The 57,671-nt window shown below is 39.7% G+C and carries 46 protein-coding genes (2 of these 46 running past the window's edge); 30 read left to right on the top strand and 16 right to left on the bottom strand.

Annotated features, from left to right (window positions below; genetic code table 11):
• Window positions 1-506: the 5' portion of a SufS family cysteine desulfurase gene (locus ADS77_RS03950; RefSeq protein ID WP_054453068.1), read on the bottom strand. 709 nt of this gene lie to the left of the window's left edge; the window shows 506 of its 1,215 coding nt (coding positions 1-506); it begins with the start codon at window positions 504-506; its stop codon lies beyond the left edge, outside the window.
• 123 nt (window positions 507-629) lie between these two features.
• A complete protein-coding gene (locus tag ADS77_RS03945; RefSeq protein WP_054453066.1) occupies window positions 630-1,916 on the bottom strand; it encodes a citrate synthase in 1,287 nt (428 codons plus the stop codon).
• A gap of 412 nt (window positions 1,917-2,328) precedes the next feature.
• Between ADS77_RS03945 and sdhC the strand changes: the two genes are divergently transcribed.
• The 11 genes from sdhC (at window position 2,329) to hflX (ending at window position 17,421) form a co-directional block, all read left to right on the top strand.
• On the top strand, window positions 2,329-2,706 hold the full coding sequence (gene sdhC, locus ADS77_RS03940; RefSeq protein ID WP_082355599.1) for a succinate dehydrogenase, cytochrome b556 subunit: 378 nt from the start codon (window positions 2,329-2,331) through the stop codon (window positions 2,704-2,706).
• A complete protein-coding gene (gene sdhD, locus ADS77_RS03935) occupies window positions 2,697-3,044 on the top strand; it encodes a succinate dehydrogenase, hydrophobic membrane anchor protein (RefSeq protein ID WP_054204713.1) in 348 nt (115 codons plus the stop codon). The genes sdhC and sdhD overlap by 10 nt, the downstream gene beginning before the upstream one ends.
• Window positions 3,045-4,817 (top strand): succinate dehydrogenase flavoprotein subunit, encoded by a 1,773-nt coding sequence (gene sdhA / locus ADS77_RS03930; protein WP_054204712.1) that lies wholly within the window; start codon window positions 3,045-3,047, stop codon window positions 4,815-4,817.
• Window positions 4,818-4,827: 10 nt separating this feature from the next.
• On the top strand, window positions 4,828-5,544 hold the full coding sequence (locus ADS77_RS03925; protein ID WP_054204711.1) for a succinate dehydrogenase iron-sulfur subunit: 717 nt from the start codon (window positions 4,828-4,830) through the stop codon (window positions 5,542-5,544).
• A gap of 88 nt (window positions 5,545-5,632) precedes the next feature.
• The gene (locus ADS77_RS03920; protein WP_054204710.1) at window positions 5,633-8,452 is read left to right on the top strand and encodes a 2-oxoglutarate dehydrogenase E1 component; all 2,820 of its coding nucleotides are present in this window, start codon (window positions 5,633-5,635) and stop codon (window positions 8,450-8,452) included.
• Between the two features lie 3 nt (window positions 8,453-8,455).
• Window positions 8,456-9,976, top strand: coding sequence for a 2-oxoglutarate dehydrogenase complex dihydrolipoyllysine-residue succinyltransferase (odhB, locus tag ADS77_RS03915; RefSeq protein WP_054453064.1), 1,521 nt, complete (start codon window positions 8,456-8,458; stop codon window positions 9,974-9,976).
• A gap of 177 nt (window positions 9,977-10,153) precedes the next feature.
• Complete coding sequence (sucC, locus tag ADS77_RS03910) at window positions 10,154-11,320, top strand: ADP-forming succinate--CoA ligase subunit beta (protein WP_007375754.1); 1,167 nt, start codon at window positions 10,154-10,156, stop codon at window positions 11,318-11,320.
• The gene (sucD, locus tag ADS77_RS03905) at window positions 11,320-12,192 is read left to right on the top strand and encodes a succinate--CoA ligase subunit alpha (RefSeq protein WP_054204708.1); all 873 of its coding nucleotides are present in this window, start codon (window positions 11,320-11,322) and stop codon (window positions 12,190-12,192) included. The genes sucC and sucD overlap by 1 nt, the downstream gene beginning before the upstream one ends.
• 145 nt (window positions 12,193-12,337) lie before the next feature.
• Window positions 12,338-14,281 carry a GGDEF domain-containing protein gene (locus tag ADS77_RS03900; RefSeq protein WP_054204707.1) on the top strand — a complete coding sequence of 648 codons (1,944 nt, stop codon included), beginning with the start codon at window positions 12,338-12,340 and terminating at the stop codon, window positions 14,279-14,281.
• 192 nt (window positions 14,282-14,473) lie between these two features.
• On the top strand, window positions 14,474-15,871 hold the full coding sequence (locus ADS77_RS03895) for a M28 family peptidase (protein ID WP_054453062.1): 1,398 nt from the start codon (window positions 14,474-14,476) through the stop codon (window positions 15,869-15,871).
• Between the two features lie 200 nt (window positions 15,872-16,071).
• Window positions 16,072-17,421, top strand: a complete 1,350-nt coding sequence (gene hflX / locus ADS77_RS03890; RefSeq protein WP_054453115.1) for a GTPase HflX — start codon at window positions 16,072-16,074, stop codon at window positions 17,419-17,421.
• Between the two features lie 63 nt (window positions 17,422-17,484).
• On the opposite strand, the gene ADS77_RS03885 is transcribed toward hflX, so the two are convergent.
• From ADS77_RS03885 to ADS77_RS03875, 3 genes are all read right to left on the bottom strand, one after another.
• Entirely contained in the window at window positions 17,485-19,173 is a 1,689-nt protein-coding gene (locus ADS77_RS03885) for an AMP-binding protein (protein ID WP_410054810.1), read from the bottom strand.
• Window positions 19,174-19,470: 297 nt separating this feature from the next.
• Window positions 19,471-19,917 carry a DUF3010 family protein gene (locus ADS77_RS03880; RefSeq protein WP_054204704.1) on the bottom strand — a complete coding sequence of 149 codons (447 nt, stop codon included), beginning with the start codon at window positions 19,915-19,917 and terminating at the stop codon, window positions 19,471-19,473.
• Between the two features lie 64 nt (window positions 19,918-19,981).
• Complete coding sequence (locus ADS77_RS03875; RefSeq protein WP_054204703.1) at window positions 19,982-20,995, bottom strand: endonuclease/exonuclease/phosphatase family protein; 1,014 nt, start codon at window positions 20,993-20,995, stop codon at window positions 19,982-19,984.
• A 258-nt stretch (window positions 20,996-21,253) separates the two neighbouring features.
• On the opposite strand from ADS77_RS03875, the gene thrS reads away from it, so the two are divergent.
• The 6 genes from thrS to ADS77_RS03845 all read left to right on the top strand — a co-directional run bounded on the left by thrS (window position 21,254) and on the right by ADS77_RS03845 (window position 26,650).
• Window positions 21,254-23,164, top strand: a complete 1,911-nt coding sequence (thrS, locus tag ADS77_RS03870; protein WP_054453059.1) for a threonine--tRNA ligase — start codon at window positions 21,254-21,256, stop codon at window positions 23,162-23,164.
• 59 nt (window positions 23,165-23,223) lie between these two features.
• On the top strand, window positions 23,224-23,787 hold the full coding sequence (gene infC, locus ADS77_RS03865) for a translation initiation factor IF-3 (protein ID WP_082355596.1): 564 nt from the start codon (window positions 23,224-23,226) through the stop codon (window positions 23,785-23,787).
• Between the two features lie 208 nt (window positions 23,788-23,995).
• Window positions 23,996-24,196 (top strand): 50S ribosomal protein L35, encoded by a 201-nt coding sequence (gene rpmI, locus ADS77_RS03860; protein WP_002960713.1) that lies wholly within the window; start codon window positions 23,996-23,998, stop codon window positions 24,194-24,196.
• Between the two features lie 15 nt (window positions 24,197-24,211).
• The gene (gene rplT / locus ADS77_RS03855; protein WP_004587841.1) at window positions 24,212-24,574 is read left to right on the top strand and encodes a 50S ribosomal protein L20; all 363 of its coding nucleotides are present in this window, start codon (window positions 24,212-24,214) and stop codon (window positions 24,572-24,574) included.
• Between the two features lie 182 nt (window positions 24,575-24,756).
• Window positions 24,757-25,839, top strand: a complete 1,083-nt coding sequence (locus tag ADS77_RS03850) for a sensor histidine kinase (protein WP_054204701.1) — start codon at window positions 24,757-24,759, stop codon at window positions 25,837-25,839.
• Complete coding sequence (locus ADS77_RS03845; RefSeq protein WP_054204700.1) at window positions 25,826-26,650, top strand: LytR/AlgR family response regulator transcription factor; 825 nt, start codon at window positions 25,826-25,828, stop codon at window positions 26,648-26,650. Before ADS77_RS03850 ends, ADS77_RS03845 begins: the two co-directional genes overlap by 14 nt.
• A gap of 116 nt (window positions 26,651-26,766) precedes the next feature.
• Here the strand turns inward: ADS77_RS03845 and pyk are convergent, their stop codons facing one another.
• The gene (pyk, locus tag ADS77_RS03840) at window positions 26,767-28,203 is read right to left on the bottom strand and encodes a pyruvate kinase (RefSeq protein ID WP_054204699.1); all 1,437 of its coding nucleotides are present in this window, start codon (window positions 28,201-28,203) and stop codon (window positions 26,767-26,769) included.
• 392 nt (window positions 28,204-28,595) lie between these two features.
• Between pyk and gndA the strand changes: the two genes are divergently transcribed.
• Entirely contained in the window at window positions 28,596-29,969 is a 1,374-nt protein-coding gene (gene gndA, locus ADS77_RS03835) for an NADP-dependent phosphogluconate dehydrogenase (protein ID WP_054204698.1), read from the top strand.
• Between the two features lie 64 nt (window positions 29,970-30,033).
• Here gndA and ansA read toward each other — a convergent pair whose 3' ends face one another.
• Entirely contained in the window at window positions 30,034-31,044 is a 1,011-nt protein-coding gene (gene ansA / locus ADS77_RS03830; RefSeq protein WP_054204697.1) for an asparaginase, read from the bottom strand.
• A 305-nt stretch (window positions 31,045-31,349) separates the two neighbouring features.
• Window positions 31,350-33,215 carry a signal peptide peptidase SppA gene (gene sppA, locus ADS77_RS03825; RefSeq protein ID WP_054204696.1) on the bottom strand — a complete coding sequence of 622 codons (1,866 nt, stop codon included), beginning with the start codon at window positions 33,213-33,215 and terminating at the stop codon, window positions 31,350-31,352.
• A 218-nt stretch (window positions 33,216-33,433) separates the two neighbouring features.
• On the opposite strand from sppA, the gene ADS77_RS03820 reads away from it, so the two are divergent.
• The 3 genes from ADS77_RS03820 (at window position 33,434) to nhaD (ending at window position 38,456) form a co-directional block, all read left to right on the top strand.
• On the top strand, window positions 33,434-35,395 hold the full coding sequence (locus ADS77_RS03820; RefSeq protein WP_054204695.1) for an FAD-dependent oxidoreductase: 1,962 nt from the start codon (window positions 33,434-33,436) through the stop codon (window positions 35,393-35,395).
• A 290-nt stretch (window positions 35,396-35,685) separates the two neighbouring features.
• Window positions 35,686-36,366, top strand: coding sequence for a DoxX family protein (locus tag ADS77_RS03815; RefSeq protein WP_054204694.1), 681 nt, complete (start codon window positions 35,686-35,688; stop codon window positions 36,364-36,366).
• A gap of 683 nt (window positions 36,367-37,049) precedes the next feature.
• A complete protein-coding gene (nhaD, locus tag ADS77_RS03810; protein WP_231659005.1) occupies window positions 37,050-38,456 on the top strand; it encodes a sodium:proton antiporter NhaD in 1,407 nt (468 codons plus the stop codon).
• 71 nt (window positions 38,457-38,527) lie between these two features.
• On the opposite strand, the gene ADS77_RS03805 is transcribed toward nhaD, so the two are convergent.
• Window positions 38,528-39,577, bottom strand: coding sequence for a DUF21 domain-containing protein (locus tag ADS77_RS03805; protein ID WP_054453057.1), 1,050 nt, complete (start codon window positions 39,575-39,577; stop codon window positions 38,528-38,530).
• 1,080 nt (window positions 39,578-40,657) lie between these two features.
• Between ADS77_RS03805 and ADS77_RS03795 the strand changes: the two genes are divergently transcribed.
• The 4 genes from ADS77_RS03795 (at window position 40,658) to ADS77_RS03780 (ending at window position 44,252) form a co-directional block, all read left to right on the top strand.
• A complete protein-coding gene (locus ADS77_RS03795) occupies window positions 40,658-41,080 on the top strand; it encodes an MAPEG family protein (protein ID WP_054204690.1) in 423 nt (140 codons plus the stop codon).
• A gap of 312 nt (window positions 41,081-41,392) precedes the next feature.
• Window positions 41,393-41,746 carry a hypothetical protein gene (locus ADS77_RS03790; protein ID WP_054204689.1) on the top strand — a complete coding sequence of 118 codons (354 nt, stop codon included), beginning with the start codon at window positions 41,393-41,395 and terminating at the stop codon, window positions 41,744-41,746.
• Between the two features lie 99 nt (window positions 41,747-41,845).
• Complete coding sequence (locus ADS77_RS03785; RefSeq protein WP_054204688.1) at window positions 41,846-42,409, top strand: DUF922 domain-containing Zn-dependent protease; 564 nt, start codon at window positions 41,846-41,848, stop codon at window positions 42,407-42,409.
• Window positions 42,410-42,638: 229 nt separating this feature from the next.
• Complete coding sequence (locus tag ADS77_RS03780; protein WP_054204687.1) at window positions 42,639-44,252, top strand: ABC-F family ATPase; 1,614 nt, start codon at window positions 42,639-42,641, stop codon at window positions 44,250-44,252.
• Between the two features lie 399 nt (window positions 44,253-44,651).
• On the opposite strand, the gene ADS77_RS03775 is transcribed toward ADS77_RS03780, so the two are convergent.
• Both ADS77_RS03775 and cspD read right to left on the bottom strand, forming a co-directional pair.
• Window positions 44,652-46,874, bottom strand: a complete 2,223-nt coding sequence (locus ADS77_RS03775; protein ID WP_054204686.1) for an NADP-dependent isocitrate dehydrogenase — start codon at window positions 46,872-46,874, stop codon at window positions 44,652-44,654.
• Window positions 46,875-47,353: 479 nt separating this feature from the next.
• Entirely contained in the window at window positions 47,354-47,569 is a 216-nt protein-coding gene (gene cspD, locus ADS77_RS03770) for a cold shock domain-containing protein CspD (protein WP_054204685.1), read from the bottom strand.
• A gap of 208 nt (window positions 47,570-47,777) precedes the next feature.
• On the opposite strand from cspD, the gene clpS reads away from it, so the two are divergent.
• The gene (clpS, locus tag ADS77_RS03765; RefSeq protein ID WP_170173927.1) at window positions 47,778-48,086 is read left to right on the top strand and encodes an ATP-dependent Clp protease adapter ClpS; all 309 of its coding nucleotides are present in this window, start codon (window positions 47,778-47,780) and stop codon (window positions 48,084-48,086) included.
• Window positions 48,087-48,154: 68 nt separating this feature from the next.
• Window positions 48,155-50,419 carry an ATP-dependent Clp protease ATP-binding subunit ClpA gene (gene clpA / locus ADS77_RS03760; protein ID WP_054204683.1) on the top strand — a complete coding sequence of 755 codons (2,265 nt, stop codon included), beginning with the start codon at window positions 48,155-48,157 and terminating at the stop codon, window positions 50,417-50,419.
• 182 nt (window positions 50,420-50,601) lie between these two features.
• On the opposite strand, the gene infA is transcribed toward clpA, so the two are convergent.
• The 4 genes from infA to trxB all read right to left on the bottom strand — a co-directional run bounded on the left by infA (window position 50,602) and on the right by trxB (window position 53,405).
• Window positions 50,602-50,820: a translation initiation factor IF-1 gene (infA, locus tag ADS77_RS03755; RefSeq protein WP_002962494.1), complete on the bottom strand. Its 219-nt coding sequence runs from the start codon at window positions 50,818-50,820 to the stop codon at window positions 50,602-50,604.
• Between the two features lie 90 nt (window positions 50,821-50,910).
• Window positions 50,911-51,615, bottom strand: a complete 705-nt coding sequence (locus ADS77_RS03750; protein WP_054453055.1) for an arginyltransferase — start codon at window positions 51,613-51,615, stop codon at window positions 50,911-50,913.
• On the bottom strand, window positions 51,608-52,324 hold the full coding sequence (aat, locus tag ADS77_RS03745) for a leucyl/phenylalanyl-tRNA--protein transferase (protein WP_054204681.1): 717 nt from the start codon (window positions 52,322-52,324) through the stop codon (window positions 51,608-51,610). Before aat ends, ADS77_RS03750 begins: the two co-directional genes overlap by 8 nt.
• Window positions 52,325-52,454: 130 nt before the next feature.
• On the bottom strand, window positions 52,455-53,405 hold the full coding sequence (gene trxB, locus ADS77_RS03740; protein WP_054204680.1) for a thioredoxin-disulfide reductase: 951 nt from the start codon (window positions 53,403-53,405) through the stop codon (window positions 52,455-52,457).
• Window positions 53,406-53,692: 287 nt separating this feature from the next.
• Between trxB and pssA the strand changes: the two genes are divergently transcribed.
• Window positions 53,693-55,018 (top strand): CDP-diacylglycerol--serine O-phosphatidyltransferase, encoded by a 1,326-nt coding sequence (gene pssA / locus ADS77_RS03735; protein WP_054453054.1) that lies wholly within the window; start codon window positions 53,693-53,695, stop codon window positions 55,016-55,018.
• 88 nt (window positions 55,019-55,106) lie between these two features.
• Here the strand turns inward: pssA and ald are convergent, their stop codons facing one another.
• The gene (ald, locus tag ADS77_RS03730; RefSeq protein WP_054204678.1) at window positions 55,107-56,228 is read right to left on the bottom strand and encodes an alanine dehydrogenase; all 1,122 of its coding nucleotides are present in this window, start codon (window positions 56,226-56,228) and stop codon (window positions 55,107-55,109) included.
• A 140-nt stretch (window positions 56,229-56,368) separates the two neighbouring features.
• On the opposite strand from ald, the gene lrp reads away from it, so the two are divergent.
• Window positions 56,369-56,848, top strand: coding sequence for a leucine-responsive transcriptional regulator Lrp (gene lrp / locus ADS77_RS03725; RefSeq protein WP_054204677.1), 480 nt, complete (start codon window positions 56,369-56,371; stop codon window positions 56,846-56,848).
• Window positions 56,849-57,035: 187 nt separating this feature from the next.
• Window positions 57,036-57,671, top strand: the 5' portion of a protein-coding gene (locus ADS77_RS03720) for a DNA translocase FtsK (RefSeq protein WP_054204676.1). It continues 1,851 nt past the right edge of the window; only the first 636 of its 2,487 coding nucleotides appear in the window; it begins with the start codon at window positions 57,036-57,038; its stop codon lies off the right edge, out of view.

Genomic DNA, 57,671 nt, shown 5'->3' with positions numbered 1-57,671 from the left:
GTGAGCGCAAGCACGGTTGGTTTTATTTGTTTTAAAAATTCAATACAGGCTGACATATTGAATGTTGCATCCGCTTCAAGCGGTAATATATGTAATTTAGCACCAGTTTTAAGTGCTAATTGTTGCCAAGGGACGATGTTTGCATGGTGTTCAAGTGGGGTAATAACGATACTTGAATTTTTATCAAGTTGTTCAGTTAATCCACAAGCAATTAGGTTTAATGCCTCAGTAGCACCTTTAGTCCAAACAATTTCACGGCTTTGCACATTAAAATATTGGGCAACTTTATCACGCGCTTTTTCGTAGGCTGTTGTTGCTTGTTCACTGAGTGAATGACGACCTCTATGAACATTTGCATTCTGCTGTGTGTAAAAAAGCTCTGTCGCAGCAATAACTGATTGGGGTTTTTGTGATGTTGCAGCAGAATCAAGGTAAACAAGAGGTTGGTCGTTTATTTTTTGTGTTAAGAGTGGGAAATCAGCACGAATTTTTTCAACAGCAAACATAAAAAAACCAAACAGGAAAAGTTGCTGGAATTGTAATGGCTTTAAGATAATTCTCAACTGTTAATAGTAAAAATCAGCAACAAAAAAGGCCGCTAAAGCGACCTTTTTGCGATAATTTAATTATTAACGCTTATCAGTTGATACGTAGTCACGGTGTGTGTAACCCGTATATAGCTGACGTGGGCGGCTGATCTTATGACCAGGCTGAGATAGCATCTCATCCCAGTGAGTGATCCAACCAACTGTACGTGCCATTGCGAAGATCACAGTGAACATACTTGTTGGAATACCAATTGCTTTTAAGATAATACCTGAGTAGAAATCTACGTTAGGGTAAAGTTTCTTCTCTACAAAGTACGGGTCTTCAAGTGCAATTTGCTCAAGTTTCATTGCAATATCAAGCAATGGATCTTGAATATTAAGCTCTGCAAGTACTTCATGACACGTTTGACGCATTACTGTTGCGCGTGGATCGAAGTTTTTGTAAACACGGTGTCCAAAGCCCATAAGGCGGAAAGGGTCCGCTTTATCTTTCGCTTTAGCGACGTATTCATCGATGCGGTCAACTGAACCAATTTCTTCTAACATGTTTAAACATGCTTCGTTAGCGCCGCCATGTGCAGGGCCCCAAAGAGATGCAATACCTGCTGCGATACACGCATATGGGTTAGCACCAGATGAGCCAGCTAGGCGTACTGTTGACGTTGAAGCGTTTTGTTCATGATCAGCGTGAAGCATGAAGATTTTGTCCATTGCTTTAGCAACAACAGGACTCACGTTGTATTCTTCAGCAGGGACAGAGAACATCATATGTAAGAAGTTTTCAGCATAGCTTAAGTCGTTACGTGGGTACACGAACGGTTGGCCAACGTTGTATTTGTAAGCCATTGCAGCAATTGTTGGTAGCTTAGCAATAAGTTTAACAGCACTTGTTTTACGTTGTGTCGCATCCGTAATATCAAGGTCTTCATGATAAAAAGATGATAATGCACCAACAACACCACACAGCATAGCCATTGGGTGAGCATCAAAGCGGAAACCCTGAAAGAAGTTTGCAATTTTTTCATCAAGCATAGTGCTATGAGTGATTTCTTTTGCAAATTCAGTGTATTGTTCTTTAGATGGTAACTCACCGTTCAATAGTAAGTAACATAACTCAACATAATCTGAGTCTTCAGCTAATTGCTCAATTGGGTAACCACGGTGAAGCAAGATACCTTTGCCGCCATCAATATAAGTAATTGAAGATTCGCAAGAACCAGTCGACATGAAACCTGGATCATATGTGAAATGACCGTGTGCACCTAACGTGCGTACATCGATTACATCTTGACCTGCAGTACCTTGGTAAATTGGAAGTTCGATTGGATCTAGACCATCAATATGGACTGTGGCTTTTTTATCCGCCATCTATTTATCTCCTATTAAGATAACAACTCTGATTGTTATGTTCTGAATTTGTTTAAGCACATTCTTTTCATTTTAACGTGAAAGAGGGGGTTAAAGTCAATTTTTATAAACATTATGCACAAATGTATAATAAATATTCTGAGAGGATTAAATATTATACCATTGGCTAATTCGCAAATATCTCTAATTAAACAAGAATTGTAAAAAGACCGTTGGCTATATATACTATCGAAGGTTTTATACCGTATTGTCTGTAGGTAAACGTTATTTTTACATGTGATTTTTGCAAAAATGTGAACTTTTCTTGTGTTAATAAAGTTTATTTAGATAGTTCCATCAGAAAAATTCATTTTTGGTGGGTTTAGAAAAACAAGTAGATGAGCTCCTAAGTGGGCAAGATGGGCAAGTAACTGTGAAAAAGCAAAGACCTGTAAATCTAGATCTAACAACTATATCTATGCCGGCAACGGCTAAAGCATCAATATTTCACCGCGTCACCGGTGTTGCATTATTTTTTGCTTTAACGTTTGTCATTTGGGCTTGGTCAGAGTCTCTTTCTTCAGCTGAAGGTTTTGAATTCGTCAAGGGTCTGTTTAGCGGATTCATTGCCAAATTCATAGCTTGGGGCACCATTTCTGTATTGGCGTATCACCTTATCGGCGGTATTCGTCATATCATTATGGATATGGGACATTGGGAAGAACTTGAATCAGGTAACCTCAGCGCTAAAATTGCTATGGCACTTGGCGTTGTGGCTTCCGTATTAGCAGGGGTGTGGATATGGTGTTAAATCAAGCAACTCTTAAGCGTGATGGCGTACAAGATTTCGTATCTTTACGTACCACGGCACTCGTAATTACCGCGTATGCGATTTTTATTATTGGCTATTTTTTAGCGTCGCCAGAAGTCACTTACGAAGCATGGCAAGGCCTGTTTTCAAACCTAGCAATGAAAGGGTTTACGCTAATTACCCTGGTTTGCATTATGGTTCACACCCGTATTGGCCTTTGGCAAGTACTAACAGACTATGTTAAATGCGCAAAGTTGCGTGCTGCTTTAGGGTTTGTATTAAACCTTATGGCCGCGGCGTACGTAGCTATTGGTCTAATTGTTTTATGGGGTGTTTAAGTGAAATATTCTGTTCGTGAATTTGATGCCGTCGTGATTGGCGCAGGTGGTGCGGGTATGCGCGCAGCACTTGCAATCACTGAATCAGGTAAAACCTGTGCACTTATCTCTAAAGTTTTCCCAACCCGTTCGCACACTGTGTCCGCACAAGGTGGTATTACGGTTGCGTTGGGTAACTCACATGAAGATAACTGGGAATGGCACATGTACGATACTGTTAAAGGTTCCGATTTTATCGGCGATCAAGACGCTATCGAATATATGTGTAAAACAGGACCTGAAGCCATTACTGAATTAGAGAACATGGGTTTACCATTTTCTCGTTTTGAAAATGGCCGTGTTTACCAACGTCCTTTCGGTGGTCAATCGAAAAACTTTGGTGGTGAGCAAGCCGCACGTACAGCAGCTGCAGCTGACCGTACAGGTCATGCGCTACTACACCTTCTTTACCAACAAAACGTTAAAAATAAAACCAATGTATTCTCAGAGTGGTATGCATTAGATTTAGTTAAAAACGATGATGGTAATGTTGTTGGTTGTACTGCGATTGATATTGAGACAGGTGAAGTTGTTTACTTCAAGTCAAAAGCGGTTGTATTAGCAACGGGTGGTGCGGGTCGTATTTTTGCATCAACAACTAATGCACACATCAACACTGGTGACGGTGTTGGTATGGCAACACGTGCTGGCATCTCAATGCAAGACATGGAGATGTGGCAATTCCACCCTACTGGCATTGCTGGCGCGGGTACACTTGTTACTGAAGGTTGTCGTGGCGAAGGTGGTTATCTTTTAAATAAAGATGGCGAGCGCTTCATGGAGCGTTATGCACCGAACGCAAAAGATTTAGCGTCACGCGACGTAGTTGCGCGTTCAATGATGACGGAAATTCGTGAGGGTCGTGGTTGTGATGGTCCTTGGGGTCCACACATTAAACTTAAGCTTGATCACCTTGGTGAAGAAACGCTTAATTTACGCCTTCCAGGTGTTTGTGACCTTGCGAAAACATTTGCACACGTTGATCCTGCTAAAGAACCAATTCCAGTAATCCCTACGTGTCATTATATGATGGGTGGTGTTCCAACTAACGTAAATGGTCAAGCGCTACAAATCGACGCCCAAGGCAACGAAAAAGTAGTTGAAGGATTATTTGCAGTAGGTGAAATTGCCTGTGTATCTGTACACGGTGCAAACCGCTTAGGTGGTAACTCATTACTTGATTTAGTTGTTTTTGGTCGTGCAGCGGGTAACTTCCTTGGCACATACTTAAATGATGTTGAAGTATCAAAAGATGCGTCAGAATCAGATTTAGATGCGGCTCTTGCTCGCTTCAACCGTTGGGAAAACTCAGCTGTTGGTCAAGGTGAAGATCCAGTTCAAATCAAGAAAGACCTACAACAATGTATGCAACTTAACTTCTCGGTATTCCGTGAAGGTGAGTCTATGGCTGCGGGTCTGCAAGAACTTAAAGAAATTCGTGAACGTTTGCAACATGCGCGTCTTGATGATAAATCATCAGATTTCAATACTGCACGTATCGAATGTCTTGAATTAGATAACATGATGGAAACAGCATACTCAACAGCAGTTGCTGCAAACTTCCGCACAGAAAGCCGTGGTGCGCATTCTCGCTTTGACTACCCAGATCGTGATGACGAAAACTGGTTATGTCACTCAGTTTTCAATCCGGTAACGGATGAAATGAGCAAGCGTGATGTAAACTATGCGCCTAAACTGCGCGAAGCATTTCCACCTAAAGCACGTACCTACTAGGAGCGAGACGATGGCACAAGTACAATTTTCTGTTTATCGTTACAATCCAGATGTTGATAACGCCCCACGTATGCAAGAGTATACTTTGCAAACGGAAGAAGGCCACGACATGATGGTATTGGACGCACTTTTATTATTAAAAGAGCAAGATCCAACCTTATCATTTCGTCGTTCATGCCGTGAAGGCGTGTGTGGTTCTGACGGTGTCAACATGAATGGTAAAAATGGTCTAGCATGTATTACACCTTTATCTACGCTGCAAAAAAATGGCAAAGGTAAAATCGTAGTTCGTCCATTACCAGGCTTACCTGTGGTACGTGACCTTGTTATTGACATGAGTCAGTTCTACACTCAATACGAAAAAGTAAAACCATATCTAATTAATGACACGCCAGCGGCGGGTGAACGTCTTCAAACGATCGAAGAACGTGATAAGTTAGATGGTCTTTACGAATGTATTCTGTGTGCATGTTGTTCAACATCGTGTCCTTCGTTCTGGTGGAATCCAGACAAGTTCATAGGTCCTGCTGGCCTTCTTCATGCTTACCGTTTCTTGGCTGATAGCCGCGATACGGCAACAGAAGAACGTTTAGCTGACTTAGACGATGCGTTCAGCGTATTCCGTTGTCACAGTATCATGAACTGTGTTAGCGTTTGTCCTAAAGGTCTTAATCCTACTAAGGCAATTGGACAAATCAAGTCAATGCTATTGAACCGTTCGGTTTAAAAGTATTGTAAAAAGTAAGGTGGCTGATGTAAGTTAGCCATCTTGTTATATAACAATTAATTTCTGCGCTAAAGAAAAGGGCTTATAAATGCACGAAGGTGTGATGAAGGCATGGCTAGAATCTTCACATTTAAACGGCGGAAACGTTGCTTATGTTGAAGAGCTTTATGAAGCGTATTTAGATGATGCGACTTCTGTGCCAGAAGAATGGCGAGAAGTGTTCGAACAATTACCAAAAGTAGATGGTGTGGATGTTGACGTTAAGCATTCAGAAGTTCGTGCACAATTTGCGGCGCTTGCTAAAAACAAGCATAGAGAAGTAGTGGTAACACAAAGCAATGGTGGAGACCTTAAACAGGTTAAAGTACTCCAGCTAATTAATGCTTTTCGTTTCCGCGGTCACCAAAATGCTAACCTAGACCCATTAGGGATATGGCAGCGTGAACGCGTTCGAGACTTAGAACTTGAATACCACGACCTATCTAAAGCTGATTTTGACCGCGAATTTAACGTGGGATCGTTTGCCGTTGGCCGCGATACCATGCCTTTAGGTGAGTTATATCAAGCTCTGATGACCACATATTGTGGCTCTGTTGGCGCTGAGTATATGCACATCACATCCACTGAAGAAAAACGCTGGTTACAACAACGTTTGGAATCAGTGCAGTCGCGTCCGACTTTCAGTAAAGATGAAAAGTTGCGTATCCTAAAAGGGTTAACCGCAGCTGATGGTCTGGAAAAGTATTTAGGGGCTAAGTTCCCTGGTGCAAAACGCTTCTCACTTGAAGGTGGTGATGCATTAGTACCGATGCTAAAAGAATTGATTCATCGAGCGGGCGAAAGCGGTCAACAAGAAGCTGTCATTGGTATGGCTCATCGCGGTCGTCTAAATGTGCTTATTAATGTTTTAGGTAAAAACCCATCAGAGTTATTCGATGAGTTTGCTGGTAAACATAAAGAAACACTGAGCTCGGGTGATGTTAAGTACCATATGGGTTATTCGTCTGATTTTGCTACCAAAGGTGGCAATGTTCATATGGCGCTTGCTTTTAATCCATCTCACCTTGAAATTGTAAACCCAGTTGTAATGGGTTCAGTTCGTGCACGTTTAGATCGTTTAAACAGTGAGAGCGGTTCAAAAGCGTTACCAATTACCATTCATGGTGATTCTGCAATTGCAGGGCAAGGCGTTGTACAAGAAACCTTTAACTTATCGCAAACAAATGCGTTTAGTTGTGGTGGTAGTATTCGTATTGTAGTCAATAACCAAGTTGGATTTACTACAAGTAAACAAGACGATGTTCGTTCTACAGATTACTGTACCGACATCGCAAAAATGGTCCAGTCACCGATTTTCCACGTTAACTCTGATGATCCTGAAGCCGTTGCATTTGTAACTCAAATCGCGCTTGATTTCAGAAATCAATTTAAACGTGATGTAGTCATCGACTTAGTTTGTTATCGCCGCCATGGCCATAATGAAGCGGATGAGCCGAATGCGACTCAACCGATCATGTACCAAAAAATTAAAAAACACCCAGTACCACGTTTAATCTATGCAGATCAACTAACAGCGGAAGGGTCATTCACTGAAAGTGAAATTAAAGCATTAGCTGACGATTACCGTAATAGCTTAGATGACGGTCACTGTGTTGTTGAAGAGATTCAAAAAGAAACATCACATTCTTCTGATTGGGCAAAATATGTAGGCCATGAATGGAATGTAGAATACGATGCAAGCGTATCAATAGAAAAACTTAAAGAACTTGGTACAATTGTCGCTAGCTACCCTGAAGGGCATAAAGCGCAATCACGTGTTAAAAAGATTTATGATGATCGTAAATTAATGGCAACAGGTGAAAAACCACTCGATTGGGGTATGGCAGAAACACTTGCTTATGCAACGATTGCATCTGAAGGCACAGATATTCGCATGACTGGGCAAGATTCAGGGCGTGGTACGTTCTTCCACCGCCATGCGGTTGTTCATAACCAAACAGATGGTTCTACCTATTTACCACTGCAAAACATCAGTAAAGATCAAGGCACTTTCCAAGTATTCGATTCAGTTCTTTCTGAAGAAGCTGTTGTTGCCTTTGAGTATGGTTATGCAACAGCTGAGCCTACATCATTAGTTATTTGGGAAGCTCAGTTTGGTGACTTCGCCAATGGCGCGCAAGTTGTATTTGACCAATTCTTAAGCTCTGGTGAGCAAAAATGGGGCCGCCTATGTGGTCTTACAATTTTGTTACCGCATGGTTATGAAGGTCAAGGTCCAGAACATAGTTCGGCACGTTTAGAGCGTTTCTTACAATTATGTGCCGATCACAACATGCAAGTATGTGTACCTTCTACACCAGCGCAAGTATATGCAATGCTGCGTCGTCAGTCAGTAAGACCACTTCGTCGTCCATTGATTGTAATGACACCAAAATCTTTACTGCGTCACCCACTTGCAACGTCCACGTTAGAGGAGTTGTCAGAAGGTGTATTCCACAATATGATTGATGAAATCGATGATATTGACGCGGCTAAAGTTGAACGTGTTGTATTTTGTAGCGGTAAAGTATATTACGAGCTACTACAAGAACGTCGTAAACTTGAACTTGATAACGTAGCTATTGTGCGTGTTGAACAGTTATACCCATTCCCACATGATGAAATGGAAGCCATTATGGCCCGTTATCAGCATGTATCTGATTTTGTTTGGTGTCAAGAAGAGCCACAAAACCAAGGTGCTTGGTATTGTTCACAACATCACTTTGTAGAGGCAATCCCACAAGGTGCGAAGCTTAAATATGCTGGCCGTAAAGCATCAGCTTCTCCAGCATGTGGTTATATGTCAGTGCATACAAAAGAACAACAAGCGCTAGTCGCAGACGCGCTTACTATTGAAAATAAAGGATAAGCAATGAGCACAGAAATTAAAGTTCCTGTTCTTCCTGAGTCGGTTGCTGATGCTTCCGTTGCTACATGGCATGTAAGTGTTGGCGACAAAGTATCTCGCGACCAAAACTTAGTAGACATTGAAACAGATAAAGTGGTTTTAGAAGTTGTTGCACCGCATGACGGTGTGATCACTGAGATTTCGCAAGAAGAAGGTGCTACCGTACTTGGTGACCAAGTAATCGGTCTAATTGGTGATGCTGATGCAGCAGCGCCTAGCAAAGACGCGAAGAGTGAAGCAGCACCTGCTTCTGATAAACAAGACAATGCGCCAGTGGCGCCATCAGCACCAGCCTCAGAAGGTAAAGAAGTGGACATTAAAGTACCTGTACTTCCAGAATCAGTCGCAGACGCGACAGTAGCTACTTGGCATGTTCAACCAGGTGACGCAGTTTCTCGCGATCAAAACTTGGTTGATATCGAAACAGATAAAGTTGTTCTTGAAGTTGTTGCTCAAGAAGATGGCATCATGGGTGAGATTATCCATGCAGAAGGCGATACTGTACTTGGTGAACAAGTTATCGGTAAAGTGCAAGCCGGTGGTGTAGCTGCCGCTCCTGCTGCAAAATCTGATGCTGCACCAGCTGCAGAAGCAAGCGATAGCTCAGATGTGTTAACACCATCTGTACGTCGTTTAATTGCTGAAAAAGGCCTAGACGCTGCTAAAATTAAAGGCACAGGCAAAAATGGCCGTGTAACGAAAGAAGATGTTGATACTTTCTTAAAAGCACCAGCACCAGCGGCCAAAAAAGCAGAGGTTTCTGCTCCAGTTGCACCTATGGGCGATCGTACACAAAAACGTGTGCCTATGACGCGTTTACGTAAAACGATCGCAACACGCCTTCTTGAAGCTAAAAATTCAACTGCAATGCTAACAACATTTAACGAAGTAAACATGGAACCAATCATGAGCCTTCGTAAGCAGTATCAAGAAGTGTTTGAAAAGCGTCACGGTATTCGCTTAGGTTTTATGTCTTTCTATGTGAAAGCAGTGACTGAAGCACTTAAGCGCTTCCCTGATGTAAATGCATCGATTGACGGTGACGATATCGTTTATCATAACTATTTTGATATCAGTATTGCAGTATCTACACCTCGTGGTTTAGTGACACCAGTACTTAAAGATTGTGACAAGCTATCGGTTGCCGAAATTGAAAAAGGTATTCGTGAACTAGCCCTTAAAGGTCGTGATGGTAAGTTAACGCTTGCTGATATGACAGGTGGTAACTTCACTATTACTAATGGGGGCGTATTTGGTTCATTACTATCTACACCTATCATTAATTTGCCACAGTCGTCAATTTTGGGTATGCATAAAATCCAAGACCGTCCAATGGCTGTAAATGGTAAAGTTGAAATACTTCCTATGATGTATTTAGCACTTTCTTATGACCACCGTATCATTGATGGTAAAGAATCTGTTGGTTTCTTAGTAACTATTAAAGAGTTACTTGAAGATCCAACACGCTTATTGCTAGATGTTTAATCTAGTTGTATGAAATATGAGCTGTGAATGAACATTCACAGCTTTTTTTTTGCGCCTTTGGTCGTACTGGGGTTTTCATGTTAAGCCTTGGGATCTATACTAGGTGCGCAATTTGGGATAGCTGTCTGTTTATAAAAATAGTCAGCTCTTTTAGTATAAAAAATTGGATAAAGCATCATGAATTTGCATGAGTATCAGGCAAAACAACTTTTTGCCGAATATGGTTTACCAGTTTCTCAGGGTTTCGCATGCGACACACCTGAAGAAGCTGCAGCAGCTGCTGAGAAAATCGGCGGTGATATGTGGGTTGTTAAAACTCAGGTTCACGCAGGTGGACGTGGTAAAGCTGGCGGTGTAAAGCTAGTTAAAACTATCGACGAAGTAAAAGCGTTTGCAGCTAACTGGTTAGGTAAAAACCTAGTTACTTACCAAACAGACGAGAAAGGTCAGCCAGTTGCTAAGATTTTAGTAGAAAGCTGTACTGATATCGCCAACGAATTGTACCTTGGTGCAGTTGTTGATCGTGCATCTCGCAAAGTTGTTTTCATGGCGTCTACTGAAGGCGGTGTTGAAATTGAAACTGTTGCTGAAGAAACACCAGAGCTTATCCACAAAGCTGAGATCGATCCGTTAGTAGGTCCTCAAGCTTATCAAGCCCGCGAATTAGGTTTCAAATTGGGTCTTAACCCAGTGCAGATGAAACAGTTCGTTAAGATCTTCATGGGTCTTGGTAAAATGTTCACTGATTTTGATTTCGCATTACTTGAAATCAACCCGTTAGTAATCACAGACGAAGGTAATCTTCACTGTCTTGACGGAAAAATCGGTATCGATGGTAATGCACTTTACCGTCAACCTAAAATCCGTGAGTTCCACGATCCATCTCAAGAAGATGCACGTGAAGCACATGCAGCAAGCTTTGAGCTTAACTACGTAGCCCTTGATGGTAACGTTGGTTGTATGGTTAACGGTGCGGGACTTGCGATGGGTACTATGGACATCGTAAACCTACACGGTGGCAAACCGGCTAACTTCCTAGATGTTGGTGGCGGCGCGACTAAAGAGCGTGTTTCTGAAGCATTCAAAATCATTCTTTCTGATGATAATGTTAAAGCTGTTTTAGTAAACATCTTTGGTGGTATCGTTCGTTGTGACATGATCGCTGAAGGCATCATTGGCGCAGTTAAAGAAGTGGGCGTAAACGTTCCAGTAGTTGTACGTTTAGAAGGTACTAATGCTGAACTTGGTCGTGAAGTTCTGGCTAAATCTGACCTTAATATCATCGCTGCTGAATCACTAACAGACGCTGCTGAAAAAGTAGTTGCTGCTGCGGAGGGCAAATAATGTCTGTATTAATCAATAAAGATACAAAAGTTATCTGTCAAGGTTTCACAGGTGGTCAGGGTACTTTCCATTCTGAGCAAGCACTTGAGTACGGTACTCAAATGGTTGGTGGTGTAAGCCCTGGTAAAGGCGGTCAAACGCACCTTGGTCTTCCAGTATTCAACACAGTTCGTGATGCAGTACAAGAAACAGGCGCAACTGCGTCAGTTATCTATGTACCAGCGCCTTTTTGTAAAGATGCAATCTTAGAAGCTATCGATGCTGGCATTGAGCTGATTGTTTGTATCACTGAAGGTATCCCTACACTTGATATGGTTGACGTTAAAGTTAAACTAGATCAAACAGGTACTCGTATGATCGGTCCTAACTGCCCAGGTGTTATCACTCCTGGCGAAACTAAGATTGGTATCATGCCTGGTCACATCCACAAGCCTGGTAAAGTAGGTATCGTTTCTCGCTCTGGTACTTTAACGTACGAAGCAGTTAAACAAACTACTGATGCTGGTTTTGGTCAGTCTACGTGTGTTGGTATTGGTGGTGATCCAATTCCAGGTACTAACTTTATCGACGTTTTAGAAATGTTCGAAAAAGATCCACAAACTGAAGCAATCGTAATGATTGGTGAAATTGGTGGTACTGCAGAAGAAGAAGCTGCAGAGTACATCAAAGCTAACGTAACTAAACCTGTTGTATCTTACATTGCTGGTGTTACTGCACCAGAAGGTAAGCGTATGGGTCACGCTGGCGCGATCATCGCAGGCGGTAAAGGTACTGCTGATGAGAAATTTGCTGCATTAGAAGCTGCGGGCGTAAAAACAGTACGTTCACTTGCTGATATCGGTAAAGCATTGAAAGAAAAAACGGGTTGGTAATAACCAGTTAATTTCTTTTAAAAAGGCTCGCTTTTATCGCGGGCCTTTTTTAATGTAAAAATATTAACGTTAATATTTTTATTTTGATCTTCATAATCAATTACTTGCTTAGCACCTACCTTACTTTGATAAATAAGCAGAGTAAATGAATAAAACTGTACTTATTAGGTACGCTAGCATTAATTTAAACTGGCGTTATAATAGCCAACTGTTTATTAATAATTCTAAGAAAAAAGCAGTAATGCGAATAATTCATTTTTCATTTTTTTGTGTTTGCGTAGTATTCACTCCGTTTTTATTTGCAATGGGTTCCCAGCATATTGATTTTTTGTCTGTAGAAAAAACAGCGATGGCACACCCTAATGAAGCAATTAAACGTTTAATTTTATCACAAGATGATAAAAGCTTACCTGATACGCAGCACGCCTATAATAATACATTGCTTGCTCGCCTTTATCTTTTTCAGGGGGATATCGATCTCTCTAAAGATACATTTGAACTCGCATATCAACAGCTGCCAAAAACGGATAATTGGATCCATGGTTACTGGCTCTTATATCGCAGTATTTTTTCTCTAGAGCAAGGGCAGTTACCACAAGGGCTTAGGCAAATTAAGCTATCTCAAGAGGCCTTTGCAAAAGCAAATGATTATGAAATGATCGTCAGAGCTATCTCTATTGAAGGTGTACTTTTACTATGGCAAGAGGAATACCCTAAATCAATAGAGATCATTGAAAATGCTTATATTGAAGCAAAAACTGCAAAAATGTCCACAACAACAATGTTGTATATTTATGACAGTCTCGCAGCATACTATTCAACTATGTCGCTATTTGAGCAAGGAATACAGTACGCTGAAATAGCCGCTGAGCTTGCAACAAATAACGGGGATATTGTCAATGGTTTACCAATCCTTTATACATTATGCATAACTTACTCCCGTGCAGAACAGCTGGATTTGGCGTCTGCGTGCTATGAAAAAATGATCACACTTTCGGCAAGTGTAAAAGCACCACGTTATTTATTTTGGGCTCCGGCTGGTAAGGCGCGTGTTGCATTAAAGCAAAAAGATTATACGCAAGCGTTACAGTTGTTGTATCTTGCTAAGAATTACGTTTATAAAGTGATTATTAACCCTGCTCATATTATTGCTTTGAATAATAATTTTGCGCGTGTGTTTTTAGCACTAGAGCAGCCAGAGCAAGCGCTAGAGTATCTACATGAGTCAGATAAGTTACTAGCGAATTATGAGCGACCACTAAATAACCGTTATATGCGTCAAACTTTAGCACTCAAAGCGCAGAGTTACGAACAGCTTGAGCGTTTTGAAGAATCGTCAAAATCACTCTGGTTTTATATAAAGCTTAGTGATGAAGCAAAAGAAACCACGCAACAAAAATTAGAGCAAGAAGCGCGCTCTAAATTTGAATCAACCCAACAAGAAATTAAATTACAGCTAGCAGAAGAAAAACTAAAAAATCAGCAAATAGCATTAGATAAACTGGCAAAAGAGGGGCAACTAAACACGGCTTACTTGGTTATTGGTTTATTAGTTATTGTGAGTATGTCTATTTTTGGATTTAATCAGCACCGCGCTTATGTAAAAAGCCAACAGCGTGCAAATACAGATCCATTAACGGGTGCGTGTAATCGGCGCTATATACTCGATTTTATTGTTCAGCAGCTCATAGATAAAGAGCGCTTCTTTTCTGTCGCCATTTTAGATATCGATCACTTTAAACAAGTTAATGATAACCATGGCCATGATATTGGTGATCAAGCGTTAATAGGGTTTACCACTTTATTGCAGACTCAATTAGAGAATACAGCATGTAAATTTGCACGTTTTGGCGGTGAAGAGTTTATAGTCGTTATGCCCGATTTTGATTTAGAGGCAGCTCATGAGTTTATAGCTAATTTATGCACTTGTTTAAAATCTTTAAATTTAACAGATAAAAATATCACATTAACCAGTAGTGCTGGAGTTGCACAAAGGCAATCAGGGATGGCACTTAATACGTTATTAAAAGTAGCGGATACAAATTTGTACAAAGCAAAAAATACAGGAAGAGACAAAGTATGCAGCTAACAAATACGGCTTAACGTCGGGGATTGCTTACTGCTTACTTTCGTATTTTACCACCCCTTTAATTTATCATTTTCATTACTCAATCAATTTTTACTATTGCCCGGCTTAAGTCGTCGTTTATCTCAAAACTATTTGCACAATGAATTAGCTCACGTACTGTAGTATTTATTACAATAAAAATGAGTACGGATTATGTTTAATCGAATGACTAGCAAAGTAACGATTTTAAATTATACATTGGCGTTGAGCTCCTTATTTATAACTACATCAGCATTGAGCGAGCAGCTTAACTATCAAGATCAGGAAAAACTACACCGTATTGCTGATGCTGTTTCTGCCAAGCGTATTGAAAATGATATTCAGAGTTTGGTTAATTTTGGTACTCGCCATACATTATCTGATACTCGCTCAAGCACTCGAGGTATTGGGGCCGCACGACGATGGATCAAAGCTGAGTTTGAAAAAATATCAAAGCAATGTGGTGGTTGTTTGCAGGTTATAGAAGTAAAAGAGACGATCTCAGGTGAAAAGCGGATCCCCACACCTGTTGAGGTCGTAAATATTATTGCAATACAACGCGGCACGTCAGAGCCCAATCGTATGGTAGTGATGTCGGGTGATATAGATTCACGGGTTAGTGATGTAATGGATTTTACTAGTGATTCACCGGGGGCGAATGATAATGCATCGGGAGTTGCAGGTGTCCTTGAGTCGGCTCGTGTTCTATCACAGTATAAGTTTAATGGCTCAATTGTCTATGCTACGCTTTCAGGGGAAGAGCAAGGTTTGTTTGGTGGTAAAATTTTAGCTGAATATGCAAACAAACAAAGGTGGCAAATTCACGGTGTACTAAACAACGATATGATAGGTAATATTACGGGTATTAATGGTGTAACAGATAATACAACAGCCCGAATTTTCTCAGAAGGCACGCGGGTTATCGAAACCAAAGAGCAAGCACATAAACGCCGCTTTACTGGAGGTGAGGTAGATTCTGCAAGTCGTAACTTAGCGCGTTATATCGACACAATAGCCGATCGCTATATCCCTAACCTAGATACTCTATTAGTGTATCGACTCGACCGCTTTGGCCGAGGTGGGCATCATAGACCATTTAATGACATGGGCTACGCCGCAGTGAGAGTTATGGAAACCAACGAAAACTATAATCATCAACATCAAGATTTACGTACTGAAGAGGGTGTTGTTTATGGTGATACAATAAAGGGTGTTGATTTTGATTACACGGCCAAATTAACGGCATTAAATGCTGTAAGTTTGGCATCTATGGCATGGGCACCAGCGCCACCAAAAGCAGTTACTATATCTGGAGCTGTACAGGCGAGCACCACTTTAAAATGGCAAAAAAATCAGGATAAAACGACGACTGGCTACCGTATTTATTGGCGTTACACTAGTGAACCTCAGTGGCAGTTTAGCCGTTATGTAGGCGATGTAAGTGAAGCGACACTCACTAATGTAGTGATCGACAATTATTACTTTGGTGTAGCCACAGTAAATAAAGAGGGTATTGAATCACCTGTTGTATTTCCAGGAGATGTGGGGGCATTTGAATACGTAAATAACTGATAATAGCTTTACCCTAGGCAGTGTTGACCTTTGTGGATTGAACAAATTTCAATCCACAAAGGTCAACACGCGCTAGTTTTAAATATTAACGTCATTAATGAACTATAACCCTATAAAGCGAGGCTATAACAGCGTAGGATCAAGCTACTTTCGAATGAAAAATAGGTTTGCACTTATTGGGTGCATTAACACAAAAAATTATGCAACTAACTGCAAAACCATCACTTCCTAATGCGTTACTCATTTCTATTAGTACACCGCAGTTTAAAGGTGACGAAGCAACTGAATCACTTGCAGAACTTGCTCGTTTGGTGACTACTTTAGGATTTAAAGTAGTGGGCACACAATCACAAAAGCAAAGTTCTACGCAAAAAGTTAATGTACTTGGCTCAGGTAAACTAGCAGAAATAGCACACCTCACCGGTAATAAAGGAATGGTTGAAGACGAACTAGCAGATGATTTACTCGATGAAGTTCCTTTAACTGAAATATCGTCAGAAATTCCATCAGATGAACTTGATTTTACGTGCGCTGACGTAGTGGTATTTGACTGTGATTTAACCCCTTCTCAACTACGTAATGTTGAGAACCAATTAGGTGTAGAAGTATTTGACCGCACTGGCATAATTATTGAAATATTTAGTCGTCATGCGCGTACTAAAACAGCAAAATTACAAGTGGAAATTGCTCGTCTTAATTATGTAGCACCACGACTTCGTGAAACATCAACAGGTGATAAAGAACGACAAATGGGCAAAGGTGCTGGTGAAACCACGCTTGAGTTAAATCGTCGTAAGGTACGTGATCAGTTAGCAGAACTAAAGCGCGAATTGGTAAGTGTTCAAGATGTAATGATGGACAGGCGAACGCAGCGATCTGAGCTATTCTCAGTGGCTTTAATTGGTTACACCAATGCTGGCAAGTCATCCATGATGCGTGCAATTACAGGCAGTGATGTGGAGGGCGAAAACAAACTCTTTGCAACGTTAGATACCACTGTTCGAGCGCTGTATCCAATTACACAGCCTCGTATACTTGTTTCAGATACGGTCGGTTTTATTAAAAAATTACCTCATGATTTAGTTGCTTCATTTCATTCAACATTAGCAGAAGCGCATGATGCGTCATTATTGTTATATGTCGTTGATGCATCTGATCCTTCATTTCGCTCACAGCTTGATGTAGTGCATAAAGTTCTGGCTGAAGTTGGAGTGGAAGGCAGTAAAAAGTTACTGGTACTGAATAAGTCAGATCAATTAAGTATTGAGCAACAGCAATCGCTAATGGATGAATTTCCTGATGCGATGATGACATCTACGCGTAACCCAGATGATATCAGCAAACTGCATAAGTACATTATTGATATTGCTCAAGAGGACATGATTGAAGAAGAGGTTGTTATACCGTATACCGCCAAAGGTATCGTGGGCGAAATTCGATCCAGTATGAGTGTTGTTAAAGAAGAATATGAATACAGCCATATCAAATTAACGGTGCGCTCTAGCGCGATTGATTTAGAACGTTTAAAAAAGAGAATGCTGAATTTATAACAAATTCAATATTTAAAAAGCACAGCTGATTGGCTGTGCTTTGTTGTATTTAGCGTGGTGAAGCTAAGAGAAAGCTTTGTCGCTGAGTTCTGCTTGCATTTGTTCTCGCATTTTAAATTTTTGCAGTTTACCTGTTACAGTCATAGGGTAGTTTTCTACAAAACGGATATGTCGTGGCATTTTAAAGTAGGCTAGCTTGTCTTTTAAAAACACACGAATCGCTTGCTCATCAAGTACAGCATCCTCTTTTGGTTGGATCCACGCACACACTTCTTCACCATATTTTTCATCTGTTATACCAAATATTGCAGCATCTTGAATACCAGGATAGGTATAGAGCACCTCTTCAATTTCTCGAGGGTAAATATTCTCGCCACCGCGAATAATCATATCTTTAATGCGCCCAACAATAGTGACAAACCCTTGCGTATCCATAACACCTAAATCGCCAGAGTGCAGCCAACCGTCTTGATCGATAGTTGCAGCTGTTTTTTCCTGATCATTCCAATAACAACGCATAATTCCTGCTCCGCGACTACATATTTCCCCTGGTAATCCAATTTTTTGCAGTTTTCCGACTTCATCTATTATTTTTACTTCTGTATGCGCTAAGGCACGCCCTACAGTCGTTACTTGTTTCTCAATTGACGAGTCTATTTCAGTTACATTATTAATCGGGCTACATTCTGTTTGCCCATATCCAATCACAACCTCATTCATATGCATGAGTGACTGTACTTTGCGCATCACTTGCTCTGGGCAAGTCGAGCCTGCCATTATTCCGGTGCGTAAACTAGATAAATCAAAACGGGAAAAGTCCTTAAGTTCAAGTTCAGCAATAAACATTGTAGGCACGCCATGCAAGGCAGTACATCGCTCTTTTTCTACTACTTCGAGGGTTATTGTTGGATCGAATGATTCAGCAGGAAATACCGCTGTAGCGCCTTTACTAATACATACCAGATTACCTAACACCATACCAAAGCAATGGTATAAAGGCACCGGGATACATAGCTTGTCATCTGCTGTTAAACGCATGGCATTGGCCATTAGAAAACCATTATTTAAAATGTTTTTATGAGACAGCGTTGCACCTTTTGGACTGCCTGTTGTACCAGATGTAAACTGAATATTGATATCTTGCTCTGGTTTTAAAGTTGCTGCGAGCGTGACAAGCGCTAATTTTTGCGCATCAGTTGGCATATTCATTATTTGGTTAAAACTAAACATTCCTGGGGCTGCTTCATTACCAATCCGAATAATGTTTTTTAGATAGGGGAGGTTTTTTGCATTGAGCATACCTGGCTCAGTATGTTCGAGCTCTGGAAGCAATTCATTTAGCATAGCAAGGTAATTACTCGCTTTGAAACAAGATGCAGTGATGAGTGTTGAGCATTCAACCGTATTAAGCGCAAATTGTAACTCGTTTGGACGATATGCAGGATTAATACATACCATAATGGCCCCAATTTTAGCTGTCGCAAATTGGGTTAAGCACCACTCTAAGTTATTTGGAGACCATATCCCAACTCTATCACCCGGCTTTACACCTATCGATAGTAGACCCATGGCCAATTGATTAATTTTTTGTTGATATTCTCTATAACTTAATCGAATGTTTTGGTGATGAACTACAATTGCAAGATGTTCGGGGTTATTGTCGACAATGCTGTCAAAGTAATTACCTATCGTACTCTCTATCAAATCAGGGGTTTGCGATCCTCGGTACTGGCTAATTACCAAGTCATTCATATCATTGACTTTATTCTGCGCATTTTTTACAGGTCTATTGTTGTCATTTACTTGCATTGTGCGGTCTCCATGTCATGTTGTGTGAGTATACAAAAACAAGAAAAGCATAAATTGTCGACAAATGAAAGGGTTCTAAGACCAATGTAGCAGGGGGGATGAGCTTAGAGCAAAAAACAGGGCAATAAAAAACGCCAATGAGATATGCTGAATAACAGCACACATTGGCGTTGTGTCGTAGGTTAATTTATTTGGCTTCAGATCAAGCAATTATAATCAATAAAGCGCTACTTTGAAAAATTAAAGCTCTTCACTACGATATGTTTTTTTCATCAAGTGTACGTATGCATTCACAAACGCATTTTCTTGATATTTTTTAAGTCCCGTTTCTGCAAAATCGATAGGGATTGGATTTCGCTTTAACTGTTCTTTGACTTCAGTTGTGCTGAATAAATAGACATCTAATTCTTTGATCAATTGGATAGCCGTTTCCATTTTGAAGCCATTTGCACTACCTGCAAATTTACCCTTAGGGGCACGTTGACGAATTGCCACAGAGTCAATTTGGTAATCTTGCATTAATTTTGCAAAATCGAACTGAAATTTACGCATAACTTCAGTGTCGTTACCATTGCCTAAAGTAAAGCGAGTTTGGCGGATATCACGTATATCAAATACATCGTTATCTTTAGTTAAAATACACAGTAGTACGTCACTACCGGTAATTTCTACACCACATGTTCTCATTGTCATTCTCTAATAACTAGTTTAATCATATTATATCAATTAAACGTCTTAAAAACAGCGCATTTTAAAAACCTATTTCAATTGCTATCCCACTATGATCACTTACACAAATATCTTCTTCAACCAATTGGGGGTTCAGATGTGAATCAAAACTTAAATAATCTAAAGACTTTATTCGTGATAAAGCACAGTGCGTATTAAAATGACTTGAGGTCAAAATATAGTCAAGTACATTGCCTTGGCCTTTGTAGTAATGACTGGGAGGCTTTTTTTGTCCCGCTTCGCATTGAGTACTTAATTCATATGCATCTGATAAACCAACTACTGGTTGATCGATCTTTAAACACGAATTACTTTGCAACGGGGGGAATCCTGTGGTCATAAATGACAATGCGGGGCTGTGAATGCTATCGTTAAAATCACCCATAACAATTGTGGCGCAGTTTTTTTCTCGTTGTGTTTTAAGTGCATCATAGTAAACAATAGACGCTTCTAAAGAGCGAGAAATTTGCGATTGCATCATACCTACTGTTTGCTGCAATACATTAAGTAACGGATCTTCTTGATTATGAATATTCAAAATATGCGCCATTGAATGCACCCGTTGTGATTTAAAGTGCACTACATAGCAAGTCAAGTCACCAAATTTAGGAATACTAAAGCTGCACTTGATAGGTGTTCTATTAAATTTAAATTCATTTTGGTTATTTAAATATTCAAGTAATTCAGGACAAGGGGTTAATTCGATACATTGCGTAAAAGGAATTTTTGAAGCAATTGCAACGACAGGGTTAAATAAGACTTGTGGATAAAGATTATCGCTTCGTGGTGCTGCCACAGTAGCGAAATGATCATAGCCTTGGTCTTTACAAAGTGTTTGCAATGCATTTGGACTAAAGACTTCCTGAAATGCGACGATAGTCGCTTGGCTTTGCTGTAAAAAACCAGTAATAAACTGCAGTTTTTGTTGCCATTGAGTTGCATTATAGCGTTCATGCAATTGATAAAATGAATAAGGAGGTACCGCAAAATTAAGTAAATTAAGCGTGGCAAAGCATATACGGTTTGGCGCAGTCATTAAGTAGTCCAACAGCTAAAATTCTATGTAAGTATGAAATGCGAGGGTTATTTGTCAATTTGTCTGGCTAAATACTTGTATTTAACTGCTTCAAACGCGACAATAACTAATTGTACTTGGTAAGACTCAACAAGTGCATTAGCGTTTAACGCTGAATTTAACAATGCTTATTCGTAAAAGCGTTGTAGAGTCATTCATTTTAATTTAATAAATACATGTGATGCATTGTAGGCGTCACCACTGTAGCAAGGATTTATAATGCCAGTTATTACTCTCCCTGACGGCAGTCAGCGTAGTTTCGAAAACCCAGTAAGTACTCTTGACGTAGCGAATGATATCGGACCAGGTCTAGCCAAAGCGACTATCGCTGGTCGAGTTAATGGTACGCGCGTTGATGCATGTGATTTAATTAGTGAAGATTCTCGTCTTGAAATCATTACCGCAAAAGATGACGACGGCCTTGAAATTATTCGTCATTCATGTGCCCACTTAATTGGTCATGCGGTTAAGCAGTTGTTTCCTGATGCGAAAATGGCTATTGGTCCAACAATTGATAATGGTTTTTACTATGATATCGATATGGAGCAATCGTTATCTCAAGATGATTTAGAAGCCATTGAAAAACGCATGTTACAACTAGCTAAAACAAACTACGATGTGGTTAAGAACACCGTAAGCTGGCAAGAAGCGCGCGATGTATTTGAAGCGCGCGGCGAAACATATAAAATTGAGATTCTTGACGAAAACATCAGTAAAGATGATCGTCCTGGTTTATACCAGCATGAAGAATATGTTGATATGTGTCGTGGTCCACACGTACCAAACATGAAATTTTGCCAAAATTTCAAAATCATGAAAGTAGCCGGTGCTTACTGGCGTGGTGATTCAGATAATAAAATGCTACAGCGTATTTATGGCACCGCATGGGGCGACAAAAAACAGCTTAAAGCTTATTTAAAACGCCTTGAAGAAGCTGAAAAACGTGATCACCGTCGTATTGGTAAAGCACTTGATTTATGGCATTGGCAAGAAGAAGCGCCAGGCATGGTATTTTGGCACAACGATGGTTGGAGCATTTACCGTGAGTTAGAAGAGTTTGTACGTGAAAAATTACGTGAATACCAATATGAAGAAGTAAAAGGTCCAATGATGATGGACCGTTCATTGTGGGAAAAATCAGGTCACTGGGATAAATATTCAGATGCAATGTTCACCACTGAGTCTGAGAAGCGTGAATACGCTATTAAACCAATGAACTGCCCAGGTCACGTACAAATATTTAATCAAGGCTTAAAATCATACCGTGATTTACCACTGCGTATGGCTGAGTTTGGTTGTTGTCACCGTAATGAACCATCAGGTGCACTACACGGTTTAATGCGTGTGCGTGGCTTTACACAAGATGATGCCCATGTGTTCTGTACTGAAGAACAAATCATGGACGAAGTATCGTCATGTATTAAAATGGTGTACGACACATACGAAACGTTTGGTTTTGAAAAAATTGTTGTTAAGTTGTCAACACGCCCTGAACAGCGTATTGGTGATGACGAAATGTGGGACAAAGCTGAGCTTGCATTAGCTGACGCACTTAAAGCAAATGACATTGAATTTGATTACCTACCGGGCGAAGGTGCCTTTTATGGTCCTAAAATTGAATTTACTTTGTACGATTGCTTAGACAGAGCGTGGCAGTGTGGTACAGTGCAACTAGATTTTGCATTACCGGGGCGTTTAGGAGCAACTTATGTTGCTGAAAATAACGAACGCCGTACGCCTGTTATGATTCACCGTGCTATTTTAGGTTCTATCGAACGCTTTATCGGTATCTTAACAGAAGAGTACGCGGGCTTATTCCCAACGTGGCTTGCGCCTAAGCAAGTTGTGATTATGAATATCACAGATAAACAAGCTGGTTATGTGCAAGAAGTTGTACAAAAATTAAATAAAATTGGAATTAGAGCCACTGCTGACTTGAGAAATGAGAAGATTGGCTTTAAAATCCGTGAACATACATTAAAACGTATTCCTTACTTACTTGTTGTTGGCGATAAAGAAGTTGAACAACAAGAAGTAGCGGTGCGTACCCGCACAGGTGAAGATCTGGGCAAATTTAATGTTGATGAATTTGTCGCTAAAATTAGCGAAGAAATTAAAAATCGACTATAAAAATCCAGCGTGTAGGGCATTTACAAAACAGCTAACTACACGCTTATTATTTGATATTCTTGGAGGAACGTACTATTAGAGGCGGCAAGAAAGGGCAACAAACAGCCCAAAAAAATCGTATTAACGAAGAAATTACAGCTCAAGAAGTTCGCTTAATTGACATTGAAGGCGAACAAGCTGGAATTCAGTCATTAAAAGACGCGCAAACAATGGCTGATGCCGCGGGTGTTGATCTTGTTGAGATTAGCCCTAATGCAGAGCCGCCTGTTTGTAGAATCATGGACTACGGTAAGTTCATCTTTGAAAAAAGCAAAGAACTGAAAGAGCAGAAAAAGAAGCAAAAGCAGATCCAGATAAAAGAAATCAAATTCCGTCCGGGAACGGATGAAGGCGATTATCAGGTTAAGCTTCGCAACTTACGTAAGTTCTTAGAAGGTGGCGATAAAGCTAAAATTACCATCCGCTTCCGTGGTCGTGAAATGGCCCACCAAGAAATTGGTATAGAATTACTAAACCGTATCAAAGCCGATTTAGAAGAACTTGCAGTTGTTGAGTCTTTCCCAAATCGTGTTGAAGGTCGCCAAATGGTTATGATGATGGCACCTGTTGCTAAAAAGCAATAAACGCGCTAAGATACGCACCGAATTTAGCTCAGGTCTGCAAGTAATATGTAAATATTCACCTGAGTTAACCGGTATTAAAGTAAAACTGCGGCATTTATGCTGGGTTTTCACCGGAACATGGCAGTAAGTTAGGCCTAAAAGTGGAGCTATAGAAATATATCTCACGCCTGCTTACTAATTTTAAAGCAATACATTTGGAGTTATTGCAATGGCTTATAAGCTAAAAAGTCACAGCGGCGCAGCTAAGCGCTTCAAAAAGACTGCTTCTGGCGGTTTCAAGCGTAAACAAGCGCATCTTCGTCATATTCTGACTAAGAAAACTTCTAAGCGTAAACTACACCTACGTCCTAAGATGATGGTTCATAAAAATGACCATGGTCTAGTTTCACGTATGTTACCGTTCGCTTAATAGGGGTTTTTAGAAATGGCAAGAGTTAAACGCGGCGTTGTCGCACGTGCACGTCACAAAAAAGTTTTAAAACAAGCAAAAGGTTACTACGGAGCACGTTCACGTGTTTACCGCGTAGCTTTTCAGGCTGTTACTAAAGCGGGTCAATACGCTTACCGTGACCGTCGTGCGAAGAAACGTACTTTCCGTCAATTATGGATTGCACGTATCAATGCTGCTTCACGTCAAAATGGTCTGTCTTACAGCCGTTTTATCAATGGTCTTAAAAAGACATCTGTAGAAATCGATCGTAAGATCCTTGCAGATATCGCTGTTTATGATCAAGTTGCATTCGCAGCGCTTGTTGAAAAAGCAAAAGAAGGCCTAGCGGCAGCTTAAGCTTTTTAAATAAGTACTAAAAGGGAGCCTATGGCTCCTTTTTTTGTGGCTAAAATAAAGTATGCTCAAATCATCTGTAGATATCTTTGCGGTAAGGCTCGTGAAAAGCGAGATAGTTGGTAGTGATCCCATCCTAGCTAACGCTATATAATAATTATAAATTAATGAGGTAATTAACTATTTTGAATTGGCAATCATTAGTCGACAACCGCCAACGTTTTTTCTGGGTATTACAGATCGCGGGCTGGATTGGTTATGCACTAGTAAATTATATTGGCTCAAAAGTCTTTGAAATGCGCGACATCTACGTATTCGTCATTGTACTCAATGCATATGCGGGTTGCTTAATGACTGTGCCACTGCGTTATATGTATCGCAAAGCATGGAATGCATCCCCTTGGGTGCTCATGCTTGTTGTATTTAGTGCTTCCTACGTAACAGGCACTTTATGGGCAGTTGTACAAAAGTTTAATCTGTGGGAAATATATCGACATGGTTATCGTCCTTCAGAATGGTTTTATTATTTTCAGCAAGGCTTAGACTCAGTCTATATTGTATTGTGCTGGAGTGGTTTGTACTTTGGTATAAAGTATTATCAGTTATTGCAAAGTGAGCGTCAAAAAGCATTAAAGGCTACGACGATGGCCCATGAAGCGCAATTAAAAATGCTGCGATACCAGCTTAACCCTCACTTTTTATTTAATACCTTGAATGCTATCTCAACCTTAATATTGGTAAAAGAGAATAAAGATGCCAATTTAATGGTGTCTAAGTTAAGTGACTTTTTGCGTTATACACTTAATACTGATCCAATTAAGAAAGTGCCATTAGAGCAAGAGTTGCATGCACTTATGTTGTACCTTGAGATAGAACGAGTTCGTTTTGATGAACGTTTAAAGCTCAATGTGCAAGTAAGTGATGAAGCAAAGCAAGCATTAGTCCCTAGTTTGATATTACAACCTATAATAGAGAATGCGATTAAATACGCGATAGCTCATTTAGCGCAAGGTGGAGTGATTGATATCAAAGCACAGGTATTTGCTAATGAACTATTGTTGGAAGTAGGTGATAATGGCCCTGGCACTGAGCTAGTTAATGGTCAATTAGTTAATGCACAAGGGGTAGGGGTGGCAAACACCAAAGATCGCCTAAAGACTTTGTATGAAAATAACTATTCGTTTGTATTATCACATAATACGCCAAGTGGATTGAAAGTAAATCTGCGTGTTCCGTTTGAAAAGGCTGTGAAAAATGAGCAAGATTAAAACCCTGATTGTAGATGATGAACCGTTAGCTCGTAGAGGATTAGCGGTGAGATTAGAAGACTTTGACGATATCGAAGTGATAAAGTTGTGTAGCTCGGGCCAAGAGGCAATTGATGCATGTCTTGCAGGGAATATAGATTTAGTTTTTTTAGATATCCAAATGCCAGGTATGAATGGCTTTGAAGTTGCTAGAACATTAAGCAGTAGCGTAAGGGCGTTACCTGCTATTGTATTTGTAACCGCATTTGATCAGTTCGCAGTCAAGGCATTTGAAATTCATGCTTTAGATTATATTCTTAAACCAGTCGATGACAACAGACTAAAACAGGCGGTAGAAAAAGTGCATACTTACTTGAAGACGCAACAAGACAACGCACATAAAAAGAAATTGGCGAGTTTTGTTGCTGGAATTACGGGTAATAATTGTGAAGAGATTTTGAAAAAGCTGGCGACGGGAGATACGTTAACAGATCGTCGCTATCCAGAGTCTTTAGCCGTGAAGGAACAAGGGGAAATAATCCGTGTGCCTGTGGCGACAATTCAATGGGTGGATGCAGCTGGCGATTATATGTGTTTGCATTGCCAAGATGGGCAAACGCATATTCTACGTAAAACGATGAAAGAACTAGAACAAGAACTCGATCCACAATTATTTGTGCGCGTTCATCGTAGTGCCATTGTAAATACAAAACAAATTAATAAATTAGTAACGCAAGTAAGTGGTGAGTATTTACTTGTACTTGATAATGGGCAAGAGTTAAAAGTAAGCCGTAGCTACCGCGATAAAGTCAAGGCAGCTTTAGCTAGTTAAATTTATTACCCAGAATTTGGGGATTGAGTTGAGTATTTTATACGCTGTGCCTTAACTAAGAGCCTTAACGTAAAAACGCGAGCAAAAGCTCGCGTTTTTGTAGGACTAAGATTTAACTAAGCAACAGTAACTATTTTCATCGTATTGGTTGCGCCAATAGTCTCCATCGTATCACCATGAGTGATGATAACGGTGTCGCCTGATTGCAATGAACCAGCAGCAACTAAGGTGCTAAGTGCATCTTTTACCATATTATCTTTTTCACATTTAGTCGAATCAAAGAACACCGGGTAAACACCACGGTAAAGCGCTGTCTGACCTAGCGTACTTGCATGACGAGATAATGAGAAAATAGGTAAACCAGAGCTAATACGAGACATTAGTTTAGCTGTGCTACCTGACTCAGTTAATGTAACGATTGCTTTTACTGAATCTAAATGGTTTGCTGCGTACATTGCAGATAAAGCGATTGACTCAGCGTTTGAAGAGAAACGGCTATCTAAACGATGTTTAGAAACGTGTGTTTCTTTTTGTGATTCAGCACCTAAACAAACACGTGCCATAGTTGCTACGGTTTCTTCAGGGTAATCGCCGGCAGCAGTTTCAGCTGACAGCATTACTGCGTCAGTACCATCAAGTACAGCATTAGCAACATCCATCACTTCTGCACGAGTTGGCATTGGGTTATCGATCATCGATTCCATCATTTGCGTTGCAGTGATCACAGTACGATTTAGTGAGCGAGCGCGGCGGATAATTAGTTTTTGCTTACCCATTAAAGCAGCATCGCCAATTTCAACACCTAGGTCACCACGGGCAACCATCACAGCGTCTGAAGCGAGAATAATATCATCAACAGCTTCAACAGTTTCAACCGCTTCAGCACGTTCAATTTTTGCTAAAAGCTGTGCATTAGAACCCGCAGCTTCAGCAAGTGAACGTACATAACGCATATCATCGCCACTACGTGGGAATGATACTGCGATGTAATCAACGTTAATTTCAGCAGCTGTTAATAAATCTTCTTTATCTTTTTCAGTAAAAGCGGGTGCTGTTAAACCACCGCCTAAACGGTTGATACCTTTATTATTTGATAACACACCACCGACAGCAACTGTGGTATGAACTAAATGGCCTTCAACACTTACGACTGTTAATTGAATTAAACCGTCGTTTAAAAGGAGTAAATCACCAGGGGCAACATCTTGTGGTAATTCTTTATAATCAATACCTACGCCATTAATATCGCCTAGGCCTTTTTCCATTTTTGCATCAAGAATGAATTTAGCACCAACAGTCAAACTTACTTTGCCTTCTTTAAACGTTGATACACGAATTTTAGGGCCTTGTAAGTCAGCTAAAATAGCAATGTGCTTACCCAATTTTTTGGCAATATCACGTACAGCTTGAGCGCGATCTTTATGATCTTGTGCAATACCGTGTGAGAAGTTTAAGCGCACTACGTTTGCACCGGCACGAATTATTTTTTCTAAGTTGTTATCTCGATCGGTTGCAGGTCCAAGGGTCGCGACTATTTTTGTGCGTCTAAGCATCAAATTCTCCTGTGAGCTTACGATGTAAGCAGGTTGACGGTTATTTTCATTATTTATATTCATAGGCTTTAGCGCAATGAAATATACAGTTTGAATAACAGGGAAGAATAGTAATTAGTTATTCTTTTGCTGTCATTATTTATACAAAATTAATATGACGACATTATGACACCGGTGTCAGGTTCCGTCAATGCACGAATAATGAAATCCCAACCGTGAAATTATCACCCTGCAACCACGGTTGTTTGATATAATCCCCGCAATGTGCGCATTTGTTTTGCGCTCGGCGTTGTATCTAATGTCTAAGTTCGCAATTTTAAGCTGCTTGGGTATAATGCGCGCGGTATTATTTTCATTTTCTAACCAATAGTTGTTACCGAGGAGGACACTAAATGCAAGTTGCATTAGTCGGGTTAGGCGTTATGGGTAAAAATCTTGCTCTCAATTTGATTGAGCAAGGAATGACACTAGTAGCTTATGATAAAAACCCGGATGCGGGCGAAGAATTACTAAGCTGTGCTAAATTACAAGGCATGGCAGATCGTTTGCACATTGTCTCTGATTTAGGTGATATGGTTAAACGGTTAACGCCACCTCGCTCAATTTTGTTATTAGTGCCAGCGGGTGAGTTAGTTGATAAAGTTTGCAGTGAACTAGTTGAAGCGGGCGTTGATTGTGACGATATTATCGTTGATTGCGGTAATAGTAATTATAAAGACGGCATCACTCGGAAGCTGAAATATCAAAACAAATTTGAATTTGCAACGATGGGAATTTCTGGCGGGGCAGAAGGTGCTCGCCATGGTCCTGCGATGATGGCAAGTGGTTCAGAAGGTGGCTGGGAGCGTGTCGAGCCATGGTTTGAAAAAGTAGCAGCAAGTTACAAGGGGGAGTCGTGTTTTGCCCGTGTAGGTCAATCTGCTAGTGGCCATTTTGTCAAAATGGTGCATAACGGTATTGAATATGCACTAATGCAGTTAATTGCAGAAATGTATCAATTACTACGTTTAGGCACTAAACGCAGTCCGCACGAAGTAGCTGAGATCTTTAATCAATGGTCTGAAGGGTCACTTAATAGTTACTTATTATCTATCTCAAGCCATATTTTATCGCTTGAAACAAATGCAGATGAAGCATTAGTTGATTTAATTGATAATAAAGTTGGCGCAAAAGGCACAGGCTTGTGGACGGCACAGAATGCGTTAGAGCTAGGCATTGCGGTTCCTTCGTTGGTTGCAGCAGTTCAAGCACGTCATTTAACAAACACAGGTGATACACACGCCGCAAAAGAAATGGCCTATGCTGCTAAATCAACCACACATGTTGAATTAGATTTAGACGAACTTAAAGATGCTTTTTTGTTTGCTAGTTTATTAGCATATCGTCAAGGTCTTGCGCTTATCAAGGGTGCATCGCGTGCGCATCAGTGGAAAGTCGACCTGTCTAAAACATTACAAACATGGCGTGCTGGTTGTATCATTCGTGCAGATTATTTAGATAATATTGCCGAAGGTGTTGAGTTTATCGATACACTAGAAAAAGAGTCGTTAGCACTGCGTAAGATCTGTGGACAAGCAATGATGACAGGATTAGCATTTCCGGTACTGAGTTCTACACAAACGTATTTTGCGACGCTTACTACACCAAGTAATGGTCACTTAGTGCAAGCTCAACGAGATTATTTTGGTGAGCATGGTATTAAAACCCACAGCGGTGAAGTGTGCCATTTAACTGATTTAGTAGAGATTGACGCGAAAGTACGTTAATTGCTGTTTAAGTACGAAAAAGGCGCGCTAAATAGCGTGCCTTTTTCGTTTAGAAAGCTATTTGTTACCGGCTTAATTCACCACGTAAATTATCTTGCATTAAATGACGAATAGTTTCTACTTCTAGTTTTTGACTAAGTAGGTAATGTAGTTTCGTTAAGCATGCTTCTAATGTCATATCGTAACCGCTGATCACACCAATATTGAGTAATGCGTTACCTGTTGCGTAACCACCCATATTAACATGGCCTTTTAAACATTGAGTAAGATTGACGATAACCATACCTCGTTTACTGGCGCTGGAAAGTATTTCTAGAAAATCTGGATCTTGTGGCGCATTACCAACACCAAAGCTTAATAACACTAAAGCTTTAATATTATCATTTACTAAGCTTTTTACAACAGCGTGGCTGATCCCAGGATATAAGTATAAAACCCCAATAGGCTGTGGTGTTATTTTAGTTATTTGAAGTTCGTTCTCAACGTAAGGGCTCAGCTGTCCCTTTAGTAATTGAATGTTAATACCGGATAATGCCAATGGATCAAGGTTAGGGGATGCAAACGCATCAAATCCGTCAGCGTGTGCCTTAGTGGCGCGATTACCACGAAATAGTTGATTATTAAAAAAGAGACTTACTTCTGCGATAGGGTAATTAGCCGCTAAATACATGGCATTGAGTAAATTTACTTGGCCATCAGATCGCAGTTGCGAGAGCGGAATCTGTGAGCCAGTAACGATGACAGGTTTTGTTAAGTTCTCAAACATAAACGACAATGCTGATGCAGTATACGCCATGGTATCGGTACCATGAAGCACCACAAAGCCATCGTAATCTTGGTATTTGCTTTTAATATCGTCAGCAATTAATTGCCAATGAGCAGGGGACATATCTGAAGAGTCGATTAGTGGGCAATACTCGTGAATATCGAATAGGGGCATTTCATCACGATTAAATTCAGCATTGTTTTCTACGGTTTGCGTTAAAAAACCTTCAGCGGGAATATAGCCTCGGCTCGATTTTTTCATCCCAATCGTACCGCCAGTGTATGCGATATAAATACGTTTACGTTTCATAAAAAAGCCCAGTAAAAAAACTGGGCTTAGTATAACGGTTAGTGGCTGCGATTACAGCTTATATACCTAAACTACCTCAAGATGCAGAATTCAGCGTTTCACAGGTGCTTAATATCAAGGCGTTACTTTGCAAGAATGGCAGTCCCTTTTAAGAAGTAACAACGATGAGAGTAAGTACCTGTGAAACGCCCAACGGGTTGGTTTAAAAGCGATTTATACCGCGTTATTGATTTTAACAAGGGAATAACCATTCTTTGCAATCAATGCCTTGTCTAAATCGCTTTTAATTCCAACTGAAACTCGCATTATTGTGAAATATTACACACTAAACAACGAGCATAAATACCTTGCGGATCGTTATAATCCTGTAAGCTTTCAACTTCAGCAGTTAATTGCTTAACTAAACCAGTGATTGATGCTTTATTTGATAAGGCATTTTGCAATGTACTTTGTGAGCCAATCAGTGATTTGATAGATGCATTTCCAAAAATATCTTGCATTAGTTGCTCTTCAGCAGACAGACTATGCTTAATAGTTTTAACTTCATAAAAGTCAAGCTTAGCGAGTTCTGCCGCCGCTTTAATTGCATCTTGTTTATTACCTAGTTTATCGATTAAACCAAGTTCTTGTGCCTGGCTTGCAATCCAAACGCGGCCTTGAGCAATATTATCTACTTGCTCTGGGGTCATGTTACGCGCTTCACCAACCACCTCTAAAAAGCGTTGATAAGCATCTTCAACACTTAATTGAATTACTTGTGCCATTTTTGCATTAAGTGGGCGTGCGATTGATAAACCCGCCATTTCCGTTGTAGCTACACCATCCGAGTAAACACCTAATTTAGCCATGGTATTTTCAAATGTCATAAAGTTACCGAATACACCAATTGAACCAGTGATGGTGCTAGGCGCAGCCCAAATTTCATTGGCCGCAGAAGCAATCCAATAACCACCAGACGCTGCAACTGAGCTCATTGAAGCGATCACAGGCTTACCTGCTGCTTTTAGTGCGAGCACTTCGGCACGAATAACTTCAGAGGCAAACATACTACCGCCACCTGAATCAATTCGTAGCACAACCGCTTTCACTTTTTCATCTAAACGCGCTTTACGAAGTAAGGCTGCGGTTGAATCACCACCAATTTCACCGGCTTTACGTTCACCATCAGAAATAGTGCCGCGTGCAATAACAACAGCTACTTTCTCTGTCATTGGGTTATCAAATGTAATGGGAGGTTTAATTAATGATAAATATTCTTTAAATGATACTTGATTAAAGGTCTTGCCTGTTTCTTCAGTACCGACTAACGCGATAAGTTCTTGACGAACTTGCTGATTAGTTTTTAATGAATCTACCCATTGATGCTCAAGCGCATATTTACCTGAATCACCATTAACAGCTTGCATTTTTGCAAGGAACACATCCATTGTTTCATCAAAATTTGTTTCATCAAACGGACGAGCAGCGGCCACATCTTGTTTGTATTCTTTCCACAATGCACTTAACCACACGCTGTTGGCTTCTTTGGCTGCATCTGACATATCATTACGGATAAACGGCTCAACAGCTGATTTGAATGTCCCAACACGGAATATATGCTGAGTGATACCGAGTTTTTCCAAGGCCTCTTTAAAATACAGCGGGTACATACCAAAACCTTGAATTTCGACGCCGCCATAAGGGTGCATCGATACTTCATTAGCATGAGCAGCTAAATAGTATTGCGCTTGTGAATAATAATAACCAGTGGCAATGACTTTTTTATCCGCAGCTTTGAAACGCTCTAACGCTTGGGTTATTTGCTTTAATTTATTTAAATGCGCATTTGGCATTTTTTGTAAATCTAACAAAATAACCGAAATACGTTTATCTTCAGTTGCTTGATCAATTACTTCTATTATGTCATCAAGTAAAATTTCAGCTGGCTCATCCTTACTCATTGTGGCGTCATTGATAGCCGCTCCAATTGGATCCACGTAGATTTTTTCTTCTACGATTGGACCATTGAGGTTGAGCCTAAGTACAGATGTATCTGCTACTTTAATTTCATCTCCATCACTGGCAATTGACACAATGAAAAGAATAACAATTAGCACAAATAAAAAATTGAGAACTAAGCGGCGTGAAAAGTTAATTCCTGCCCACAGTCCTTTAAACATCTTTGCAATCAAAATAGATCCTTAATTTGGTACAGCTTATATCTGACTCCATATTAGCCCAGAATAAAAATTTATTTAACTGTTAAATCGTAACTAAGTATTTACGAATGATTTTTTAACCTTGTTTATGCGAAAATGTTACATAATTTATCACTTTTGTTGCTTATTACTTGCCAATCAAGCAAAATTCGCTAATGTATAGAGGTTAGACCAGTTGATTGGGGCAGAGGATGTTAGAACAACAATTACAATTAAAACACACACAATTACGTAACCGCTTGGTAATGGGCTCAATGCATACGGGCCTTGAAGAGGGGTGGCATAACCGAAAACGCCTAAGTGCGTTTTATGAAGCGCGTGCCAAAGGTGGCACGGCAATGTTGATCACAGGTGGGTACAGCCCTAATTTACGTGGTAAATTAACGCCTATATCGTCATCTTTTAACAGCTACTATGATGTGTTTAAGCACCGCGCATACACCGATGTTGTACATCAGCATGGCGGTAAGATTTGCTTACAATTATTACATGCTGGTCGTTATGCATATCATCCATTTAATCAAGCACCGAGCGCAATTAAAGCACCTATTAATCCGTATCAGCCAAAAGCAATGTCGCTCAGTTCGATTAAAAAAACCATAAAAGACTTTGCCCATTCTGCCTATTTAGCACAAAAGGCTGGCTACGATGGCGTTGAAGTGATGGGGTCTGAAGGCTATTTGATCAATGAATTTATGGCTCCGCATACCAATAAACGCACAGATGAATACGGTGGCAATTTAGAAAATCGTATGCGCTTAGCATTAGAGATAGTCAAAGCAGTACGGGCAAAAGTAAATAAAGAATTTTTAATCATTTTTCGTTTATCAGTGATGGATTTGATCCCTAATGGGTCAACACCTGATGAAGTAACGACTCAAGCCAAAGCATTAGAGCAAGCTGGGGTCGATATATTTAATACAGGTATTGGCTGGCATGAAGCGCGAGTGCCAACAATTGCGAGTATGGTGCCGCCAGGTGCTTTTAAAGAAGCGTCAAAACGATTAAAAGAAGTTGTCAGTGTTCCAGTGATTGCTGTTAATCGTATAAACACGCCGGATATTGCGAATGAAATACTAAACGCAGGTGATGCTGACTTAATTTCGATGGCGCGGCCATTACTGGCTGATCCTGAATTTTTTAATAAATACCAAGCACAGCAAAGTAAACACATTAATATTTGCATTGGCTGTAACCAAGGCTGTTTAGACCACGTATTTAAGGGTAAACGAGCGACATGCTTGGTGAATCCGCAAGCGGGATTTGAACTTGATTACCCATTAGAAGCCACATCAAAATCAAAAAATGTTTTAGTTGTTGGCGCAGGGCCCGCTGGTTTATCGGCAAGTTGCTATTTAGCACAAAAAGGCCATACGGTTACGCTGATTGATAAAAAGACAGATATGGGCGGGCAATTTAATTTAGCCATGCGAATTCCAGGTAAAGAGGATTTTAATCATACTCTACGTTATTTCATCAATGAACTTGAGCGCCTAAAAGTCACAATAACGTTAAATACAGCTTTTGCTGATGATATGCTTGAGCAATATGATGAGGTTGTATTTGCAACAGGCGTTCGCCCTCGTGAGGCAAATTTTACCTGTGCAGACAATAAACGTGTATTTTCATACGATGAAGTTATTCGTGGTGAAGTTGAGCTCGGTAACTCTATTGCGATTTTAGGCGCAGGTGGGATAGGTTTTGATATGGTTGCGTTTTTAAGTGAACATAAAGATCAAAGCATTGCTGATTTTAAATCACAGTGGGGTATTGAATGTGAGCCAAATCCTCATAAAGATAACCGACAATTATTTATGTTAAAACGAAGTGCAGGGCGCTTTGGTAGCGATCTTGGTAAAACAACAGGTTGGATACACCGACAAGTTGCAAAGCAGCATGGTGTAAAACAAATTGCTGATTGCCAATATCATCATTTTGATGACCGAGGTCTTAAAATTACAGTGGCAGGGCAAGATCAAGTGTTACCTGTCGATACCGTTATTGCGTGTATCGGGCAAGTTTCTAATAATGAATTAATGTCTCAATTACTTGATAACCCAAAGGTACATGTTATCGGCGGAGCAAAATTAGCATCTGCAATTGACGCAAAACGAGCTATTTATGAGGCATTACAAGTAGCACGAGAAATATAACTCAATTATAAGCCGTTAATCTTTCAAGGTTAAAGTTTTACTCTTAGGGGCGATTTAATCGCCCCTAAAGATTGGCACTTAGAAACGTTCAGTATTTATATGTGATTATTAGCTCATTTAAAGCTTAAATATTCGCATTGTTGTAGAATTAAACCCCACATACGCACACCTTATTGCACTTGAATGTTAATTTATATTTTTCTGGTTGTTGGTTGAAATAAGCAACTGCTCATGGCGGTCTAAGTGATTTATAGACTATAACTAACTTAAACGTTTTGAGAAGGACTGAAATGAAAAATAAAATCATATCTTTATACCACTCTATCTTTACTAAACTTGCCGTTTTAGATGGCGCTCCTGCATTACTTTTTAGGCTTATTCTTGCGCCTGTGATGATCATTGCTGGGTATAACAAACTTGCAATTAGTGGTGATACGTCAGGTTTTTTTGAATTATTTTTAGCTTCACCCGATGTCGTCGCATGGTTTGGTAATCCTGACTGGGGTTTAGGCTTGCCATTTCCAGATTTGCTCGCATTTTTAGCCGGTTGGAGTGAGTTCTTGGGTGGATGGCTTTTGTTAGTTGGTTTATTAACACGTTTAGTTGCTATTCCACTGATGTTTACCATGGTTGTTGCAGCAACGAGTGTGCATTGGCATAACGGCTGGTTTGCTATTGCGCCAACAAACCCGGAGACAAGTGCGGCACAAGTGCTTGATTGGTTAGCTATTCCCGGTGCTAAAGAAAGCTTAGATAACTCTCTTGAAGTGAAAGATCGTATTGAAAAAATTCGTGGATTAGTCGAAGAGCATGGCTTTCCTGATTATTTATATGAAAAAGGCAAACCATCAATTTTAAATAATGGCATCGAATTTTCTGCGATCTATTTTGCCATGCTATTAAGCTTATTTTTTACGGGGGGTGGGCGTTTTGTAAGCCTTGATTATTGGTTACGAAAAAGAATTGAATAAACTAGATTAGCATAGTCGTGGCTGGGTATAACTAGAATTGAATAGGTTGCGCGTTGTATATCCAAACCAGCTCAAGGTGCAGAATTCAGCGTTTTACAAGGGCTTAATATCAAAATGTTACTTTGAAAAAATGGCTGTCCATTTTAAGAAGTAACAACGCAGAGAGTAAGTCCCTGTGAAACGCCCAAGAGCTTGGTTTAAAAAAATTTATACTGCGTTATTGATTTTAATAAAGGAATAACCATTCTCTGCAATCAATGCCTTGTCTAAATAGCTTTAATTCCAACGACACTCACCTCGGTATATATTATACGTATAGTATATTCTTCTAAGTTTGCAGAGCCTCATAATTATTGATTTATTAGTGAGTCTATAAAATAGCGCGAGAGGAAATTTTTATGTATTAGAGAGCTATCATTAATGTTTAATTTAATGTTTATCCCCACTTGTTCTACCCACCGTTGCGCTCAGTAATATCGCTGTTATTAATGCAAATTTAGACTTGAGTATAATTGCCACGCCATTTTATTGTGATACCTTATTTCAACTTTTTTATAACAATTGATCAATCATAAGAATGATAAATAAAAATATATGAATTGATCAATGCGTATTAAAAAAATAGCTTTTGAAATTAAAACAGGACGTGTTACGTGAATACTTTGTTACGAGGATTTAACCTTTTGAGTGTGGTTTTATTGTTATTTTGCTCCCCTGCGTGGGCGGCAGACGGGCAATTAGACCTAACAACATCTAATATTGGGTTACTTTGCATTATTATATTTTGTATTGCTTATGCAGTGGTTATGCTCGAAGAAAAACTACATTTAAGAAAATCTAAACCAGTACTCGTTGCAGCGGGATTAATCTGGATATTGATTGGCGCATACTATGTAAACCATGATATCCCTGGTATTACGGAAGTCGCATTTAGACACAACTTACTTGAGTTTGCTGAGCTAATGCTATTTTTACTGGTGGCGATGACGTATATCAACGCACTGGAAGAACGAGGTGTGTTCGACGCTTTACGCTCTTGGATGATACGTAAAGGATTTAATTATAAAAATTTATTTTGGATCACCGGATTTCTAGCGTTCTTTATATCACCGATTGCAGATAACCTGACAACGGCGTTACTAATGTGCGCGGTAGTAATGAAAGTGGCTGAAGGTGATAAACCATTTATTAACCTCAGCTGTATAAATATTGTGATTGCAGCCAATGCGGGTGGGGCATTTAGCCCGTTTGGCGATATAACCACGTTAATGGTCTGGCAGGCTGGGTTAGTCCATTTTAATGAATTTTTAGTCTTATTTTTACCCTCGTTAGTGAACTACCTTGTCCCTGCGGCAATAATGAGCTTTTATGTTGCTGATAAGCAACCCACCGCGAAGTACGAAGAAGTTGAGCTTAAGCGTGGTGCAGTTAGAATTTTGGTTTTATTCTTATTAACAATAGCTACAGCCGTTGCGTGTCATAGTTTTTTACATTTGCCTCCAGTGCTTGGCATGATGATGGGATTAGGGTATTTACAGTTTTTTGGTTACTTTTTAAGAATGACATTACCTGGTTCTCTTGCTCGCAAAAAAGCGCATGCGGAGCAGCTAGGTGATAAAGACAGGTTAGCCAAACTTGGCAGTGTTGTACCATTTGATGTGTTTAGTAAAGTGTCACGTGCCGAGTGGGATACTTTATTGTTCTTTTACGGAATTGTAATGTGTGTAGGTGGTTTAGGCTTTCTAGGCTACTTAAATCTAATGTCTGAAATGCTATATGGTAGCTGGTCTACAACAACAGCTAATGTGTTTCTTGGTGTTATCTCGGCAGTCATTGATAATATACCTGTGATGTTTGCGGTACTATCTATGGAGCCTGATATGTCACACGGGCAGTGGCTTTTGATCACTCTTACAGCAGGTGTAGGTGGTAGTTTATTGTCGATAGGCTCTGCGGCGGGGGTTGCTTTAATGGGGCAAGCGCGCGGTTACTATACATTTTTTGGGCACTTAAAGTGGACACCTGTTATCGCTTTAGGTTATGGCGCAAGTATCATGGTACATCTTTGGTTGAATGCATCACTTTTTTAAGTGGTAGTTAAACCACTTATAGGCACTGATTAAAACCAGTGCCTATAAGTCGTCTGCTCGCTTATTTATGTTTATTGTACGTTTGGTTTTTGTGCGGGTAACAATAGTTCAGGAGGCTGCATGCCCTTTAGTAGTCGGCCGTAAATATCAGCGCCAGTTATGATACGGTTTGTAGTTCCCCAAACAAGCAACACATCTTGATCAATAGCACCATCGAATGCTTTATCCACCGATTGACTCATTTTCATTTTTATCACAGCGTCACTTAAACTGGTTTTATCATCAGTAATAATAATAGGGCGGTGACAAAAACGATACGCGTCTAAGCTATCAAACTCAAACAAGGCAGCTCTTAATAAACCATCAGCATCCACGACCAGCAAAGGTTCATCATCTAAATTGGTGATTACCACCCAACGATGACCCGATTTATTAATACTTTTTAAAAAGGGATCTTCTGCTGAATTTGTGATATCAGGAATAATCGGTAAATCCATTTTTGTTTTTAGCGCGATAATTGAATCAGGATCAATTAACTCGCCTTCATCAGCAACGGTTATGGTATCTAGTTTAAAGAAGTTAAGTGCGCCAATCCCTTCGACATGATTAATATCGGTACCTTCGGCTTCAATGTGTTTTCTGATAATACTGCTTAGTTCGCTTTCAGCGAGGTAGGTAATGCCTTCTTTACCTAGCCATAGATCTAATATAATAGCCGTTGGCTTTGCAACGGGATAAAACAATATTTGATAAAAGCGGATTACCGGGGACAATAAACTTCCCATTTTTAGTGCGTTTCTTGAAAAATAGGCTTGGGGAATAATTTCACCAATAATGGTGATTGCAATTGTGGAGAATAAAAAGGCGCTGATACCTGCTAAAGCAGAATCAGATAATAGGGTCAATAAAACATTGATACCCACATTACCCCATAAAATAGTGGTTAAAAGGAAGTTTGAGTCACCTCTCAATGCGAGTATTTTTTTCGCATCTTTATTACCTTTTGTTGACTCTACTTCGAGTTGTAAACGACTCAAAGAGAAAAAAGCTAAATTTAGACCTGAAAATATGGCTGATTGCGAAATGCAAAAAACGATACCAAGCCAAAGAAAAAGATCCATAAAATGAGTTCCTAATGTGTTAGTGGCATGTACCACAAACAATAAAAGTAACACAAACCATCACATTATCAGGCATTTTTATAACTAACGGTGAGGTTTAGGCTATTTATTAAAATTTTATGGATACTAGGTAGGGCGTGTTGACCTTTGTGGATTGAAATTTGCTCAATCTAGGGGCGATTTAATCGCGGCGCGAAGTTTGTAACCTAGCGGGCTCGATAACTGCTCCTGCGTTATTCTACTGGCTCACACCCATGTGAGAATAAGTAAAAATCGAGCAAAGCTTCCGCGTCCTGCTCACGCCCCTTATCTACGTCCGTGTATGCAACAAAGAGTTAATCGCCCCTAGGAAAAACCCTTTGGGCAGCGCATATTTGGCATTTATACTGCGTTATCGCCTATTTATGGGGAGCAACCACACAGCATAGGCGCTGGCTTGCCTAAATACCAAATAGACTGCTGCAAAATCAATCACGAAAGGTCAACACGCCCTAGCATGATTGATAAAGGGGCCAGTTATAGTTTTTGCTGATGCTATTACAGAAAGTATAAATGTGAAATATAAATAATTAGCTTAAACACGGCTTAAAAAACTGACTAACGTAATGATTTAAAATATAAAATAATTACTAAATTTTCAAAAGTATAGGCTATATACCCAAACCACCTCAAGATACAGACTTCAGCGTTTCACAGGTGTTTAATATCAAGGCGTTACTTTGCAATAATGGCAGTCCCTTTTAAGAAGTAACAACGATGAGAGTAAGCGCCTGTGGAACGCCCAACGGGTTGGTTTAAAAGCGATTTATACTGCGTTACTTTAATAAGGGAATGATTTTAACAAGGGAACAACCATTATTTGCAATCAATGCCTTGTCTAAATCGCTTTTAATTCCAACTGAAACTGCATCTTGAGGTGGCTTGGGTATGTATTTAAGGTTAACCATGTAGCTTTTATAAAGTATCAACTCAGATTTACAAAAAATTGCGCCGTAAAAATATAATGCATTTAAAATCATGCAGTTATAATTGGCTTGTGTTTTGCTTTACTTAAAGTACAAAGACTAAAAAGGAATATTGATGACTGAACTTACCTTATCGGCTTATTATGCGCTTTATCTCTATTTGATTATGTTGTTTATCCAATGGGCTATTGCAACGTTTAGTAAAGCAAGCAAGCCAAATGCGATACCAGGGAAAATTGATGATACCCTAAGCCACGAAAGCTTCATTTTTAGAGCGCATCGTACATTTCATAACACGCTTGAAAATAGCCCTTTATTTTTAGGGACGGTGCTTTTTTCTTTTATTATTGGGTATCACAGTGCCATCTTTGCAATGTGTATTTGGGTGTACGTTGTAGCCCGTATTTTACATATGGTATTTTACTATAGCATTGCAACAGAAAAGAATCCCAGCCCACGTAGTTACTTCTTCTTAGCCGCAGTGGGAGCCAATTTGGTTATGTTGGCTCTATTGGGCTTACGTTTAGTTGCTTATTAAGACTTTAGTGAAAGCATAGTTTGATTAAGAGGAGCCCGTTTGGCTCCTTTTACTTTTTGGTTCATTCATGGGAAACACAGAATTAATTATTTTTTACAAGACGCAGGGCCAAGAGCTTATCAATAGCGAGTTTTTATTGTCAGCATCATCACAAGAACAGGCAAGTTATATTATTCAATGACTAAAGCCTGCAAGCAGTGTTATACCCACTTTAGTTAAAACGTAATCATTTTCTTATCGTTATGATAAATTACTAGTTCTACAATTGGTATTATGAAATTTCCCAGCAATAAATAATAAAGGGGGTTGAATATGTCTATTTTAAACAGGTTATTTAGATGGGAGCGCGGTAGACAGCAATCAGGTTATGACAAAATGTTACTATGTGGTGCGTTGTGGCCAATTAAGTTTGATACCTACTTACTTAAATTTCCACAAGGTAGTGAGATAGCCCCTCATACGGATAAAGTTAAATGTGGTAGGCACTATAGATTAAATATTATTTTAAAAAATGCAGAGCAAGGCGGAGACTTTATTTGTAAAAAACCACTATTTGAAACTAAACGAATCAAGTTTTTTCGACCTGATGTATCGGAGCATCAAGTATCTAAAATAGTAAAAGGGAACAGGTACTTGTTAAGCATAGGCTGGGTGAAAACCCGTTGATAATTTTAAGTTACTTGAATCGCAAAGAATTGAACTATGCCGATAGATTAAAACCTGAGCAATCTCTTTTGCTAAAAAATTTAACAAGGAAATAGTAGTATGAGATTGATAATATTGAGTTTAATCTTTTTATTTACACCTATAGTAATAGCTGAACAGGTAATAGAACAAGATACGACTTACTATAAAGTCAAAGTCTCAAGTAAAGAAAAACTGCTTGAGTCGGTTAATCATGCATCGCCAATAAGAGAAAACGGGAAGGTTTTTCATGGTTATACACGTTTTGACATACGGTGGCGCTTTAATTGGGAAAAAACAGCGAAGCGATGCCGGTTAGTGCGTGTAAAAACAATATTACAACTTAAATACACAATGCCAGAACTCGATTCTGATAGCCAGCAAGTAAACACAGTATGGGCACCGTGGTATTCAAAGCTACTTCTGCATGAACAAGGTCACGGTGAGTTAGCTATTACTTTTGCTTCAAAAATAGAGGATGCGCTAAAAAGCATGCGCCCTCAGCGTGATTGTAAGACCTTATCTGATGATGCTAATACTGTAGCGTATAAGATTGTGGAACAATTGAATAAAGCAAGTGCTGCGTATGATGTAAAAACAAACCACGGTGAAACCCAAGGTGCGTGGCTTCATTCGCATTTATAAACGAGGTTTTATGGGCAAACCCACGAGTACTTTCCCTGTAAATTACGAGATAAGCGTAAAGTAACGTAATAAAATGCATACAAACCCAGACAGTGCTCGACAGGTGGGGCTAGCCGTCTGTATAATTCGCGTCCTCTTTATACCGTATAATCGCACCGACTATTGTCAGGGCTGCTTTTTTTGAAATAAAAAATAGCGTGCTCTACAGTACGTGCTTAGGAAATTCATCTTGATCTCTACCGCTAATATCACCATGCAGTTTGGTGCTGAACCATTATTTGAAAACATCTCTGCTAAATTTAGTAACGGCAATCGTTATGGCCTAATTGGCGCAAATGGGTGCGGTAAGTCGACCTTTATGAAAATCCTAAATGGTTCATTAGCTCCAACATCAGGTAATGTGTCAATTGGACCAGGTCTGAAAGTAGGTAACTTGAGCCAAGATCAGTTTGCTTTTGAGCAATACTCAGTGGTTGATACCGTGATCATGGGTGACGTTGCACTGTGGGAAATTAAACAAGAACGTGACCGTATTTATTCATTGCCCGAAATGAGTGAAGCCGATGGTATGAAAGTTGCTGAGCTTGAAAGTATTTTTGCAGAGATGGATGGTTACAGCGCGGAAAGTCGTGCAGGTGACATTTTATTAAAAGCAGGTATAGAAGAAGAGTTTCATTTTGGTCTAATGTCACAAGTCGCCCCTGGCTGGAAATTACGTGTGTTATTAGCGCAGGCTTTATTTGCAAATCCAGATATATTATTACTGGATGAGCCAACCAATAACTTGGACATCCACACAATCAGCTGGTTAGAGCATGAACTTAACCAACGTAAATGTACCATGATTATTATTTCTCATGACCGTTATTTTTTAAATGCAGTATGTACTCATATGGCCGATATTGATTACGGTGAACTGCGTATTTACCCTGGTAACTATGAGAAATTCATTGAAGCATCAACACTTATTCGTGATCAGTTACTCGCTGGTAATGCCAAAAAGCAATCTGAGATTGAAGAGCTACAAGATTTCGTAAATCGTTTTGGTGCCAACGCATCAAAAGCTAAACAAGCGAGTTCACGTGCAAAGCGTATGGATAAAATTAGCTTAGATGAAGTGAAATCATCTAGCCGCATGGCACCTTCACTGTATTTTGATGAAGGTAAAAAGATGCACCGCCAAGCATTGATTTTAGAAGATTTTGGTCATGGTTTTGATGGCGAAGTACTGTTTGAAAATGGTGAGCTAATTTTAGAAGCTGGTTCTAAACTAGCCATCATCGGCGAAAACGGTGTTGGTAAATCAACCTTCATTCGCTGTTTAGTGGGGGAGCTTGAAGCGAATCATGGCGTGGTTAAATGGTCAGAAAACGCATCTGTAGGCTATTGCCCTCAAGATAGCAGTAAAGACTTTGATAATGACTTAACTTTATTTGATTGGATGTCACAATGGCGTACGGCCAAACATAATGACTTAATGGTACGCGGCATGTTAGGGCGGTTGTTGTTTACTGCTGATGATTCTAACAAGAAAGCTAAAAACTGTTCGGGTGGTGAGAAAAACCGTTTATTATTTGGCAAACTAATGATGCAAGACGTAAATGTGTTGATAATGGATGAGCCAACCAACCACATGGATATGGAAGCTATTGAAGCGCTAAACAATGCATTAAAAGGCTTCGAAGGCACATTGATTTTTGTAAGCCATGACCGTGAGTTTGTATCGTCATTGGCGACTCGTATTATCGATATTCGTGATAAAGAAGTTGTGAATTTCCACGGTACATTTAATGAATTCATGGCGAGTCAGCAAGAACAAGCGAAGATCCAAGCTGTAAAGTGATATTTTGCTAGGAAACCAATCTTGAATTCAAATTCAGTGCCAGTCAGCTATTAATTAATACTGACTGGTGCTTCTATGTCTAGGGTCTCTTACGTTGCATGAACTCATTGGTGAGTTTGGTGCTAAACTTTACTGAAGTTAATTTCAATCCGCAATAATACTAAGTCATTTTGAGGTATCAAACCTGACGCTAACGGCGTTAAAAATTTCTTATTTAGAACAACTAAATGACGATATTTTTGCCTTGTTATCGACAAGGTTTTTTTGCCACAAAATAGATCTCATAATTAAGAGAATTGGAATAATTTGAGTCGGTATTGAAAAAGATGGATCTTTGTATTAGGCACAAAAAAGGCGCTCACTTTAACAGTGAACGCCTTTTTTAATTTTAACCGATACTTATATTAATTTAGCTAATATATCGTTAAATGTAGTGCTTGGACGCATTGCTTCGAATGCTGCAGCATCATTTGGTTGGAAATAACCACCGATGTTTACTGCCGGACCTTGTGCGTCATTAAGTTCATTAATGATTTGCTCTTTATTGCTTTCTAAATCGCTGGCGATTTGAGTAAACTGTGCTTTAAGTTCACTGTCGTCGTCTTGCTTAGCAAGCTCTTGCGCCCAGAATAAAGATAAGAAGAAATGAGAACCACGGTTATCAATTTCTTTCACTTTACGCGAAGGCGATTTATTTTCAGCAAGGAAAGTTCCTGTTGCTTTATCAAGCGTATCAGCAAGTACTTGTGCTTTGTTGTTACCCGTTGTAGTGCTCAGGTGCTCAAGTGATGCGGCAAGTGCTAAAAATTCACCCAAAGAATCCCAACGTAAGTGGTTTTCTTTTTCGAACTGTTGTACGTGCTTAGGTGCAGAACCACCCGCGCCAGTTTCAAATAAACCGCCGCCATTCATAAGAGGCACGATTGACAGCATTTTAGCGCTTGTACCAAGCTCTAGAATTGGGAATAAATCAGTAAGGTAATCGCGTAGTACGTTACCCGTTACTGAAATAGTGTCTAGGCCGTCTTTAATACGTGCAAGAGAGAATAACGTAGCTTCAAGTGGCGCTAAAATTTGGATATCAAGGCCAGAAGTATCATGGTTTGGTAAATATGCATTTACTTTTTTGATGATTTGCGCATCGTGTGCACGGTTTTCATCAAGCCAGAAAATTGCAGGGTTACCCGTAGCACGTGCGCGGTTAACCGCTAACTTAACCCAATCTTGGATTGGTGCATCTTTAACCTGACACATGCGCCAGATATCGCCTTGCTCAACACTGTGCTCAAGTAAAGTTGTGCCATTTGTATCTACAACACGAATGACACCGTTTGCAGGTGCTTCAAACGTTTTGTCGTGTGAACCATACTCTTCCGCTTTTTGGGCCATTAGGCCTACGTTTGGTACGCTACCCATAGTGGTAGGATCAAATGCGCCATGCTCTTTACAAAAATCAATCGTTGCTTGATATACACTTGAATAACAACGATCAGGAATTACAAAGCTAGTATCTTGTAATTTACCTTCGTTATTCCACATTTGGCCGCTTGAACGGATAGCTGCAGGCATAGATGCATCGATGATCACATCACTTGGTACGTGAAGGTTAGTGATGCCACGATCAGAATCAACCATTGCAATTGCAGGGCGAGTTGCATAAACAGCGTCAATATCAGCTTCGATTTCAGTGCGTTTTGCATCATCTAAAGTTTGAATTTTAGCGTAAACATCACCCAGGCCATTGTTTACATCAACACCTAGCTCAGCAAATAAAGCACCGTGCTTTGCAAAAACATCTTTATAGAATACTTTTACTGCGTGGCCAAAGATGATTGGATCAGACACTTTCATCATGGTTGCTTTCATATGTAATGAAAACAAGATGCCTTTTTCTTTCGCTACTTCAATTTCTGCAGCTAAGAATGCTTGTAATTTAGCAACACTAATTGAAGATGCGTCAATTACTTCGCCAGCTAGTAGCGGTGTGCTTGCCTTAAGTACAGATACATCACCATTTGCAGCAACATGTTCAATACGTACATCTGTTGCAGCATCAACTGTTACTGATTGCTCAGAACCAAAAAAGTCGCCTTCACTCATACTAGCTACATAAGAAGCTGAATCTTTGCTCCATGCGCCCATTGAATGAGGATTATTACGTGCATATTCTTTTACAGAACCAGGCGCACGACGGTCAGAGTTACCTTCACGTAATACAGGGTTTACTGCGCTACCTTTGATTTTGTCGTATGTAGCTTGAATTGCTTTTTCTTCGTCTGTTTTAGGTTCAGCAGGGTAATCTGGAAGTGCATAACCTTTTTCTTGTAGTTCTTTGATAACAGAACGTAATTGTGGAACAGAAGCACTGATATTAGGCAGTTTGATGATGTTAGCTTCAGGTGTTTTAGCAAGCTCACCTAATTCAGCAAGTGCATCGCCAATGCGTTGTTCTTGCGTTAAATACTCAGGGAAGTTAGCAATAACACGACCAGCTAAAGAGATGTCACGTGTTTCAACTTCAACGCCAGCGGCATTAGTATAAGCTTGGATGATCGGCAGCAGCGAGTAAGTTGCTAGTGCCGGAGCTTCGTCTGTTTTAGTGTAGATAATTTTTGATGTCATCATCATTCCTAGATAGTAGGCATAAAAGCCATATTCAACAATGCAAAGAATACCATCGCTATCATGCAAGCACGATTGAGCAATAGTCAGTCTGTTAGGTGTTAATACTGTAAGTCCTTTGCACTATGCAATGGACGTGATAAATAACCACACCTGACGAACTGTATTAAATTTACTGTAATTTTGTAGCCAATTAAATGATCCATTAGCATAGGTATTGCCACTTAAAGAGCTATGTAAGGCCGTTTTTAAGCACAAAGAGTGTAACAAGCTTGGCACAAAAGGGCTAATAACAAATAGGACATGGGGTTATTAAAAAAGAATTTCAAGAGGAAGGGCAGTTTTTGTTCATTAAGAACGTTTAATTTCTAACTATATCGGGTTATTTTTACATTAAAACACGTTTGATGAAAAAAATTGTAGGGAGGATTAAGCGAGGATCTTTACAGAACGCTCGCTTTAGTCGAATATTTATACAGCTACACTAACTCTTCGTTAGGAGCGATATTAGTTGCATGCATGCCTTTTGGGCCTTGCTGCAATTCGAATGTTACATCTTGACCAGCTTTAAGCGTTTTATAACCGTCCATTACAATCGTTGAGTAATGGGCGAATATGTCATTCTCGCAGCCGTCTTCCACGATGAAACCAAAACCTTTGGCGTTGTTGAACCATTTGACTTTACCACAAGCCATACTTCTACATCCTTCTATAAGTTGACTAATTTAGTTATTCTAAACCGTATAGTTTGATAGACTGACTAAGGTTTAATCAATCTACAATTGACTGTAGTTTATTTCGCCGATCAGTCAAGTGTTTTAAACTATTTTTTAACATTTAATTTATTTTTAATTCAAGTTTGCTTGAGTTCCAAAGACAAGACTATATTTAATTATGAGTGGCATGAAAGATTCGGATGTTTTAGATACTGTTCGCGATAGTGAAAAGCAAAAATTGCAACCACCGCGAAAGTATAAAGTCATTTTAAATAATGATGATTACACGCCAATGGACTTTGTAATAGAAGTACTTACGACGTTTTTTAATATGGATAGCGATAGAGCAACAGATGTGATGCTTCAGGTTCATCAGAATGGTCGCGCTATTTGCGGTGTTTATACAGCCGATGTAGCGTATTCCAAAGTTGACCAAGTTAATCGTTACGCACGTGATAACGAGCATCCACTGCTATGTAGTTGTGAGCAGGAATAATACCAAGGTAGGGTGATCAGAATACCCATCACAACGGTATATTTATTTATCTCAGTAAGGGGTTGCCAATGCTAAACAAAGACTTAGAACTAACTTTAAACGCGGCGTTTCGTGAAGCGCGTACACGCCGCCATGAATTCATGACAGTGGAGCATTTATTGCTTGCGCTGATCGATAATCCCTCTGCAGGCGAGGCATTAATCGCATGCGCAGTGGATATGGCTGCACTAAAAACAGAGTTATCAGAATTTATTGATGAAACAACACCCGTTATTCCAGATCTGGAAGATGAGCGTGAGACTCAGCCAACACTTGGCTTTCAGCGTGTTTTACAACGAGCTGTGTTTCATGTGCAATCATCAGGAAAAAATGAAGTAACAGGCGTAAATGTATTAGTTGCTATTTTTTCTGAGCAAGAAAGCCAAGCGGTTTATTTACTGAAGAAAAGCGATATTTCACGGTTAGATATTGTTAACTTTATTTCACATGGTATAGCTAAATCAGATGATGAAATAGGTGGTGAAGAGTCAGACGATATTCATGAAGAAGTGCAAGGTGCACAAGGTGAAGAACCAAGTAAATTAGATAATTTTACGACTAATTTAAATGTGCAAGCCCGTGAAGGGAATATTGATCCGCTTGTAGGGCGCGATAGTGAGGTTGAACGTACGGTTCAAGTTTTATGTCGTCGTAAAAAGAACAATCCGCTACTCGTAGGTGAAGCAGGCGTTGGTAAAACAGCCATTGCTGAAGGCTTAGCTTATCGGATTGTTAATGAACAAGTGCCGGAGGTCATTGCAGATGCCGTTGTATATTCATTAGATATGGGCGCTTTACTTGCAGGGACTAAATATCGAGGCGATTTTGAAAAACGCTTCAAAGCATTACTAAAAGAGCTTCAAGCAAAGCCTGGCGCGATTTTATTTATAGATGAGATTCATACCATCATTGGTGCCGGCGCAGCCTCTGGTGGCGTTATGGACGCATCTAACCTACTTAAACCGCTGCTTTCGAGTGGCAAGTTACGTTGTATGGGGTCGACTACATATAACGAGTATAAAAATATCTTTGAAAAAGATCGTGCTTTAGTGCGTCGTTTCCAAAAAATTGATGTACTTGAACCAAGCGTGGCAGACACGACTAAAATTCTAAATGGTCTAAAAGAGCGTTATGAAGAGCACCATGGTATTCGCTATACGCAAAAAGCGTTAAAGGCAGCAGCTGAGCTTAGTGCTAAATATATTAATGAGCGTCATTTACCAGATAAAGCGATTGATGTTATTGATGAAGCGGGCGCGAGTCAGCGTTTACAGCCAATCTCTAAACGTAAGAAGACCATTGGTGTTGCCGATATAGAATTGATTGTTGCCAAAATGGCGCGTATTCCACAACAAAGTGTGTCATCAAGTGACAAAGAGACGTTAAAAAATCTTGACCGTAACCTGAAGATGTTAGTATTTGGACAAGATCAATCAATTGATGCATTAACGTCGGCAATTCGGTTATCTCGTTCTGGCTTATCAAGCGAAGATAAACCGGTAGGCTCATTCTTGTTTGCAGGCCCGACGGGTGTTGGTAAAACAGAAGTGACTAAGCAACTTGCAAAGTGCATGGGTGTTGAGTTTATTCGATTTGATATGTCAGAGTATGTTGAGCGCCATGCCGTGAGTCGTTTGATCGGAGCACCGCCAGGGTATGTTGGTTTTGAACAAGGTGGCTTACTAACCGAAGCTGTTATCAAAAATCCACACTCAGTTGTATTGCTTGATGAAATTGAAAAAGCGCATTCTGATATTTACAACATTCTGTTGCAAGTAATGGATCATGGCACTTTAACTGACAACAATGGACGTAAGGCTGACTTTAGAAACGTTGTTGTTGTTATGACCACTAATGCGGGCGTACAAGAAACAGTGCGTAAATCAATTGGTTTTACTGATCAAGATCATTCGCATGACGCGATGAGCGAAATTAATAAAGTATTTTCACCGGAGTTTAGAAACCGTTTAGATAACATTATTTGGTTTAATCATTTAGACCGTGATGTAACCTTACTGGTTGTTGATAAATTTATTGTTGAGCTTCAAGCACAACTGGATAAAAAATCAGTTAACCTTGAGCTTACTTCTAAAGCGCGTGAATGGCTTGCTGATAAAGGTTATGACAAAGCAATGGGTGCACGCCCAATGGGACGGGTGATCCAAGAGCAGCTTAAAAAGCCACTAGCCAATGAAATTTTATTTGGTGCACTTATTGATGGTGGAACAGTGAAAGTATCGCTTAAAGATAAAAAACTTCGTTTTGATTATGAAACGAATTTAACCCCTGCATAAAAGCGTTTGTAATAACGCAGATAACAAAAAGCCCAGCAAATGCTGGGCTTTTTGTTTATTAAATGTAATGGTCAGCAACTTGCATTCAATTACATTTAATAAACGCTTCAAGCTAATGTAGTAAGTAACTAAGTTACTTAGACAACTTAGCTAAAAACTTGATATTTCGTTAACGCACTAACTTAGCGAGCACGGAATACGATGCGACCTTTCGATAAATCGTATGGGGTCATTTCTACAGTAACTTTATCGCCGGTTAAAATACGAATATAGTTTTTACGCATTTTACCTGAAATATGAGCCACAACTACGTGACCATTTTCAAGCTCAACTCGGAACATTGTATTTGGTAAAGTATCAAGGACCGTCCCTTGCATTTCGATTACGTCTTCTTTCGCCATGTTTAGCGTAACACCTCTTTAATAGTTAAACGATGCAGATTCTGCCGAAAATACTCCAATAAGTAAAGCCACAGTAGCTATTTTTGCAAATTAAATAGTCAGCCACTCATCTGCAACCCTATTTTGTGCAGGTAAAAATTGAGTTTTGTAACGCATTTTAGCGCATTCATCAATTTGGTAACCTAAGTAGACAAAATCTTTATTGTGTAGTTGAGCAAACTTTATCTGCTCTAAAATCATTAATGTGCCTAAACTAAAATGCTCAAAATCGGGGTCAAAAAAAGTATAAATAGCTGAAATGGCGTTGTTCATACAATCAGTTACGGCCACAGCGATAAGTTTTTCTTGGTGCCATAATTCAATAAACGTAATAGGTAACCATTGGCAAAATAAGAAACTTTGATATTGTGATTGTTCAGGAGGGTACATTGAACCCTCTTGATGACGCTGCGTGATATATTTGCTGTAAAGTGGGTAATATTCAAGGCGTTCTTGTTGTGAATACGTCACTGTAAATTGATTTTTTGCCTTATTAAGTTTACGTTTTTGTGATTTTGTCGGTGAAAACTGTTGAGCTAATACTCTTACTGACTTACACGCACTGCAAACAGGGCAGTGTGGACGGTAAATTTGGTCACCACTTCGCCGAAAGCCAAGTGCTAATAATGCTTCAAATTTTTCACTGCTGTAGCAGCTAGGTTCGAGGATCACTAATAATTGCTCTTGCCTATCAGTAAGGTAGCTACAATCAAATTGTTGGCTCAAACCTAAACGAGCCGGTAAATGGTCAGTCATAAATAGCTATAAGCTCCTGCGCTTGCCACATCGTTGGTGGTATTTTAAAACTGCTGGCTTGTTTAAGTTTAGTTAAAAATTCGCTTCGCGGTAGGACTTTTTGCCCCAATGATAGCAAGTAAGGGTTTTCTAGTTGGCAATCAATGAAATGTGCGTTGTGGCGCTTAAGCCAATTCACTAAAGCCCACATCGCTAATTTAGAACAGTTAGTTTGATGATGAAACATAGATTCCCCACAAAACACGCCGTTTTGCATCATTCCGTATAAGCCACCAACAAGTTCATCATCTATCCATATTTCAAGGCTGTGGGCAACACCAGCTAGGTGTGCTTGCTGGTAAGCATTGATCATTTCACTTGTGATCCATGTTCCTTCAACATCTTGGCGCTGTTGTTGACATGCTTCAATAACATCATTAAAAGCGGTATTAATGGTTACTTTTACTGGGTGTTTTTTCAGGTGTTTCCGTAAACTGCGGCTAACATGAAACTCATTCAGCTCAATAATGCCGCGCATACTTGGTGACCACCACATTATAGGTTCATACTCGCTAAACCATGGGAAAATGCCGTGTATGTATGCATTTTTCAATCGCTCTATAGATAAACAACCACCCACAGCCAGTAAGCCATCGGGATCATCAAGTGCATGTGTTGGGTTAGGAAACTCAAAGTGGCTATTGGAGAGTTGATAAAGCTGTTTAGTCATAACATCAGTAAATAAAAAATAAGACGAATTAAAAAGTGTAACCTGCAAGATTAAAATTACAAAGGGGGAATATAAAAAAGGGCTGAAATATCAGCCCTTAATACTTGCATTTAAGAATACAAACCAATATTTATAGATTATCTAAGAAGCGCTCAGCATCTAATGCAGCCATACAGCCAGTACCCGCTGAGGTAATTGCTTGACGGTAAATGTGATCAGAGACATCACCTGCAGCAAATACACCAGGTACGCTTGTTTGCGTTGCATTACCGTTAAGACCTGATTCAACAACTAAGTAGCCGTCCTTCATTTCTAACTGGCCTACAAACATATCAGTATTAGGTTTATGGCCAATGGCGATAAATACGCCTGCTAAATCGAGTTCTTCAGTTGCGTCAGATTGCGCATCTTTAATACGAATGCCAGTTACGCCCATTTGATCGCCTAATACTTCATCAAGTGTGCGATTGTAATGTAATACCACGTTGCCGTTCGCTGCTTTTTCAGCAAGACGATCAGCTAATATTTTTTCACTGCGAAAGCTATCACGGCGATGAATAACATGAACTTCGTCTGCGATGTTTGACAAGTAAAGCGCTTCTTCAACAGCCGTATTACCACCGCCTACAACCGCAACTTTTTGACCTTTATAGAAAAAGCCATCACATGTTGCGCAGGCAGAGACGCCACGGCCTTGGAAGTTAGTTTCAGACTCTAGGCCTAAGTATTTCGCTGATGCGCCTGTAGCAATGATTAGCGCGTCACATGTGTACGTACCTTGGTCACCAGTAAGTGTAAACGGGCGCTTAGATACATCGACTTTATTAATATGGTCAAATACAATTTCAGTTTCAAAACGTTCAGCGTGTTCTTTCATGCGATCCATTAATGCCGGACCTGTTAAACCATGAGCATCACCTGGCCAGTTTTCTACTTCAGTTGTCGTTGTAAGTTGACCACCTTGTTGCATGCCTGTGATTAATACAGGGTTTAAATTTGCGCGCGCTGCGTAAACGGCTGCGGTGTAACCTGCAGGGCCAGATCCTAAAATTAGTAACTTACAATGTTTTGCTTCACTCATGTTTTTTATCCTAAACGTTTAATAGCGTATTAATGCGCTCGATTTTAAGAGAAACAAGGGGGAAGTAAATAAAAGCGATGATTATTTTTTTTTATAAATCGCAAAGCTGTCAAATATTGTGTACTAAGATTGTGAAAAATAGCTGTTCTGTACGATATGTACACTATTAATCTATTATTACCCTAACAAGCATCGTTAATTCATGACCACGCTGTATTTTTTTGATATGTTTTAACTAATTTTGATTTGTTGCGCTGTTTTGGCGTGACCTAAGTGAATAGGCATCTATGTTATTTTGGCAGGAAAAACCCGCGTTTGGGTTGACTTCAAAAGACGTTAACGTCTTAACCAATGCACAAGAATATCGTTCGAATCTTCTGGATCTGATCGCAAACGCGAAAACACGGATCTATATTACCGCGCTTTATTTACAGGATGATGAAGCTGGGCGAGAAATTTTAGAAGCATTGCACCACGCTTCATTAGCAAACCCAGTATTAGAAATAAAGGTGCTAGTGGATTTTCATCGTGCTCAACGTGGTTTGATTGGCGCGGCTAAATCGGATGGTAACGCAAGTTTATATTGTGAATACCAAGAAAAATATCAATCAAATGTACAAATTTATGGCGTACCAGTCAAAGCTAAAGAGCTATTTGGGGTACTGCATTTAAAGGGTTTTGTGATTGATGATACGTTGTTATATAGCGGCGCAAGTCTCAATAACGTTTATTTACAATTTGAAGAACGTTATCGGCTTGATCGTTACTTTTTGATTAATCAATTTGCGTTATGTAATGCTGTGGTCGATTTTATAGAGCAAGAATTATTAAGTTCTGAGGCTGTACCGCGTATTGATGTGCGTCCATTAACTAAGTTTAACGACATTAAAGTAGTGCAAAAGCAATTAATGCGGGCACTTAAACAAGCAACATATGCACATGGACCTGAAAATAACGAACAACCATTAGGTGTACGCTTATTTTTAGGGTTAGGCCGACGAAATAACGAATTAAATCGCGCGATAAAGTCGTTATTTGATACGACTGAAAAAGAGCTTGTTCTTTACACGCCTTATTTTAACTTTCCAGCACCGTTAATGCGCTCGTTAAGGCGTTTACTTAAACAAGGTAAGCAAATAACAATTGTGGTGGGTGACAAAACCGCCAATGATTTTTATACGCCCCCAAGTGAGCCATTTAGTAAAATAGGTGCTTTACCGTATTTGTATGAAACGATTTTGCATAAATTTTTAAAGTCGCAACAACGCCATATAACGAATGGAAATTTAAATGTTTACTTGTGGCAACACGAAAGCAACTCGTTTCATTTAAAAGGCATTTGCTCTGATCAAAAGTACCATTTACTCAGTGGTCACAATTTAAACCCGCGTGCATGGGGTTTAGACATTGAAAACGGTATTTTATTAGATGATCCAGAGCAAAGTTTAATGCCAGCAATTGATAATGAAAGAGCTGAAATATTAAAACACTGCCGCCGTTTATCCGGTGCTGAAGATTTAGAGACTATGGACGACTACCCGCCAGCAGTTAAAAAAATACTTGGCCAAGCAAAGCGTGTAAAGGTTGATTTTATTATCAAGCGATTTATATAAAGCGAATTAAAGCAAAATTTAGACATAAAAAAAGCAGCGAATTCGCTGCTTTTTTACTAATTAACGTACGCTAATTAACGTGCGTTAATTATGCGTTTTCAACAGCTGTACGTGGATCAACGTATTCCATGTTGAATGCTTCAGCTACTTCTTTGTAAGTAACTTGACCTTTGATCACGTTAAGACCTTTAAGGAAGTTAGCGTCATCTAATAATGCCTTTTTGTAACCTTTATTTGCAAGGTTAATGATGAAAGGCAATGTTGCATTGTTAAGTGCAAATGTAGATGTGCGCGGAACAGCACCAGGCATATTAGCAACACAGTAGTGAACAACGTCATCAACGATGAATGTAGGATCAGCATGCGTAGTTGCTTTAGATGTTGCGATACAACCACCTTGGTCGATTGCAACGTCTACAATAGCAGAACCAGGCTTCATCGCTTTAATGTGCTCAGCAGTAACTAGTTTAGGCGCAGCAGCACCTGGGATAAGTACACCACCAATAACAAGATCAGCCTCAAGTACGTGTTTTTCAAGTGCATCAGCCGTTGAGTAAATAGCTTTAACTTTATTACCAAACTGTGCATCAAGAGCACGAAGTACATCGATGTTACGATCAAGTACGACAACTTCAGCACCTAGGCCTACTGCCATTTGCGCTGCGCTACGACCAACCATACCGCCGCCAATAACAACAACTTTAGCTGGCTCAACGCCCGGTACACCACCAAGTAGCATGCCGCGACCGTGGTTTGATTTTTCAAGGGCTTGTGCGCCTGCTTGAATTGACATACGACCAGCAACTTCGCTCATAGGCGCAAGAAGAGGTAGGCCACCACGTGAATCAGTAACCGTTTCGTATGCAATACAAATTGCTTTACTCTTTACTAGGTCTTCTGTTTGTGGAAGATCAGGTGCAAGGTGCAGATAAGTGAAAAGAATTTGGTCTTCACGTAGCATCGCACGTTCAACAGCTTGTGGCTCTTTTACTTTTATAATCATCTCTGCTGTTGCGAAAACTTCAGCTGCTGTTGCTAGAATTTCTGCACCAGCTAGCGTGTAATCTTCGTTAGTGAAGCCAATGCCCATACCAGCATTAGTTTCAACAAAAACTTGGTGGCCGTGGTTTACTAACTCACGAACACTAGCAGGGACCATACCTACACGGTATTCATGGTTTTTTATTTCTTTAGGTACACCGATAATCATAATATTGCCTTGTTTGAACGGAATGAAATTTTCCACTATTATATTCATGACAAGCCAGTGTGTCTCACCTTTTTTTAGTGTGAGGCTAGTGATATAATCTAAATATTAATAATAAACAGAATAAAAAACTAGTTGGTAATATGCATCAATTATTAGATCGAATAGATCGTAAGATTTTAATGGAATTACAGCACGATGGCCGTATCTCCAACGTGGAATTAGCTAAGCGTGTTGGTTTAAGTGCTACCCCTTGTCTGGAAAGAGTAAAAAAGCTCGAACGCGAAGGTTATATTGTAGGTTATAAAGCGGTAGTTGACCCAGCTAAGCTAGGTCAAGGCTTATCTGTATACGTTGAAGTGACGATCACAAAGACATCGCCAGATGTATTTGATGAGTTTAGTGCTGCGGTAAAAAAACATGACGAAATAATCGAATGTCATTTGGTATCTGGTAATTTTGACTTTTTACTCAAAACTCGTGTTAACGATATGTCTGAGTACCGTGGTGTTTTAGGTGATATTTTGCTAAAGCTTCCTAACGTTAGTGAAAGTCGCACTTATGTGGTGATGGAAGAAGTAAAAGGCGAGCAAGGGGTGATTATTCGCCCATATATAGCCTAAGTTTTGTACGGGTTTATAGATAATATAATAAATGGCAAATAACGGGTTTGCCCAAGGTATTCATAATTTATAAAAACACGTTCATTATCAGTCCATCATAGTTAAGATAAAGTGCAACGAAAAGCATTTCCTGCTAAGGTATTTCACTGCTAAGTAAAAATGCAAAGATAATAAGGATTAGGGAATTATGCGCCTAAACGGTGTACAAAGACTATTAGAAACAGGGTTAATAATCAGCACCTTTGCCGCAGTATTTATTTTGTGTGCGCTGATAAGCTTTGATCCTGCCGATCCTGCGTGGTCACAAACCAGCTTTAGCGAAGTCAGAAATGTCACTGGCGCAGCTGGTGCATGGATTGCAGATATTTTATTACTCACCTTTGGCTGGCTAGCCTACTTTGTGCCTGCGGCCATTCAAGTATTTGGCTATTTACTATTTAAGCAACCGCATAAAATTTTTCAGCTAGACTATACAACACTTGCTTTGCGTGTAATTGGTTTTGCGCTATTTATAACCTCAGCGACCGCAATTAGTAGTATCAATTTTGATGATATTTATAACTTTTCGTCAGGCGGTGTAATAGGCGATGTGATTGCAACTGCGATGATGCCCGCATTTAATTTCACTGGCACGTCTATCTTACTACTGTGCTTCTTTTTTGCAGGGTTAACATTATTAACTGGTGTATCGTGGGTGCAGTTTGTTGATTTCTTAGGTGATTGGGTTGTCCGTATATACCGTGTGATTACTTCGCAGCTTAAAGGCTGGTTACACCGTGAACGCGTAGCGATTGAAGAAAAACCGATTAATGAACCTTCAATT

Source organism: Pseudoalteromonas porphyrae (assembly GCF_001298125.1).
In the GTDB taxonomy this organism is placed as follows: Bacteria; Pseudomonadota; Gammaproteobacteria; order Enterobacterales; family Alteromonadaceae; genus Pseudoalteromonas; species Pseudoalteromonas neustonica.
Note: the sequence above shows the minus strand (reverse complement) of the source record. Positions and strands in the feature narration are given on the sequence as shown.

What these genes read in the sequence shown, in the direction of transcription:
- ADS77_RS03945 (WP_054453066.1), bottom strand. Translation starts at nt 1,916, where the DNA reads ATGGCGGATAAAAAAGCCACAGTCCATATTGATGGTCTAGATCCAATC.
- sdhD (WP_054204713.1), top strand. Translation starts at nt 2,697, where the DNA reads ATGGTGTTAAATCAAGCAACTCTTAAGCGTGATGGCGTACAAGATTTC.
- ADS77_RS03925 (WP_054204711.1), top strand. Translation starts at nt 4,828, where the DNA reads ATGGCACAAGTACAATTTTCTGTTTATCGTTACAATCCAGATGTTGAT.
- ADS77_RS03920 (WP_054204710.1), top strand. Translation starts at nt 5,633, where the DNA reads ATGCACGAAGGTGTGATGAAGGCATGGCTAGAATCTTCACATTTAAAC.
- odhB (WP_054453064.1), top strand. Translation starts at nt 8,456, where the DNA reads ATGAGCACAGAAATTAAAGTTCCTGTTCTTCCTGAGTCGGTTGCTGAT.
- sucC (WP_007375754.1), top strand. Translation starts at nt 10,154, where the DNA reads ATGAATTTGCATGAGTATCAGGCAAAACAACTTTTTGCCGAATATGGT.
- sucD (WP_054204708.1), top strand. Translation starts at nt 11,320, where the DNA reads ATGTCTGTATTAATCAATAAAGATACAAAAGTTATCTGTCAAGGTTTC.
- ADS77_RS03900 (WP_054204707.1), top strand. Translation starts at nt 12,338, where the DNA reads ATGAATAAAACTGTACTTATTAGGTACGCTAGCATTAATTTAAACTGG.
- ADS77_RS03895 (WP_054453062.1), top strand. Translation starts at nt 14,474, where the DNA reads ATGTTTAATCGAATGACTAGCAAAGTAACGATTTTAAATTATACATTG.
- hflX (WP_054453115.1), top strand. Translation starts at nt 16,072, where the DNA reads ATGCAACTAACTGCAAAACCATCACTTCCTAATGCGTTACTCATTTCT.
- ADS77_RS03885 (WP_410054810.1), bottom strand. Translation starts at nt 19,173, where the DNA reads ATGAATGACTTGGTAATTAGCCAGTACCGAGGATCGCAAACCCCTGAT.
- ADS77_RS03880 (WP_054204704.1), bottom strand. Translation starts at nt 19,917, where the DNA reads ATGAGAACATGTGGTGTAGAAATTACCGGTAGTGACGTACTACTGTGT.
- ADS77_RS03875 (WP_054204703.1), bottom strand. Translation starts at nt 20,995, where the DNA reads ATGACTGCGCCAAACCGTATATGCTTTGCCACGCTTAATTTACTTAAT.
- thrS (WP_054453059.1), top strand. Translation starts at nt 21,254, where the DNA reads ATGCCAGTTATTACTCTCCCTGACGGCAGTCAGCGTAGTTTCGAAAAC.
- rpmI (WP_002960713.1), top strand. Translation starts at nt 23,996, where the DNA reads ATGGCTTATAAGCTAAAAAGTCACAGCGGCGCAGCTAAGCGCTTCAAA.
- rplT (WP_004587841.1), top strand. Translation starts at nt 24,212, where the DNA reads ATGGCAAGAGTTAAACGCGGCGTTGTCGCACGTGCACGTCACAAAAAA.
- ADS77_RS03845 (WP_054204700.1), top strand. Translation starts at nt 25,826, where the DNA reads ATGAGCAAGATTAAAACCCTGATTGTAGATGATGAACCGTTAGCTCGT.
- pyk (WP_054204699.1), bottom strand. Translation starts at nt 28,203, where the DNA reads ATGCTTAGACGCACAAAAATAGTCGCGACCCTTGGACCTGCAACCGAT.
- gndA (WP_054204698.1), top strand. Translation starts at nt 28,596, where the DNA reads ATGCAAGTTGCATTAGTCGGGTTAGGCGTTATGGGTAAAAATCTTGCT.
- ansA (WP_054204697.1), bottom strand. Translation starts at nt 31,044, where the DNA reads ATGAAACGTAAACGTATTTATATCGCATACACTGGCGGTACGATTGGG.
- ADS77_RS03820 (WP_054204695.1), top strand. Translation starts at nt 33,434, where the DNA reads ATGTTAGAACAACAATTACAATTAAAACACACACAATTACGTAACCGC.
- ADS77_RS03815 (WP_054204694.1), top strand. Translation starts at nt 35,686, where the DNA reads ATGAAAAATAAAATCATATCTTTATACCACTCTATCTTTACTAAACTT.
- ADS77_RS03805 (WP_054453057.1), bottom strand. Translation starts at nt 39,577, where the DNA reads ATGGATCTTTTTCTTTGGCTTGGTATCGTTTTTTGCATTTCGCAATCA.
- ADS77_RS03795 (WP_054204690.1), top strand. Translation starts at nt 40,658, where the DNA reads ATGACTGAACTTACCTTATCGGCTTATTATGCGCTTTATCTCTATTTG.
- ADS77_RS03790 (WP_054204689.1), top strand. Translation starts at nt 41,393, where the DNA reads ATGTCTATTTTAAACAGGTTATTTAGATGGGAGCGCGGTAGACAGCAA.
- ADS77_RS03785 (WP_054204688.1), top strand. Translation starts at nt 41,846, where the DNA reads ATGAGATTGATAATATTGAGTTTAATCTTTTTATTTACACCTATAGTA.
- ADS77_RS03775 (WP_054204686.1), bottom strand. Translation starts at nt 46,874, where the DNA reads ATGACATCAAAAATTATCTACACTAAAACAGACGAAGCTCCGGCACTA.
- cspD (WP_054204685.1), bottom strand. Translation starts at nt 47,569, where the DNA reads ATGGCTTGTGGTAAAGTCAAATGGTTCAACAACGCCAAAGGTTTTGGT.
- clpS (WP_170173927.1), top strand. Translation starts at nt 47,778, where the DNA reads ATGAAAGATTCGGATGTTTTAGATACTGTTCGCGATAGTGAAAAGCAA.
- clpA (WP_054204683.1), top strand. Translation starts at nt 48,155, where the DNA reads ATGCTAAACAAAGACTTAGAACTAACTTTAAACGCGGCGTTTCGTGAA.
- infA (WP_002962494.1), bottom strand. Translation starts at nt 50,820, where the DNA reads ATGGCGAAAGAAGACGTAATCGAAATGCAAGGGACGGTCCTTGATACT.
- ADS77_RS03750 (WP_054453055.1), bottom strand. Translation starts at nt 51,615, where the DNA reads ATGACTGACCATTTACCGGCTCGTTTAGGTTTGAGCCAACAATTTGAT.
- aat (WP_054204681.1), bottom strand. Translation starts at nt 52,324, where the DNA reads ATGACTAAACAGCTTTATCAACTCTCCAATAGCCACTTTGAGTTTCCT.
- trxB (WP_054204680.1), bottom strand. Translation starts at nt 53,405, where the DNA reads ATGAGTGAAGCAAAACATTGTAAGTTACTAATTTTAGGATCTGGCCCT.
- pssA (WP_054453054.1), top strand. Translation starts at nt 53,693, where the DNA reads ATGTTATTTTGGCAGGAAAAACCCGCGTTTGGGTTGACTTCAAAAGAC.
- ald (WP_054204678.1), bottom strand. Translation starts at nt 56,228, where the DNA reads ATGATTATCGGTGTACCTAAAGAAATAAAAAACCATGAATACCGTGTA.
- lrp (WP_054204677.1), top strand. Translation starts at nt 56,369, where the DNA reads ATGCATCAATTATTAGATCGAATAGATCGTAAGATTTTAATGGAATTA.